Source organism: Marinobacter halophilus (assembly GCF_003007685.1).
In the GTDB taxonomy this organism is placed as follows: domain Bacteria; phylum Pseudomonadota; class Gammaproteobacteria; order Pseudomonadales; family Oleiphilaceae; genus Marinobacter; species Marinobacter halophilus.
Window position 1 is genome coordinate 229,615 of sequence record NZ_PXNN01000013.1, and the last position, 57,671, is coordinate 287,285.

The following is a 57,671-nucleotide window of genomic DNA, read 5'->3' on the forward strand; positions in this document are numbered from 1 at the left end:
CCAGTGAGCAGGCGCATGAAACCCTTGCCGACCTCTTTGACAGTATGCATCGGGTTGGCGATGATAAAAGACCCTACGGCCGCACCACCGATGATCAGCACCTCTGTCGGCTGCCACAAGACCGCAAGATTGCCTCCATGCAGGACGTACCCGCCAAGCACGCTCACTACAACTATCACCGCACCAATAATCAGCAGCATGGGTAAATGTACGCCTTTTGTTGTCTGGTTGACCGCTACCGCTAGCCAGGAGGAGTCGTTTACGACCGTAACCGGCACGGCGTCCTGATCATAGCAAGCCTCTGAGCCAACAGCGAAGCCGTGAAACAATTTCTATACACAGCGCCGTGTTTGCTAAACTGCCGGCTTTGTTCTGCCGAGACTCTTTAAATGCTTGATAAACTGTTTATCCTCAGCCAATACGTAACACCCCAGCGCACGGTTTCCCACCTTGCCGGGCGTCTGGCCGACAGCACCGATTATCCCGCCCTGAAAAATCGGATTGTTAAATGGTTTGTCGGCCGGTACGGCGTAAACATGAGCGAAGCGGCTGAACCGGACCCCACCGCCTATCCCTCGTTCAACGCCTTTTTCACTCGCCAGCTCAAGCCCGGCGCCCGCACCATCGCCGCCGGCGATGATGTCTTTGTCAGCCCCGTGGACGGTGCCATCAGTCAGCTCGGTCAGGTCACTAACGACCGGGTATTTCAGGCCAAGGGCCAGTCTTTCGGGCTCACCGAACTGCTGGGCGGCGAAGAAGCCAGTGCTGAACCTTTTCGAGAAGGCGAGTTTTCCACCATCTATTTGTCACCCAAAGACTACCATCGTATTCACATGCCAATGGCGGGCACGCTGCGAGAAATGGTGTATGTCCCGGGCAATCTGTTTTCGGTCAACCCGGTAACAGCACAGAACGTTCCCAACCTGTTTGCCAGAAACGAACGGGTGATCTGTATTTTTGATACCGACTCTGGCCCGATGGCGATGGTGCTGGTGGGCGCGATGATTGTTGGCAGCATGGAGACCACCTGGGCCGGCGTAATTGCACCAAACCCTGCCAAACTGACTCACTGGAGCTACCAGAACGAAGACGCTATCCGTTTTGAAAAAGGCGATGAAATGGGTCGCTTCCGCCTGGGCTCCACCGTCGTTCTGGTGATGCCCAAAGGATCGGTGCAATGGAACCCGGAACAGATGGCCGGCAAAACCGTTCGCTTGGGTGAGGCGTTCGGCAAACTGGCTGCCGAGGTGTCCTGAGCCTTTACTCAGGCACGCTCGATGGGGAAAGCCAACACCTCTTCGATACGAGCCGCGCCGGTCTTCAGCATCAGCAACCGGTCCAGCCCAAGGGCAACACCGGAGCACTCCGGCAAGCCAGCATCCAGCGCTGCCAGAAACGCCTGATCCACCGCCATCTTCGGCTTGCCGGCGGCCTGACGCCGCCGGTTATCCTCCACAAAACGTTTCCGCTGTTCGGCAGGATCTGTCAGCTCCCAGTAGCCATTGCACAACTCAAGGCCGTTGATATAGAGCTCGAAACGATGGGCGACCGAATAGCCATCCTCTGACGTAACTCTGGCCAGTGCCGCCTGGGACTCCGGGTAGCGGGTAATAAAGACCGGTCGTTTCTGCCCCAGCTCAGGCTCTACCCGGAAACTCATCACCAGATCCAGGCAATCATCCCGGCTCATGCCCGCCAGTTGTTCTGGCTCCAGCCATTGCTCACAGACCTGGTAGAGATCATGACGGGAGATGGTCATCGGGTCGAAACCCGCGATCACCCGAACCGCGTCACGGTAATTCAAGATGTCCGGCCTCTCACAATCCAGCCAGCCACAAACCAGGTCGGACACCTCGGCCATCAGGGCCATGTCATTCAACCCGACCTGATACCATTCCAGCATGGAAAACTCGGGATTATGACGACGACCCAGCTCACCGTTGCGGAACACTCGGGCCACCTGAAAAATGGAGCCGGAGCCTGCCGCCAGCAGTCGCTTCATGTGATATTCCGGCGATGTTTGTAACCAGCCGCCGGAGACGCCGCCAGCGTCAACCGAGGCAGCCACGCCCTCCAGATTCACGTCTGTCACACCGTGGCGCCCCAGCACCGGGGTTTCTACTTCCAGTACACCTCGCTCAGCAAAAAAGCCGCGCACATACGCAAGTTGCTGTGCACGGCTTTTCAAGTGTTCCCGCGAGGCAGTGGGTCGCCAGACAGGTTGATCCGTCATGGGCGGGATCAGCTGCTTTTGACGCGGTTAACGTATTCGCCTGAGCGGGTATCTACTTTCAGCACTTCGCCGATCACGATGAACAGAGGCACGCTTACCACCGCACCGGTCGACAGGGTTGCCGGCTTGGAGCCGCCCTGAGCGGTATCACCTTTCATGCCCGGATCGGTGTCGACCACCTCGAGTTCAACGAAGTTCGGCGGTGTAACTGACAGCGGTGCGCCGTTGTACAGGGTGACGGTGTAGACGTCCTGTTCTTTAAGCCATTTAACGGTATCACCTACCGCTTTGGCATCGGCCGGATACTGCTCGAACGAGCCATCGGTCAGCATGAAATGCCAGAATTCGCCGTCGGTGTAGAGGTACTCCATGTCCTGATCCATGACATCCGCGGCTTCCAGCGTCTCGCCGGACTTGAAAGTGCGTTCCCAAACCCGGTTGGACATCAGATTGCGCAGCCTGACGCGGTTGAACGCCTGGCCCTTACCGGGTTTGACGAATTCGTTTTCCAGGATGATACAAGGGTCGCCATCCAGCAAAACCTTGAGACCGCCGCGGAATTCGTTGGTAGAATATGAAGCCATGAAATGTCCACCTGACGTATTGTCGTTAAAATTTCAAAGGTCGCTATGATACAGCGAACCCCTGCCCGTATAGAAGCCCGTAACGAAGAGCCTTCCGTAAATGGCGTGAATCAGCGAGATCAAGCCGGTACGCAAGTACAGACGTGGCAGCAGATCCTTGCGAATTCAGTGACCGACCCGGAACAGCTTCTGGCCCGTTTGGGCCTGCCTCTGGAGACATGGTTAAGTGGGGCTAATGCCGGTCACCGGCTATTTCCGGTACGCGTACCGGAGCCTTTTATCCGGCGAATGCAGCTAGGCAACGTCAATGACCCCTTGTTGAGGCAAGTACTCCCGCTCGTCGATGAAGCACTTTTTCAAGAAGGTTACGTTCACGACCCCCTGGCGGAAAGTGCCGCCATCCAGACCACCGGCCTGATAAGAAAATACCAAAGCCGGGCCTTGCTGATGGTAACCGGGCAGTGCGCCATCAACTGTCGCTACTGCTTTCGCCGGCATTTTCCCTACGACTCCCAAAGACTGGGGCCCGACGATCGTCAGCAGGTACTGGCCAGCCTGCAGGCAAGCCCGGACATTAACGAAGTCATTTTCAGTGGCGGCGACCCACTCGCGGTTAATGACCGTTTACTGGCGCAATGGGCCCGTGCACTGGCTGGAGTACCCCATATCAAACGACTTCGCATTCACTCGCGGTTGCCCGTAGTGATCCCACAACGGGTTTGCGATGACCTGCTGGGCTGGTTGAAAGAAAGTCCGCTGCAGAAAGTGCTGGTGGTGCACGTCAATCACCCTGCCGAACTGGATAACGAAACCAACCGTGCGTTTTCCCGCCTGAGGGATGCAGGCGTCACCCTGCTCAACCAGAGCGTGATACTAAAGGGCGTCAACGACTCTGCCGACACTCTGGCCAAATTAAGCGAAGACTTGTTCGCGTCAGGTGTACTGCCCTATTATCTTCATGCCTTTGACCCCGTTGCCGGCGCTCACCACTTTGACGTCAATGACCAGACGGCCGCTGCGCTGGTCCAGGACCTGATGAAACGGCTGCCGGGTTTTCTGGTGCCAAAACTGGTCAGAGAACTGCCGGGCGAGGCCAGTAAAACCCCGGTCGCTCCGGACAACCTGCCTGCCAGATTCACCTCTGAGTGAGACACGCCGTGTAAGCTGGCCTGTTATGACTTGTCAAACATTGTCAACTCATGATTTTCTCGCTTTTTGTTATCGCTTTGCTATCTTAAAGTTCAATGGTTAATCACAATAAAAGCATGTATTTTCGGCACTTTCGATCGATATACATCTAAAGCAGCTCAGACACTGGCGTGAAAAAATGGAAGGCAAGATTCTGAAACCTGACCTGAAGGTTCCTGAACAGAAAACAGCAAGCCTGTCGTTTTGCGACACGACACCCAAGGCCTTCAAGCTTTGGGTTGATCAGTTGCCAATGGCAAATATCGGCGAGGCATCCCGCCAGCTTTATCACGCCGCCATTGAACTGAACCATCTTTTTTTGTCGCCCCAACAGCGCATGCAGTTTCTCGAACTGATTCGTGACAAGATCCATTTCGTCTGTAGTGAGCTGTCGCGGCACTTCCTGGGACTGACCATTGCGCTGCCAGAAAAGCAGCGCAAGATTGCCAATCTGGCGCAGGCTCTTCAGTTGCATCTCGCCAGTGGTTACAAACTCTGTGTACTGGAGTACCTGGACAACGGGGGACTCGAGAAGAACCGGCGGCATGTCGCGACCGCCATCCACAGGGCCATTTCCGAGCTGGCCGCCACCATTGTTCGCTCACACCAGCTGTACTGCCCGAGCCCGGCCCAGAGCTGGCTGGAATGCCACCGGCTGTACCGCTTTGCCAACCGGAACAAACTGAGCGCCCAGGAGGTCGATGACGACACCCTGACTCACCGCCGGTCCAGTACCGTGGCAGACAGCTACAAGCGCATTCTGCTATTGGGTTGCGCCCGTCCGAATCAGCTGCGGCAGGCCGAACTGACGCTGGTTTACGGGCTGATGGAGTCCTGGACCGAATTCAGCCAGTGCGGCCCCGATATCGGCACAGACAGCCTGTTCGTAATCAATATGGAGGTGGATAGCCCGCCGGTATACCGAAGTCTGCTGGAGCAGAGGCCCGGCGATGAAAGTTTTGGCTTCGACACCAGAGAGCTCTCCACTCAGTTGTCGGAAGCCTTGCACGCCCGACAGAGCCATGACAATGACGTTTCGCGGCTGCAGATATCGTCAAAAGTCAGCGACACCCTGCTTACACACCTGATTCAAGCTCTAGGCATTCTGGCGAAACGCAATTTCAACCGCATTTCCAGTCAGGGCACCCTGGAAATCTGTGTCGGCCTGACCGCAGCGCATTTTTTTATCGCCGGGGAGAAAACCTTTTCAGAGTTTCTGGACGGCAACGGCAACGACAAGGCCGACCCAGACCAGGACAACATGTTCATCCGCAACGCCAATCGCAAGAGCGACGCCTGGTCCGGTGCCCATGACGCCGGTCCAAACGAAGACCGTTTGCACGCGACAGACGCCCCGATCAATTTCAGAACCAGTTCCGGCGCTTCCGCGCCTACAGGCACCGACCGTAACCGACCGTGCGCCAACCATGCCCTGCTGATCAACACCAGCCCCGGCGGCTACTGCGTGGCCTGGGAAAGTAGCGTGCCGGCTTCCCTTCAAGCGGGTGAGATTCTGGGTGTTCGGGAACACAAAACACACCCTTGGAGTGTTGCCGTGGTGCGCTGGCTGCGCCAGATTCGCAATCAGGGAACTCAGGTCGGCATTGAACTGCTGGCGCCGAGCGCTGCACCGTGTGGCATTCGCCTGATCCAGAAGGTAGGCAACAGCAGTGAGTATCTGCGCGGGCTGTTACTGCCGGAGATTAGTGTGGTGAATCAGGCAGCAACGCTGATCACCCCCAGATTGCCGTTCCAGAATGGTAGCCGAATCTCACTGCTCCACGACGGCCGAGAAGATCAGGGCCAGCTTCTGAAAAAAGTGTCGGCCACCGGCAGCATCAGTCAGTTCGAACTGAAATTACAAAACACCGCCGTAATGAAGGGCCAAAGTGGTTCACCACATTCAACGCCCGCTGCCACTGAAGATGAATTTGATTCCCTTTGGCCTTCGTTGTAAAGCAGGCGGTTACAAGGACTGTGAACCGCCGCTGTCCCCAGGGTTGTTATTGATCGCCAACCCCTGCATCATTCATCGAAAGTGCCCGTCTGGCTTTGCGAACAGGCACCCGAACTCTGCGGCAATTCCCTGTCGACCATGAGTTTTCCGGGAATCTGCACGCCAGCACCACCAATGCGTACTCATGAGACGTCTTCCGAATGCAGAAAAAAAACGCGACTGTACACCTGCTGATTCTTGATCCATCTCAAAATGATGCGGAATCCATGATCAGCCTGCTCCGCAATTCAGGCAAGGCCACCCGCGCCCATCGGATAACCTCTGAAGAGGATCTCGAAGAAGCACTCAAGACCAGCAACTGGGATTTGCTGCTGGCCAAGGATCTGGAACAGGATTTTGGAGCAGATGATGCGCTTGCCATGGTCAAGCGCATGGATAAAGACATCCCCTTCATACTGCTGGCCGAAGAGCCGAGCAGAGAGCGGACGGTCAGTATTATCCGCGCCGGTGGACAGGACGTTGTTCCTTTCGAATACAAAGACCTTCTGGTGCTGGTGGTGAAGCGCGAACTGGCTGCGCTTGATGAACGTCGCAGACGCCGCGCGCTGGAATCCCATTTGCGCGAAGCCGAACAACGTTGCCAGCTGCTGCTGGAAAGTTCCAAAGATGCCATTGCCTACATCAACGACGGCATGCATATCTATGCCAACCAGTCTTACATGGAATTTCTGGGCTACGACGACATCGACGACCTGATCTGCATTCCGGTGCTCGATACTCTGAACCCGGACAGCCAGGACAAATACAAAAACTTCATGAAGGCCTTTGCCGAGGACGGCAAGGACGGCACCACGCTCAACTGCACCGCCCGCCGCAGTGACGATCAGGAACTCAACGTCACCATGTCGGTGTCAGCCGCCACCTACGACGGCGAAACCTGCACACAGATTGTGCTGCAGCCGGAACACAGTGACGCCGAGCTGGAAGAAAAACTCAAACAGATCAGCAGTCAGGATCTGTTAACCGGACTGTTCAACCGCCAATATCTGATGGACGCACTGGGGCAGGCCGTCGCCACGGCTGGCAAAAACAATGAAACCGGCGCTCTGGCTTATATCGCTCTGGACAGCTTCATGGCCATGAAAGGTCAGGTTGGCATTTCAGGCGCAGACCTGCTGTTGGGCGATCTGGCCAGCCTGCTGCGCGAGCAGGCCGGTGACGACCTGACGCTGGCCCGGCTGAGTGATGACGCGTTCTGCCTGATGTGTCTGCCGTGCGATGAAAAGACCATGGAGAGCACCTGTGAGCGCGTCAGAAAAGCCGTGGAGGACCACCTGTTCGACATCAACGGCAAAACCGTTCCGCTGACTGTCTCCATCGGTATCGCCGCGATCACGGAGAACTCCCCGAAAGCCGAGGAGCTGATGGCCCGGGCCCATACCGCGTCTGCCGAGGTGAAGAAGTTGGAAGGCCGCGAACGCGGTAACGGGATCGTGGTGTACAATCCGGCCGAATACGAGAGCCTGGATGAGAGCAACTCGGTCGAAGCCATTCTGAAAGCACTGGATGAAAACCGCTTCCGCCTGTTGTTCCAGCCGATCATTAACCTCAGGGGTGAAGGCGAGGAGCATTACGAGGCTTTCGTCCGGATGCTCGACAAAGACAACGAGGAAGTCTCTCCTTACGACTTCCTGCCACCGATGGGCCCCAGCGACACCGCCATCAAGATTGATCGCTGGGTCATTCTGCAAACCATCAAGCAGCTCGCCAGCCACCGTTCAAGGGGCCATGACACCCGGTTATTCCTGAACATCACGGCAGAGAGCCTGCAAGACAAAACCTTTACACCCTGGCTCAGCGTTGCCCTGAAAGCGGCACGTCTACCTGGGGATTCGCTGATCTTCCAGATCCGGGAAGGTGATGCCAATAACTACATGAAGCAGGCCAAGGAGTTTACCAAAGCGGTGCATGAACTCCACAGCAAGGTGTCTATCTCCCAGTTCGGCTGCGCTCTCAACCCGTTCAACACGCTCAAGCACATTGAAGCGGACTACGTGAAGATCGACGGCTCCTTCACCGAAGAAATCCAGAAGAGCGACCAGGCCAAGGAACAAGTCAAGGAAATGGTTAAGAGCCTGCAGAATGCCGGCAAGCTTACCATCATTCCACTGGTGGAAAATGCCGGCGTGCTGGCTACCCTGTGGCAAGCCGGGGTCAACTACATCCAGGGCTACTACCTGCAGGCACCGGTACCGGAGATGAATTACGACTTCGGGGACAGCTGACCGACGCAGGTCATGCAGGAAACAAAGGGCGAGACGTCAAAACCTCGCCCTTTGTGCGTTCAGAGCCTGGTGTTTTGCAGGGTCTGATTGGTCTCGCTCTCGCGGAAGCCGATCAGATACAAAATGGCGTCCAGCCCCAAGGTTGAGATGGAATGCCGCGCGGACTCCTTGACTAGCGGCTTGGCGCGGAAAGCCACCCCCAACCCGGCCTGGCTCAGCATGGGCAGGTCGTTGGCGCCATCGCCTACAGCAATCACCTGCTCCCGTGAGATATGCTCTTTTTCGGCAATCTCCAGCAGTAACTCCGCTTTGCGCCTACCATCGACGACCTGGCCTTTAACCTGACCGGTAACTTTACCGTCAACAATATCCAGCTCATTGGCATAGACGTAATCGATGCCCAGCTTTTGCTGAAGATGCCGGGCAAAGTAGGTGAAGCCGCCAGACAGAATGGCGGTCCGGTAGCCCAGCGCTTTCAGGCTGAGGATCAGGTGTTCGGCCCCTTCGGTCATGCGCAGCCGGTTGGCAATGCCCTCCAGCACCGACTCATCGAGACCTTTAAGCAGCGCCAGGCGCTCGGCAAAGCTCTGACTGAAGTCGAGCTCGCCCTGCATCGCCCTTTCAGTGATGTCAGCCACCTGCTCACCGACGCCGGCCTCGTGAGCCAGCTCGTCAATGACTTCCGCTTCGATCAGGGTGGAGTCCATATCGAACACCACCAGGCGACGGTTACGCCGGAAGATGGAATCTTCCTGGAACGCGATATCCACATTCATTTCACCGGCAATGTGCAGAAAATCTGCCCGTAACTGCTCCAGGTCCGACGGCGTACCCCGGACGGAAAATTCGACACAGGCAATACGATTGTCGCCACAATTCAGCGATGGTCGGGCCGACAAACGGGTAATGTTGTCAATGTTCAGGCCATGCCGTGCGGTAATGGCAGACACCCGGGCGATCTGCTCGGCTTTGATGTCCCGGGACAGCAAGGTAACGATGTAGCAGGCACGGTTACGGGCTTCCGCCCAAGTCTGATAATCCTCAACCGTAATCGGCGCAAAGCGCACCTGAAGGTCCAGCGCGTGCAGCCGGAACAGCAGGTCCCGAATTACCGGAGACGATTTGGACTCGTCCGGGATCTCGATCAGGATGCCCCAGGTCAGATGGTCGTGAATGACCGCCTGGCCAATATCCAGAATCCGGACATCGTACTGCCCCATGATGCCGGTAATTTCCGACGTCAGCCCGGGCTTGTCGCGCCCGGACACATTCACCAGTACCAGCTCACTCACTGTCCGCACTCTCCTCTTCCTGGGCCCGTGCGGCCGAGGGGATAACATCAATCCCGTCGACACGCTGAAGCCCACGCGGCAATTTGTGGCCACGGCGACCACGCTCACCCAGATAATGTTCAAGATCACTAAAGCGTAACCCAAGCTTACGCTTGCCGGCCTTGATCTCAAGCTGATCTTCTTCACCAAAGACCGCTACCGCCACCACATACTCTTCCCGGTTCTGAACTCGCGCAGACGGTATGCTGATGATCTTGTTGCCCTTGCCTTTGGCCAGCTCCGGCAACTCACTGAGCGGGAATACCAGCATTCGGCCCTCGTTGGAAATGGCCGCCAGGTAAAGCGTGGAAACCGTTTGCGGGATCATCACCGGCGGCATGATGCGGGCACCCTTGGGCACGCTGACCACGGCCTTACCGGCGCGGTTCTTGCCCACCATGTCGTTCAGTGACGTCACAAAGCCGTACCCGCCATCGGTCACCAGCAAGGTCTTACGTTCGGGCTCTCCCATCAGCAAGCCGGAGAAGGTAGCCCCTGAGGGTGGGTTGATCCGGCCCGTTAGCGGCTCCCCCTGCCCTCGGGCAGACGGCAAACTGTGCGCGATCAGCGAATAGGCCCGGCCGGTGGAATCGAGGAAGATCGCTTGCTGGTTGTTACGGCCACAAGCGGCCAGGGCAAAGTGGTCACCCCCCTTGTAACTGAGGCCGGTCGGGTCAATATCATGCCCCTTGGCCGCCCGCACCCAGCCCTTGTCCGAAAGCACCACCGTGACCGGGTCATTAGACACCAGATCGGTCTCGCTGAACGCTTTGGCCTCCTGGCGCTCTACAATCGGCGAGCGGCGATCATCGCCGTAGGTTTCGGCGTCCTGTATCAGTTCGGTTTTGATCAGCTCACGCAGGCGCTCTGGCGAACCCAGGATAGACTGCAATTCGTCCCGCTCGGCCGACAGCTCATCCTGCTCACCACGGATCTTCATTTCTTCGAGTTTGGCCAAATGCCGTAGCTTCAACTCGAGAATGGCTTCGGCCTGATCGGCAGACAGACCAAAACGCGACATCAGCTTCGCTTTCGGCTTGTCTTCGGTGCGAATAATTTCGATGACTTCATCGATGTTGAGATAGGCAATCAGCAAGCCTTCCAACAGATGCAACCGGGCCAGAACCTTGTCCAGACGATGTTGCAACCGGCGGGTGACGGTACTCCTTCGGAACGCCAGCCATTCAGTAAGAATCTGATGCAGGCCTTTAACACCGGGACGACCGTCATTACCGATAACATTGATGTTAACCCGGTAGGTTTTCTCAAGATCGGTGCTGGCGAACAGGTGCGCCATCAGGCCGTCCAGATCAACCCGGTTGGAACGGGGCACAATCACCAGCCGTGTGGGGTTCTCATGATCGGACTCATCCCGCAGATCGGCCACCATCGGCAACTTTTTGACCTGCATCTGATGCGCAATCTGTTCCAGAACCTTGTTGCCAGACGCTTGATGCGGCAGATCGGTAATCACAATCTCGCCGCTCTCACGTATCCAACGAGCCCGCATCCGCACCGAACCGCGACCGGTGTCATAGATTTGCCGGAGGTCTTTGCGGGGCGTAATGATTTCAGCGTAGGTTGGATAATCCGGGCCCTGGATGTGCTCCAGCAGTTGATCAACCGTCGCCTCCGGCTCATCCAGTAAACGGATACAGGCAGCGGTCACTTCTCGCACATTATGAGGCGGAATGTCGGTGGCCATACCCACCGCAATACCTGTGGTGCCGTTAAGCAACACATGGGGTAGACGGGCCGGCAGTACCGAGGGCTCGTCCATGGTGCCATCAAAGTTTGGCACCCAGTCAACCGTGCCCTGGCCCAGTTCACCCAGCAACGCATCGGCAAACCGCGCGAGCCGGGATTCCGTGTAACGCATGGCAGCAAAAGACTTGGGATCATCCGGCGCGCCCCAGTTGCCCTGACCGTCCACCAGCGGGTAACGGTATGAAAACGGCTGAGCCATCAGCACCATGGCTTCATAGCAGGCACTGTCACCGTGGGGGTGGAACTTGCCCAGCACATCACCTACGGTGCGGGCGGACTTCTTATACTTGGAGGTGGACTTCAGCCCCAGCTCCGACATGGCATACACGATGCGCCGCTGAACCGGTTTGAGCCCATCGCCTATATTGGGCAATGCGCGATCCAGAATGACGTACATAGAATAGTCGAGGTAGGCCTTCTCGGTGTAATCCCTTAGCGCGACTCGTTCAAACCCTTCATCCGTTATCTGAAACTCTGGCATAGATGCCTCTTTGCCTTAACTGCCTGTTTTGAAGTGTGGCGTTGACGCCGCCCTCTGCCCCCGGCACAGATACCGGGCGATGTGGCGCACATTATATGGACGCAGGCAACGATACACCAATTTCCAATAGCGGAATTCCCGCATGGAGAGTCTGTAAGGTGCACCGTATTCTCGCTGTCATGTACAGAAGGCCGTTTTATCTCCTGACAAGCGGAAACCTATGAAACCAAACCTTATAGCCTGCGGGCATGCCATGGTGACTGCCTTGGTGAATGCTGCCCTGGCAGTTGCCCTGATGCTGCTGGTGGAATTTGCCATTAGTGGCACATTTCAGGTGCCTGTCGCTTACCTATGGGCCGGATTTCTGATCGGGGTGGTTATCTTTGTCGGTCAGTTCTGGCGCCAGAGACACCTTTGCCGTGCCAGTGAACAGACTGGCAACACTGAACAACATTGATTTAGCGTAACGCGGCTTAGAAAAGAAGACAGGATGCCTGAGGTATCAGCCCAGGTCACCCTGTTGAAGAAAGGTGCGTTTACTGGCGGATACCTTCAACCGAAATCTTTATTTCGACCGTTTCGGAGGCTTCACCAAGATCCATCGGAATGCCGAAATCCTTCAGCCGCAGCACGGTTTCTGCGTCAAAGCCCATCCGGTAGCCACCCCAGGGATCCTCGCCGTGGCCGTGCATTTCAGCTTCGAGCGTAATTTCACGAGTCACACCGCGCAGGGTGAAGTCGCCGATGATATCGGCCTCGCCATCTCCATCCAGAACTACCCGCTTGCTCTTGAAAGTGGCTTGAGGGAATTCGTTGATGTACAGAAAATCCTCGTTGCGCAGGTGCTTGTCACGCTCAGCATGGTTAGAGTCAACGCTGGCGGTGTCGATGGTAACCGTTACCGAACTGTTTTCCGGGTTCTCGGCGTCATAAACAAACTCACCATCAAAATCGTTGAAGCGGCCGTAAAGCCAGCTATAGCCCAAGTGTGAAATTTTGAAAGTGACGAACTGATGCGTACCCTCGGTATCGAAGGCGTAAGTGCCGCTGTGCTCGTTGGCGTTAACGGTGCCGACCAGCGCTAAAGATACAGCAGAGGCAAGTAGTAGTTTCTTCATGGCTTTCTCCTTTATGTCGTTACAGACAGTTTCTTGACGAACATTTTATGAACACACATCAACCGGCATCAGTCTCGCCCCAACATGCGCCTGAGGGTAGCATCCCGATCAATAACGTGGTGTTTGAGTGCCGCCAGAGCATGCAGCCCTGCCAACGCAACCAGTGCCCAGGTACTCCAGTAATGAACAGCGCCGGCGGTATCTTCCATACCCCGAATCCGTCCGGTCACGGAGGGCACCTCGAACCAGCCAAACACACTGATGGATGAGCCATCGGCCGTGGTAATCAGATAGCCGCTGGTCATGGCCGTAAATAGCAGCAGGTAAAGCAACCAGTGCACCATGCGCGACGTCTGCACCTCCCAGCGACGATGTTCAGGTAACGGTTTGGGCTGAGGACTTAGAAGCCGCCAAGCCAATCTGATCAACATGGTGATAAACAGCAGGATGCCAATACTTCGGTGAATGTCCGGCCCCTGCCGATACCAGGGATCGTAATAAGTCAAGCCTACCATCCACCAGCCGAGGCCGAACAGACCAATAACTGCCAGTGCTACCAACCAATGTAAACTCATCGATACAAGGCCGTAGCGGGAAGGCGTGTTAACAAATTTCATGGCTGAGCTGGCTCCATCCTTGATCCCGGGAATACGGGCCTGATTCATACTAGTAACTTAGTCTAGAACGCCGTTTGATCGATGAAAATCGAAATATTCTGCCAGGATACATCAAATTATCTGATCAATCGGTTGCGTGCCGCACCGGCCACTTTGGTCGAATACGGGTTCTACGGATTGCCCGGATCCATGGTCACGATAGAATTTGCACATACTTAATCCGCCCCGTCACGGGGCCTCAGTGACCGAGAGGAAATGACATGGAACTCGAATTCGACGAGTCCGTAGCAGTACCCAGCAACAATTAATCTGACGTAGCCTGTGCCCCGGCCTAAACCGGGGCATCCTCCTTGGATACATCCCCCTAAATACCTCTTCGCAAACACCGCTGGAACACAAAGTCACAAACTGTTTCCACTTTTGCCGGTTAAGTAGTGGTAATGGTTCTGAATTTTTGGCAATCTTCTCGTTCGAGATCAGATAACGTCTTGAAATATAGGCAACAGTGCCAGAAATACGGGCGCTATGGCTAACAGTTCAGTGATCGGCCTGGCATAAAATCCGATACTGATGTGTTCGTTTAACGGTTCAGAATCGCTTATGTCCCATAGCTTTCCCGAAATGATCCCGGCACCAGAAGTTGACCTGCTATCCCCTATGCTCGATCAGCAGGGCGACACATGGACGGCCAGTTTCAGGGGGCTAAAGCTCAGAACCGCACTACAGCCTATCTATAGCATTTCCCACAAGCGGACCGTCGGTTACGAAGCATTGATCCGGGCGTTTGATACCGACAACTCCGCAGTCCTTCCGTTGCATCTTTTTGAACTACCTGACTCCGAAGCCGAAAATCTGCTGCTGGACAGGCTTTGCCGCTACTTGCATATCCGCAACTACAGCGGCATCAAAGATCAGCTGAACTGGCTATTCCTTAACGTATCACCACGAGTTGTCACTAGCGGTAGCCAGTCCGATTCGTTTTTCGGCGCCCTACTGGAAAAAACCGGACTGCCGCCTCACCGTATTGTGATGGAAATCGTTGAACAACCAACGGATGATGCGGAGCGACTGAAAGATACCGTTGCCTACTATCGCAAACTCGGCTGCCTGATTGCCATCGACGATTTCGGTGCCGGGCACTCCAATTTCGAACGCATCTGGAACCTGTCACCGGATATCGTAAAACTCGACCGGACACTCCTGACCCGCGCAACGGAAGACCAGCGGGCCCGCCAGATTCTGAACGGCATGGTATCGTTACTGCATCAATCCGGGTGCCTGGTATTGCTCGAAGGCGTGGAAACCCGTGATCAGGCAATGATCGCCATTGATGCCGGGGTCGATTTTGTTCAGGGATTTTATTTCCGCAGACCATGTTTGGAACTGGAGGAGTTACCACAGTCGCTAGCGGATCTGGAAGAACTCCTACAGGATTACAAAAAACGCAAACAAATCACTCAGGATCCGACACAGCAGTTGGTCGGCTTTTTCAGTACGCCCTTTCGTCGGGCCACCGAGAAACTCCAGCAAGGGCAACGGATGCTACAGGCCTGCTTCGAATTATTGAATCACCCTACAGTGTCACGGTGTTACCTGGTGGACGACAAGGGCGTTCAGATTGCAGACACCCTGGTGTCAGACGCGACTATCCGCAACCAGGATCTTCGCTTCCTACCTCTGGAGAATACTACAAGCGCTGACTGGTTCCGCCAGCAGTATCTGCGCCAGGCTCTTGCTCAACCGGGTAACCTGCACGTTACCACGCCCTATCTTTGCGTGACCGGTGCCTACATGTGCGTAACGCTGTCACTGGCTTACCAGTCCGAGGGCAGGCTCAACGTATTGTGCTGCGACATTCTTGCCAACACCGATCAGACACCGTAAACGAGCGAAATCACACCGACGGTCAATAACCCGATGAACAGATTCATCGGCAGCCCCACCCGCACGAAGTCACCAAAGCGGTAGCCGCCCGGCCCGAACACCATCATATTGGTCTGATAGCCGAGCGGTGTGGCAAAGCTGGCCGAGGCCGCCATCATGACTGCAATAATGAAGGGCTCGGCGTTCACGCCCATGGCTGTTGTGAGCGATAACACCACCGGCAGAATCAACACGGCCGCTGCGTTGTTGGTGATAACCTCCGTCAACACAGACACCACCAGATAGACCAGCAACAACGCCAGCAGGGTGTTGCCATTACTCAGACCGAACACGGCGCCGGCCAGATAACTGGCCGCACCCGTCTGCTCCAGCGCACCGCCCAACGCAAACGATGCGGCAATGGTCAGAACCACCGGAACATCGACCGATTTTTGCGCCTGACCGACGGAACAACACCCCGACAGGATCATCAGAAACGCGCCCACCAGAGCTGCATTGAGCATGGTCATGACACCGAAGGCGGCCAAACCGACCAGCACAAACAAAATGCCCCAGGACAACCAGGCCCGATCGTGGCGTGGCGCCTCAGTTTCCAGATCGTTGATTAACAGAAAATCCTTGTTGTAACGCTGTCGGCTGACGAACGCAGGGCGAGCTTCCAACAATAAAACGTCGCCGGGTTTCAGGCGAATGTTGCCCAGGTTACCCGGCACCCTTTCGCCTCCGCGGGCCACCGCCAGCACCACAGCACCGTAACGGTCACGAAAACGGGCATCTCGAATGGTCTGGCCAAGCACACCGGACTGGGGCGACAAGACCGCCTCCACCAGACGGCGTTCTGCCCGGACCTTGCTCAGAGAGGGCTCATCATCGTGCACTGAAGGCACAATGCCATTAATTCTGAGCAGATCTGAGACGGCCTGGGTGTCGCCCGCAAACACCAACCGGTCACCACTGCGCAAACGCTCTTCGGACGGCACTGCGGTGACCACGCTGCCATCACGCTCAATTTCAACCAGATAGAGCCGGTCCAGTTCCCGCAGCCCGGCCTCACCCACGGTTTTGCCCACCAGCGGCCCCTCGAAGGCCACGGCGACCTCCAGAGTAAACTCTTTGACGGAGCCGAACTTTTGCTGATCTTTGCGATCCGGCAACATGCGCGGCAAAAACAGCAGCATTACCGAGATACCGATGATCGCCACCGGCAATCCCACCTGGGTGATGGCAAAAATGGAAAACCCTTCGTTACCCGTCAGCTGCTGGTACTGGCCGTTAACCACCAGGTTGGTGCTGGTACCAATTAACGTCAGCGTACCCCCGAGAATGGCGGCATAACTAAGCGGAATCATCAGTTTGGAGGGTGCGACACCAATTTTCCGTGACCAGGCCAGCACCGCCGGAATCATGGTGGCCACAACGGGCGTGTTGTTCAGAAAACCGCTCAACAGGGTAACAGGCAGGGCAATGCGGGCCTGGGCGCCACGCACCGTTTTCGGGCTACCGAGCACGTAGCGAACCAGCAAATCGACGCCGCCAGAGTGATGCACCCCAGAGGCGACAACGAAGAGCGCAACGACCGTAATCAAGCCAGAATTGCTGAAGCCGACCAGCGCCTGTTCAGGCCCGATGATGCCGCTGGCACTGAGCACCACCAGCGCGGCCATCATCACCAGATGGGGCGCGAAGCGACCTGAGCTCATCAGTACCAAGGCAGCCACGGCCAACCCCAGAGAAAACCATCCTTGCCATTCCATAACGCGGTTTTTCCGGTTTGAAAACAAGCAGGATAGCGATCATTTTAAATTCTGTAAAAGAATAAAGAATGATTCTTATAGCATCATAGGGAATATCAAACAGCTACGTCCGCCATATTGCCGTACGCCTCGAGCCAGACCCGACGGTCAGACGCGCGCTTTTTGCCGAGCAGCATGTCCATACACTCATCGGTGTCGTCACCCTCTTCCAACGTGAGCATCACCAAACGACGGGTATCCGGAGCCATGGTGGTTTCCCTCAGCTGCAAAGGATTCATCTCACCCAGGCCTTTGAAGCGGGTCACCTGGATCTTGCCCCTGCGGTTTTCTGCGGCCAGACGATCGAGAATCCCTTGCCGTTCATGCTCATCCAGGGCGTAAAAGGTCTCTTTGCCCAGGTCCACCCGATACAGCGGCGGCATGGCCACAAACACATGGCCGGCGGTCACCAGCGGGCGAAAATGTTTGACGAACAGGGCGCACAGCAAGGTGGCAATGTGCAGGCCATCGGAGTCCGCATCGGCCAGGATACAGACCTTGTTGTAACGCAGCCCGGTCAAGTCGTCGGAACTGGGGTCGACCCCAATGGCCACAGCAATGTCGTGCACTTCCTGTGAGGCCAGAATGTCACTGGAATCCACTTCCCAGGTATTCAGAATCTTGCCCCGCAGCGGCATCACCGCCTGAAACTCCCGATCCCGGGCCTGCTTCGCGGAACCGCCTGCAGAGTCCCCTTCCACCAGGAACAGTTCTGAGCGATTGGTATCCGAGCCCGAACAGTCTGCCAGCTTGCCCGGCAACGCCGGACCGGAGGTCACTCGCTTTCGAGCCACTTTTTTGCTGGCCTTCAGGCGACGTTGAGCGTTGTTGATGAAAAGCTCAGCCAGGGCCTCGGCAATGTCGGTGTGCTGGTTCAACCACAGACTGAAGGCATCCTTGACCACGCCAGAGACAAACGCAGCCGCCTCACGGGACGACAAACGCTCTTTGGTCTGGCCGGAAAACTGGGGCTCCTGCATCTTGAACGACAGCACATAGGCCACCCGCTCCCAGATATCCTCAGGCGACAGCTTGACGCCCCGCGGCAGCAGACTGCGGAATTCGCAAAACTCGCGCATAGCTTCCAGCAAGCCGGTACGCAAGCCGTTAACGTGGGTGCCGCCCTGGGCGGTGGGGATCAGGTTAACGTAGCTTTCCATCACCGCATCGCCGCCCTCTGGCAGCCACTGGATGGCCCAGTCCACCGTTTCTTTATTGCCTGAGAAGCTTCCGGTAAAGGGTTCCAGCGGGACCGCTTCGATATCGGCCAGCGCTGTGCGCAAGTAATCCCGAAGGCCATCCTCGTACAACCACTCGTCTTTCTCGCCGGATTTCTCCTGCAAAAAGGTCACCGTCAGGCCCGGGCAGAGTACCGCCTTGGCGCGCAGGTTATGGCGCAAGCGACTGATCGAGAAATTCGGGCTATCAAAGTATTTGGTGTCTGGGGTGAACTTCAGACGAGTGCCTGTGTTGCGCTTACCAACGGTGTCGATCACTTCAAGTTCAGAAGCTTTGTCGCCATTGGCGAACGTCATCCGGTGCACCTGGCCATCGCGCTTGATGGTGATTTCCAGGTGGGTAGACAGGGCGTTAACCACCGAAACCCCCACACCGTGCAGACCACCCGAGAAGTTGTAGTTTCCCTGGGAGAACTTACCGCCCGCGTGCAGCCGGGTCAGAATCAGCTCCACGCCCGACACACCTTCTTCTTTATGCAGGTCTACCGGCATGCCCCGGCCATCATCTTCAACACTCAGGGAGTTGTCGCTGTGCAGAACCACGTCAATTCGGCGGGCATGGCCAGCCAGCGCTTCATCAACGCTGTTGTCGATAACTTCCTGAGCCAGGTGGTTCGGCCGTGAGGTGTCCGTATACATGCCCGGGCGCTTGCGCACAGGGTCCAGACCACTCAGGACTTCAATGGCATCGGCGTTGTAAAGTTGCTCGCTCATAGGAATGGCAGGGCTCCGCAATTGGTCGTGAAAACTGAGCCATAGCTTAGGGATTCAGGCCGAAAGATCAACGGTTGTTTTGTGGTGACACCAAGTGACGTCAGTTTCCGACGGCTTTCAGGATGGGCTGCTCGGTGAGCCCCGAAATTTCAAGGCGCCGCCAGCCCTCACCCGTCACCGCCAGAACCACGCAGGGGGTGGTGATCACTTGCGCCACCATCATGCCGGGCGCCGGCTCTGTGACGTTCATGGCGAGCCGGAGGGCCTTATTTTCTCTTGTGGCCGAATCCAGTTTCACGCTATAGCCGGCCGTTGGCTTCTGCCCAAGGGTCACGATCACCAACGATTCTTGATCCAGATTAATCTGGCGGATAACGCCGGTAGAGATGTTCTGCCCACCTACATCCAGCAACGCTTCCAGCTCAGCACTGGTGCGGGCGTGAACCACGCCAGGACCGGTCAGACCGCAATGGGCTGATTGGGTAACCTGTCGTACTTGCGGCTGATCGCCTGCCGCGCCGCCGGTGGCACTGCAAGCGGTCAGTAGGAGCACTGCGCTCACAGAAATGGCAAAACCATGAATAAAGCGGTCGATCATTGGGTTGTCCTGGTTCGGTGGTCACCCGGGGCGCTCGCGCGTCCCTGCGTGATCAAACGGTAACCCCGGAAGCCCGGCCTGGGCAGGACGTCCGGAGTGAAGGTTGAAATGGTGGGGCGGGTAAAACTGGTGGTCATACGGATATCAGACAGACTCTGCCCCTCTTCGATGGTGATCACCTCCCGCAATCCGGCAATCGGGTATTCGGCACAGGCCTCACCAGATTGGCAGATAATACCATCACCGTCGATGTCGGTACCCGCCACCAGGTAATAGCTTCCGGGCCGGACTTCGTTCAATCGGCGCGGCTCTTCGCCATCGTCAGCATCGAAGCGGAACTCATAGCGGCCGTTGACGGCTTCAACCGCAACTTGGGCTTCGGCCCAATAGAACCCCTTTTCGTCGGGCGTGGTGTCGACCAGTATGACGAAATGGACGCCGGCGTTGCGGGCCTGTTCGTCGCTGAGAATCTGGGCGATAACGGGTATTTTTACCATCCGACCAGTTTGATCTGAATCGTAGGTCACCACGACCTCACCACGGTAGGCCGTGTCAGGCTCAATCATCGATTCATTGAGAGAAATAGTCAGGGAGTAATCGGCGCCCCCAGGCACCGGTGAAGAAACACTAATCCAGCCGGGCGTTTCGGTGACCACAACATTTGACACCTCACCCTCGCCGATACGACTGAGAACGACCGTTTCGCTGGTCTTCCCCTCATTGCTCAAAGAGACCAACGAGGGCGAGGGCGACAGAATCGAGACGTTAAGGTCAAAATTGGCCTGAAGCGCTTGAGCCGCATCCAGAATGCCATAGCCTAGCTGGTCGTTTCGGTTTCCCGAATAGTCGGTAAGCTGGCCATCCGCCAGGAGTGCCTGAACATTCTGGTACGTCAGGTCTTTGCTTTGTTCCTTGATCAGGGCCATAACGGCGGAGACGTGCGGCGCAGCCATAGAGGTGCCCTGCAGACCGGTATAGTTGGCTTCGAAGCCGCTGGTGCCGGCAACAGCACTGGTACTCCAGACTACATCGGCACGGCCGTCATTGTTGCCATCTCGACTGGCATCGCCACCGGGTGCGGCCAGGTCAATCCAGTTGCCAAAGTTTGAATAGGAAGCCAGGCGACCGCCGGCATCGACCGCGCTGACCGACAATACATTAGGATAGGCCGCCGGATATGAGGGAGCCGACGTCGCGGAATTACCAGCGGCACCGACAAAGATGACACCGCGATTGACCCCGAAGGCAATGGCATCTTCCAGGCTCTGAATCCGGGGCAAGCCTCCGAGGCTGAGATTGACCACGTCTGCTCTTGGTCCAGCTTCCAACGGAGCCTGACCGGTAACCCAACGGATGGCGTCGATCAGATCGTCTGAGGAGCCCGAGCCACCCTCCCCCAGAACCCTGACCGGGACAATCTCAGAACCAAACGCAACACCGCCAATCCCGACGCCATTGACCACCGCAGCGATGGTGCCGGCGACATGGGTGCCGTGGAACACGCTGGCCCCGAAACTATTACCGGGATCCTCTGGATAAGTATCATTGTCCACAAAATCCCTGCCAGCAATGACGTTAGCGTCAAGATCTGGATGCCAAGAGCTAACGTCGGGAGGACTAAACAATCCGCTATCAAGCACCGCTACCCGGATGCCACTGCCCCCGCCCGGCGCCAGTTGCCACGCTCCGGGGCCGTTAATCAGATCATAGTGCCATTGCAGCCGATACAGATCTTCATCCGCAGGCGTCGTGGGCGCGCTCTGCTGCGTGCTGGAGAACAGGTAATTCGGCACAGCAGATGTGACGCCTGGAGCCTGACGAAGCTCGCTGATCCAATCAAGCGTCTGAGCAGAATGGCTCGCTGCGTTGCTGGCTCCGCTCATCACCTGCGAGGGCATGCGCATTACCCAGTCACTCCCGCCAAGATGACGCTGGGCATTTGCCATGCCAACCGCCAGTGCAGACATCGCCCCGGTGTCACCGACGTCCAGCCTTACAATAGCCTCACCCGGCACAAATTCATGGGCAGGCCAGTCCAGGCTCAGGCTGTCCAGCTGGGCGCCTGCCGCTTTCATCAACACATAGCGCGCCGGATTGCTGCCGATCACCGTCACTTCGACGGTGTATACGGCCTCTGGAGCGCCCTCTGCCAGCGTCAGACTGACGCTCGGGGAGCCCTGAGTCGTCGTTTCCGGCAGCAGCGCCACACCATGGCCCCTCAGCGCCAGTTCCAGCTGGGCGTTGCCCTGTCGGCTGCCAAAGTTCCTCAAGATCACCGTTTCACCGGGCGCCATCGGTACCGTGTAGACATCGGCCGAGTCAGTAGCGTAGATAAAGGGCTCAACCTGCCCCTCAAGAGTGGGATAACTACCACTAGCGCCACTCAAATATCCCGCCAACACAAAGCTGGCCGGCAAGACCTGCGGAGCGCTGGCCGGCCTGGCATCGGCAAACCGCAGCTGATCCATGGTGTCCTGATCAATCCGGCTGCCGGCTTCAATACTGATCACACCGGACAAGGGGCCGGGATCAAAAGCGGGCGACTCGGTACCGGAACCGCCACCACACCCAGACAATATCACCATCCCTGGTATTAAAAGACGACGCGCTAAGAAGTAAGTCACTGGCCACACTCTTCTTTATGTGAGTCTGATTTTCGGGTTAACCCGAAAACGATACGCTCAACCATCCTTGATCGACCTATGGCCACAACGGTTTGCGGCGCACGATGCAAAAAACCCGCGAAGCCAGGCTTACGCGGGTTCTGTCTCATACTACTGCGCTTAGAGCGCGTAGAACAACATCGGCACAAACGCTGTCAGCAACAAACTCGGTACCATGACCGCCAGTGGCAGTAGCAAGCGCTTGTAGCGATGCCAGAAGGACCCGGTGCGCTCGGCCACCAGCACTTCGGTCTCACCAACCACCTGCCGGGTCAGCAGATGGTTCAGTGCCACCGGTGGGCTCAGGTAGCCCAGCTCGAACGCCACCAGGCATACAATCCAGAAGTGCAGCGGATCAATACCAATCTGGATCGCCGGCTGGGCAATGGTGGCCGACACCAGAATGACCGCGCCGAAGGGATCCATCACCATGCCGATCAGCGTCAGCATGACCACGATCACCAGCATGGCAATCCAGGCACTGGTCAGGCTTTCGGGGAAAAACGCGTGAACGATATCAGAACGCTCCAAGATGCCCCCCAGGCAGATGGAGAAGCCAATCAGGGCGAGCAAAGCACCAATATGCACCGCCGAATCGCTGGCAGCAGCCGTGCTGCGATCGAAGAACAACCGTGTACGGCTGACCGACGTTTCGCGGCTTTCTTTACCGGAATCCAGCACCACCAGAGCCAGCATCACCAGAGGCAGAATCATCGGCGCGCTGTATTCGTTGAATTTGAGGCCGAGTACCACCCAGACCGTCAGGATGACCGCCGCCGCCGTCAAGGCATAGGGAACCAGTGGCGAAAGCTCGCGCACAGCAGCCCGGAAGGCGCCGGGGGCCGGTTTGGGTTTCCAGTTGCCTTCGGTCTTGCAAACGATCAAGGAGAACAGGCTGGCCGACATAATAAACACCCAGAAGCCCCAGCCATACAGTTCAGAGGTGGTCACCTCTTTGTTCAGCGCCGCGATAACCACAATCAGCAAACACGGGTTAAGCACCACACCCAGGCTGCCCGACATAGCGGTGGTCGCCAGTGACAACTGGCGGCCGGCACCGGCCTTGCGTAGCTCGTCATAGATAACGCCACCCACCGCCAGAATGAAGATACCGGAGGCGCCGGTAAACGCTGTCGGGAAGGCGGTTGCAAAGATGATTACCGAGGCCAGCATGGGAGCTGGCAGGTTGAACGGCTTGAGCAGATTCAGCAGCAACTCCGGTACACGTGTCTGCTTGAGCATCATACCCACCAGAACGTACAGACCGATGTTGATGAACATAGACGACAAGTTGGCCATCATGCCGAAGTAGATCGCCAGGCCTGAGGAATAGCCGTCCACAAAGAAGAAGTAGCTCATCGCAATCAGGCCCATTGCGCAATACAACGGGATGACCAGTCCTGATGACAACGACAGTGAGCCCGCCTTCATCCGTTCCGGTATGTACATAAAGCGAACAGCGTTGATCACCATGAACAAGCCAAACACCCCGGCCCAAGCGTACTGCAGAATGGCCGTGCTGTCTGTTCCGGGCGAGGTCGATAATCGCCCGAGATAAGCATTCAGCGAGAGCACCATCAGGCCATTCACGGTGAACTGAGCCGCTTGGCTCAAGCGCCATTCAGCCCGGTTACGGGGCAACCGGAGGGCGATATGATCAGAGTCCAGAGCGGAAATGGCGGCGGCCATGGCAAACATGGCAATGAACAGGAACTTGGTCAGATCAATGTTGTTGAGCAGGAAACCAGCCAGCCCCTGCTCAATGCCTTTGTAGACCCCGAGCGCCCAAGTGGCGTGTTTCTGATTTTCAGCGAACTGCAGATGGCGCTGCTCACACAAGGCCAGATTGCTCTGCAAGGACTGCTTGATCGCCTCGGGATTGGGTGGCGAGCTGAACAGATCGTCAGGGTCAGGCTTGTAAGCCTTGACGCGCCGATCCACCTCACTGTCGACGTCCATGAACATATTGCAGGTGGGCTGTGTCGCATCGGGATTGAGCAAGTAATAATTCGGCCATACCTGCTCCCCGATCCACAGCATTCTGGAATGGAGCGAGTTGCCCATACCCATCAGCAAGGTCGTCAGGAGTAACAGCAGGAGGATGGCCCCGTGCAGCCGGTGCACGGGGTAAAGCGTCCTTACGCCTGAGGCAGTCATTGCACGCCAGTTCATGTTGGTTCTCTCCGATTATTCCCGGTTATCCGCGGTGCACTCAGACGCACCCGGATTGCTGGCGCAACGGATTTTGCTTAACAGGTTCATCATGCGTGGGTCGTACACGCTGGGCGCCCCGTTAACACCGTCACGCATTTGCAGGCGGTTCTCCCGGAACATTTCCTGATAACCGGTGACGTCCTGATCGGGAATCCGAATCCACTGCTTTTCGGGGATCGCTTGTTCCTGGCTGTCGATGAGGCTCATGGCTTGCGGATACATGTTCCAGGCAACTTCCCGGGATTTCTGGGCCGCATCACTGTCCAGTGCGCCTTCCCGCGCCACGATCTGGATGGTCAGCTGAGCCAGAGGATATTCAACAATACCGCCTTTGTCGCCAATGCCTTTATAGAGTTCCAGCGCCTCATAGGCGAAGGCAGGTGCGTAGGCAGTATCCACCGAGCCGTTGTTGAACTTGCCGGCAAAATTGGTGATATCCGAGGGCACCACCGTCGCTTTTATGTAATTTACCATGTGGATAGCATCACGCTGATAATCCAGCGTCGCCATGCGTTTGCCCGCCAGCTTACCGGCGGTATTGATCTTGCGATCATTCACGAACAGGTAGCCAGCACCAACCGGCACAATGCCCAACACTTCGTAACCGTCTGATTTCATCAGGGCGGCGGCCTTTGGCTGTGACAGAGTCGCCAACAGGGTTTCCAGATCATCGTAGGTCGGGAGGGCACCGACGGCACTGATGCTGCCAGTAAAGCGGTTGAAGGGACGGATTCGAATGTCGGTTGCAGTAACCGCGTCACATTGGCCGGCATTGAAGTCACCCACAGCCACACCTTCATCGGTATAGGGCTTGAGGTCGAAGTCGACACCGTGGGATCTCATTTCCAGCGCGTAGTCTTTGACCAGATTATACATGTCGCCATTAGCGCCAATAACGTCAAAAACACACATAGTTACGGTTTGGGCTGACGCCAGCGGGGCAGCGGCCACCAGCGTTAATGCAGCAAGGGATTTGCGGATCATCACGACCTCCGGGTCATTATTGTGTTTGTGGGAAAGCGGAGTTGGATGTTGGTGGCCACTCTCAGAGCAGGCCGTCCAGATCCATGACTTCAATATTGTTATTGGACCGTTCCGGGCTCATCTTCCCGAAGAAGTTGCTGGGCGTACGGTGGCCGTAGCTGGCAGTCCAGTGTTTGTCAGAAGAGAACTGCACCATCGTTCTGGCAACTTCGTCCACCAGCCGGTAGTCGGCCCAGACCTCGATTCGGTCTTCTGCATCGGCAAAACCGGCAATAGCGTCAGCCAGCACGTCATCACGACCAAAGGTTTCTGCCGCAACAACTTGCAACGCATGGGATGCCCGGAACCCGATTTTTACACCTAGCTCTGCACTGTTCTCAAGCACCTGCCAGGGATCCGGCGACATCTCTGGGCGGGTATCTGGAAGCAGCAGCCAGACCAGGGCACGAATGGCGTTAGGCAAACCGCCCCATTTTTCATTATCGACACACTGAGCCGCCTGTTCGGTACGTGGCGCAATGTTCCGGGGCACGCCCGCCAAAGCACCGGAACTGGCGTCATTGACGATGGACTGCATACCGGTCAGCAGGCCCATCAGGAACGTCAGTTCATCCTGGTCGGTAAACAGAAAGGGGCATTCCAGAGTTTCGGCAGCCGGATCAAAGTCATAGGCTGCCAGGGCGCGCTGATACGCCAGGTAACGACGCTCTGCCGTTATGGCATGCAGGCGCTTGGCGGTTTCACGGGCATCTTTGGCCAACGGTATGTTGTCGTTGTATTGCGCCCGCAGATAATCGAGCTCGGCTTCCCAGGCTCGGTATTCCATGCAGTTGGCGGCCAACAGCATCAGCAGTGACCCGGTATTGTCGGGGGCTGAGGTCACGCGAGAGAAAGAGTAAATCAGCGGGTCCGTGCCTTCACCGAGCGCACAGGCCATGTCTGTGTCCGACATTTGCAGGACGTAAGGTGTTGCCTCGGATTCTGCATAGTTTGAAAGCACCATGCCGGTGGTGCTGTAAATCGGATTGGCCGAACAGCCTGCCAACACCAGAGCAAGTCCTGCCAGAGAGAGTGGTTTGAGCAGAGCCGCGCACCGGCCCGATAGGGAGACCTTTGGGTAGATCATAATGTGCCCTGTGTTGCTTTGTTTTTGTATGTAAGGAATGACGAGTGTTCCTATCACCCTTGGTTTCGCCAGACCGTGAACCAGCCCCTATGAAGCCACCAAATAGCTTCAACCCCGGCAACTGGCCTCCAAGGCGTGAAGAATGCGTTGAATCTTGTCAGACAAAAATGGCTCGAATGCCGAAACTGGCATGCCGATCAGGCCAATGGCCCGGGAAGAAAAGTGTTTTCTAAATTTTTTTGATTTAAAACAATGAGTTCTGAAATGACCTTATATCAGAACAACTGTGCCATTTTAATATTAATAAAAGTTAGTGAGATCAAAGCCCCATCATGGCCATGACCTGATCGGTCAGCCCGTCCGGCGTAAGGCCACCGCGCTCTGGCTTGTACCAGGTGACGGTCCAGCTCAACGCTCCCGTCAGCATCCGGCGCACGATAAAGGGGTCGGCCTTGAGCTGGCCTTTGCCACTGAGCTCTTCGAGTACCGACAGCCAGAGCCCTTCGTAAACATCCCGCAACTTCAGCACTTCAGCCCGAGAGCTTTCAGAAAGGCTGCGCCACTCGTAAACCAGCACCGCCATGGCCTCACCGGTCTGGCCATTGATCGATTCCAGCTCGGTCCGGATCAAGGCCCGCAGCTTGTCCCGGGGTGACCCGGCCCGGTCTGCAGCCGCCTGCATTAACGCAGTATTCAGGCGAATGGTTTCCACCATTACAGCCTTGAGGATTTCCTCTTTGGTGCGGAAATGATGAAACAGACTACCAGACTGAATGCCCACTGCAGCCGCGAGATCCCTAACCGTGGTGCGCTCATAACCTTTATCCCGGAACAGTCGAGCCGCTTCGTTAAGCAAACGGCCACGGGCGCTGTTGGGGTCGGAAACAAGTTGTTCGGCAATCAGGGACTGAAGAATCTGGTTCGGGCTCACAAGGGCTGTCCGGCTGGCTGAAAAAGATATTTCTATTTTACCTGAGATTTGACTGTTTACAAACCAAGCGCTTGCTTGGTATTGTCGATGGTATCGTTGGACCCGCCCGCGACTGTCGGGCACACAGAACAAGGCAAACAACATGTCAGACACCAGTAAGACCATCCGCATCGGCTGTTCCTCCGCTTTCTGGGGTGACACAGAAACCGCCGCCGCCCAACTGGTGCATCAGGGCAACATCGACTATCTGGTGGCCGATTACCTGGCCGAAATCACCATGTCGATCATGGCGGGCCAGAAGATGAAGGATCCGACCCAGGGCTATGCCCGGGATTTCGTGCAGACCGTCATGGCGCCCCTACTTGGCGACATCAAGAAAAAAGGCATTCGAGTGTTGGCTAATGCCGGTGGCGTTAACCCGGTGGCTTGCCGTGATGCCCTGCAGGCATTGTGTGAAAAAGCCGGTGTTGATCTGAAAATCGCGCTGGTGCTGGGCGACGACCTGTTGATGAAGAAAAAACAACTGGCCAACGCTGGCATCACCGAGATGACCACCAGCCAACCCTTCCCCGCCATGATGGTCAGCCTGAACGCTTACCTGGGGGCCCCCGGGTTGGTGGCGGCGCTGGATCAGGGCGCCGACATCATTATCACCGGCCGGGTGGCCGACAGTGCCCTGGTACTGGCGCCGCTGGTGCATGAATTCGGCTGGCAGTGGGATGATTATGACAAGCTGGCCCAAGGCAGCCTGGCCGGCCACCTGTTGGAGTGTGGCGCGCAGTCTACTGGCGGTAACTTTACCGATTGGGAGCAGGTCGCCGACGGCTACGCGAATATGGGCTTCCCGATAGCTGAAGTCAGTGCCTCTGGCGATTTTATGATAACCAAACCGGAGGGCACCGGCGGCATGGTGAGCCGGGGCACGGTGGGTGAGCAGTTGGTGTACGAAATTGGCGATCCGCGGGCTTATCTGTTGCCGGATGTGACCTGCGATTTCACGCAAGTGGCGCTTGAGGAAATCGGCAAGGATCAGGTGCAGGTCTCGGGCGCCCGGGGCCTGCCACCGACCGACAGCTACAAGGTGTCGGGTACCTGGCCGGACGGCTTCAAGTGCACGGTGACCTTCCTGATGGCTGGCATCAATGCCGCCGCCAAGGCACAAAAAGTCGCGGAAGCCATTCTGGCAAAGACCTCCGCCATGTTCAGCGAGCGCGGCCTGCCGGACTATTCTGACACCAGTATTGAGCTGCTGGGCACCGAAACCACCTACGGCGGCCATGGCCGCTGCGGCGACACCCGCGAGGTGGTGGTGAAGATTGCAACGGCCCACCCCAAGAAGGAAGCGCTGGTGCTGTTTTCCCGGGAGATAGCGCAGGCGGCGACCGGCATGGCGCCGGGGATTACCGGGATTGTGGGTGGCCGGCCGACGGTGTGGCCAAAAATTAGGTTGTATTCCTGCCTGGCGCCGAAGTCTGAGGTGTCGGTGTCGGTGGATCTGGCGGGGGAGAAAACAACGGTGGCAGTGGCTTGCGAGGGTGGTTTTGATCCTGCCTCGTTAACGCCGGAGCCGGAAACTCGCATCGAGGTGGCAGCAGAAACGACCGTGCCGCTTATTGAGCTGGCCTGGGCCCGTTCGGGAGACAAGGGCGATCACAGTAATATCGGGGTGATTGCGCGGGATGCGGAGTTTATTCCTTATATTGAGGCGGCATTGACGGAGCAGGCGGTGGCGGAGTGGATGAGTCACACGCTGAACCCGGAGACCGGCAAGGTCACGCGTTGGGCGATGCCGGGGCTGCATGCATTTAACTTCCTGCTGGAGCACAGTTTGGGTGGCGGTGGCGTGGCCAGCCTGCGGATTGATCCGCAGGGCAAGGCGTTCGCGCAGCAGCTGCTGGAGTTTCCGGTGCCGGTACCTTTCAGCTTGGTGCGTGGCTGATGCTTTTGTGCAAGCACCCCGCTGGGGGCGCCCTAACTTTTTACGTGGATTCAGCATATTCGGATAAGGGAATTTTATGAGTTATCAGTCTGTTTTGCGGCCTGGGTTGTTTGAAGGCCAGGTCTTCATTGTCACTGGCGGCGGCTCTGGCATTGGCCGCTGCACTGCTCACGAATTAGCCGCCCTCGGTGCTCGAGTTGCACTGGTGGGTCGTAAGCAAGAGAAGGTGGACGCCGTTAAAGCCGAGATCGAGGAAGACGGCGGCATTGCCAGCGCGCACTCCTGCGATATCCGGGAAGAGGAATCGGTGCAGGCGACCGTGAAAGCCATTATTGCCGAGCATGGCCGGCTGGATGGCCTGGTGAATAACGCCGGTGGCCAGTTTGCGTCGCCGCTGACGGGGATCAGCCAGAAGGGTTGGGAAACCGTGGTGCGAACGAATTTGACCGGTGGCTTTCTGATGGCCCGGGAGGCGTATACCCAGGCGCTGAGCAAGACAGGCGGTGCCATTGTGAACATTGTAGCCGACATGTGGGGCGGCATGCCGGGTATGGGCCATTCTGGCGCGGCCCGGGCGGGAATGGTGAATTTTACCCAGACCGCAGCCGTGGAATGGGCGCCGTCCGGGGTTCGGGTGAATGCAGTGGCGCCGGGGTGGATTGCGTCCAGCGGAATGGATAACTATCCAGCGCACATGAAGTCCTGGATCAAAGGCCTGGCGGATGCGGTGCCAATCAAGCGCATGGGCACGGAGTCCGAGGTGAGTTCTGCGATCTGTTTTCTGCTCAGTCAGGGCGCGGCGTTTATCAGTGGTGATTGCCTGCGCATTGACGGGGCGGCGTCTCACGGTGGTCGGATTTGGCCGATGCCCAAAGCGAAAAACACCGAGCCGTACAACGGTTTTCATCGGGCGGTAACGCCGAAAGTATTGAGCGAAGACTGAGGATTTTTCCATGCAGGTACTGGAAACAACTGTAACACCCCAGTCCGAGGAATTCCGTGCCAATGCGGAAGCTATGGAGGCGCACATTGCGTCCTTCCGGGACGTCGAGCAAAAAGTGCTGAACCTGGCGGAAGCGGCTCGGGACAAGTTCATCAAGCGCGGCAAGCTTCTGCCCCGGGATCGCATCAACCGGTTGCTGGACCGCGGCAGCGAGTTTCTGGAGCTCTGCTCGCTGGCTGGCTACAAAATGCACGATGACAAAGACGGCTCTCTGGCCGGCGGTGCCATCATTGCTGGCATCGGCAGAGTTGCCGGTGTTCGGTGTCTGGTGGTCGCCAGCAACAGTGCCATCAAAGGCGGCACCATTACCCCGGCCGGTCTGGACAAGACTTTGCGGCTGCAGCAGATCGCCATGGAGAACAAGCTGCCGGTGTTGTCGCTGTCGGAATCAGGCGGCGCCAACCTGAACTACGCCACCGATATTTTCGTGCTCGGCGCCCGGGGCTTTGCCAACCAGGCCCGCATGTCGGCAGCCGGTATTCCGCAGATCACTGTGGTTCACGGTAACGCTACTGCGGGCGGAGCCTATCAACCGGGTTTGTCGGATTACGTCATCACCGTACGTGAGCATGCAAAGATGTTCCTGGCCGGCCCACCGCTGCTGAAGGCCGCCACCGGCGAAATCGCCACCGATGAAGAACTGGGCGGTGCGGAAATGCACGCCACCGTGGCCGGCACCGCTGAATACCTGGCCGAAGACGATGCCGATGGCATTCGCCAGGCCCGGGAAATTCTCGGCGCCCTGCCCTGGAACGAACACCTGCCGCTGCAGCGGGAATTGACCTGGGACGAGCCCGCCTACCCGGCGGAGGAACTGCTGGGCGTGATTCCGGCAGATGCCAAGAAGCCTTACGATGTGCGCGAGATCCTCGCCCGCATCGCCGACGGTTCTCGTTTTTTGGACTTCAAGAACGACTACGACAGCCAGACCGTGTGCGGCACCATCCGCATCCAGGGTCACAGTGTCGGCATCATCGGTAACAACGGCCCGATCACCACGGCCGGCTCAACCAAGGCCGCCCAGTTCATTCAACTGTGCGACCAGGCCGGCACGCCCCTCCTGTTCCTGCACAACACCACCGGTTTCATGGTGGGCACCCACTCGGAGCAGAACGGCATCATCAAGCACGGCTCCAAAATGCTGCAGGCCGTCGCCAACTGTCGGGTGCCGAAAATTGCGGTGGTGGTCGGCGGCTCTTACGGCGCAGGCAATTACGCCATGTGCGGCCGGGGCCTGGACCCAAGGTTCATCTTTGCCTGGCCCAATAGCCGCACCGCCGTGATGGGCCCAGCCCAGGCAGGCAAGGTCATGCGCATTGTCGCCGAAGAAAAACAGCGCAAAAGCGGCATAGAGCCGGACGAGAAAACCCTGGCGTTCCTGGAGCAAGCCACCGCCAAGAAACTCGAAGACGGCTCCACCGCCCTGTTCGGCACCGCAAGGCTTTGGGATGACGGACTGATTGATCCCAGAGACACCCGGCGGGTGCTGGCCATGGCTCTGTCGGTCTGCCGCGAAGCCGAACAACGACAACTGCGACCCAATTCCTATGGCGTCGCCCGTTTCTGATCTTTCAAGGAGAACAACAATGCAATTTACAACCGAACACGAAGCACTCAGAAAAACCGTCAAAGACTTTGTTGAAAAAGAGATCAACCCGCACTGCGACGAATGGGAAGAAGCCGGCGAATTCCCGATTCACGAACTGTTCAAGAAGCTTGGTAACCTGGGTTTGCTGGGCATCCAGAAGCCGGAAGAATACGGCGGCATGGGCCTGGATTACAGCTACAACCTGGTGGCTGCGGAAGAGCTGGGCATGGCCAAATGCGGCGGCGTACCGCTGGCCATTGGCGTACAAACCGACATGTGCACCCCGGCCATCGCCCGTTTCGGCTCTGACGAACTCAAGCGCGACTTCCTCGCCCCGGCCATCTCGGGCGACATGGTGGGCTGCATTGGTGTCAGTGAAGTGGGCGCCGGCTCAGATGTTGCCGGCCTGAAAACCACCGCAAAAAAAGACGGCGACGACTACGTCATTAACGGCTCCAAGATGTGGATCACCAACTCGCCGAAAGCGGACTTCATGTGCCTGCTGGCCAACACCAGCGACGACAAACCGCACAAGAACAAGACTCTGATGATCGTGCCCATGAACACTCCGGGCATCACCATGAGCCCGCACCTGAACAAACTGGGCATGCGTTCGTCTGAAACCGCCCAGATATTCTTTGACGATGTGCGGGTTCCGCAGCGTAATCGCATCGGCGCCGAAGGCACCGGCTTTATGATGCAGATGGTCCAGTTCCAGGAAGAACGCCTGTGGGGCGCCGCCAATGTGATCAAGGCCCTGGAAAACTGCATCAACCAGACCATCGAGTACTGCCGCGAGCGCAAGACCTTCGGCCAGCCGCTGATCGACAATCAGTACATCCATTTCCGCCTGGCCGAGCTGCAAACCGAAGTCGAAGCCCTGCGAGCGCTGACTTACCAGGCCTGTGAACTCCACGTAGAAGGCAAAGACGTTACCAAACTCGCCTCCATGGCCAAACTCAAAGCCGGCCGCCTGGGCCGCGAAGTCACCGACACGTGCCTGCAGTACTGGGGCGGCAACGGCTACATGTGGGAAAACCCCCTGGCCCGCGCCTACCGTGACGTGCGCCTGGTCTCCATCGGCGGCGGTGCTGACGAAATCATGCTGGGCATTATCTGCAAGCTGATGGGCACCTTGCCCGGCAAGAAACGGGACTGACATTGGAGCCCTTTATGGAACAGCTTCCCCAGTGCGAAACCCTGATTCTTGAGAAACACGGCCCGGCGCTGATGGTCACCATCAACCGTCCGGAAGTCCGCAACGCCATGAGCCTGCAGATGGTCGCGGAACTGTCCACCCTGTTCAACGAAGTCGAACATGACGACAGCATCCGAGCCGTCGTCATCCGCGGCGCCGGTGGCCACTTCTGCGCCGGCGGCGACATCAAAGACATGGCTGGCGCCCGGGGCCAGCAAGCCGGCGAAGGCCGCGACGACCCGTTCTACAAACTCAACCGCGCCTTCGGCCAGATGATCCAACAGGTCAACGAATCCGCCAAAGTCGTCATCGCCATCACCGAAGGCGCCGTCATGGGCGGCGGCTTCGGCCTGGCCTGCGTCTCCGACGTCGCCATCGCCGGCCCGACCGCAAAATTCGGCATGCCGGAAACCTCCCTGGGCGTCATCCCGGCCCAGATCGCCCCGTTCGTGGTCGAACGCATCGGCCTGACCCAGGCCCGCCGGCTGGCCCTGCTGGGTTTGAGAATCGACGCAGCGGAAGCCTGTGCACTCGGCATTGTTCACCAGGTCGCCGGGTCCGAGGAACAGCTGAACGACATGCTGAACCAGGCGCTTGAACGGGTCCGCCTGTGCGCCCCGAATGCCACGGCAGAAACCAAAGCCCTGCTGCACCGGGTCGGTCACGAACCCATGGCCGGGTTGCTGGATGACGCGGCGGAAAAGTTCGCCGCGGCCATTCGTGGCGCCGAGGGCACAGAAGGCACCATGGCGTTTATGCAAAAGCGCGAGCCAAAGTGGGCAGGCAGCGAGAGCTAATCAACAAGCAGAAGCAGCAGACCGCATACAAAGCATGTCTGCAGGCACGAACAAAGTCAGCGGGAGCGCTGGTGGTGTGGGTGGTCCTCCAGAAAATGTGCGGAGCCATGGATGGCGGAGCCCAAGCGCCACATGGATGTGCCGCAGGAGCGTTTTTCTGGAGGACCACCCACACCACCAGTGCGGACGAGCACCAAATCACGCAGATGCGTGTACAGAGTAGGTGACACATCAATGCTAAAAAAACTTCTCATAGCAAACCGGGGCGAAATCGCCGTCCGGGTTATCCGCACAGCCAGGGCGCTGGGCTACCGAACCGTGGCCGTCTACTCCGAAGCCGACGCCAACGCATTGCACGTCGAACAAGCTGACGAAGCCGTTTGCATCGGCCCGGCACAGGTTGCCGCCTCCTACCTGAACGCAGACGCCATCCTTGATGCCGCCAAACAAACCGGCGCCGACTGCATCCATCCGGGTTACGGCTTCCTGTCCGAAAACGCCGGCTTCGCCAAAGCCATAAAACAGGCTGGCCTCACCTTCGTCGGCCCGCCCGAGAATGCCATCGAACTCATGGGCAGCAAACGCCACTCCAAAATCGCCATGCAAAAAGCGGGTGTACCGGTCGTGCCCGGCTATGAAGGCCCTGTCAAAGGGAACAAGGCCACCGACGACGAACTCATCACCGCTGCCAAAGACATCGGCTACCCGCTCATGCTCAAAGCCTCCGCCGGTGGTGGTGGCCGCGGCATGCGCCTGGTCGAGAGTGACAGCGAGCTGGCCGACAACATCAAACGGGCCCGCTCCGAAGCCAAACAGGCCTTCGGCGACGACGAACTGATCCTCGAAAAAGCCGTCATCGAACCCCGCCACGTCGAAATCCAGGTCTTCGCCGACCGCCACGGCAATGCCGTCTACCTGGGCGAGCGGGACTGCTCCGTGCAGCGCCGACACCAGAAAGTCGTCGAAGAAGCACCCTCCCCCTTCGTCACCCCGGAGCTGCGCAAAGCCATGGGCGAAGCCGCCGTTAAAGCTGCCCTCGCCTGCGGTTACGAAGGCGCCGGCACGGTCGAATTCCTGGTCGATAAAGATCGCAACTTCTACTTCCTGGAAATGAACACCCGCCTGCAAGTTGAGCACCCGGTTACCGAACTGATCACCGGTCAAGACCTGGTCGCCTGGCAACTGATGGTGGCCGAAGGTCAGGCACTTCCGCTAACCCAGGACGAAATCCAGCTCAACGGCCACGCCATCGAAGTGCGCCTGTACGCCGAAGACCCCGCCAGCGGCTTCACCCCGCAGACCGGCACCTTGCACCAGTTCACCCCGGCCGAGGGCGAAGGCCTGCGCTTTGACACCGGCGTGCGTTCCGGTGATGTAGTCAGTCCCCACTACGACCCCATGCTGGCGAAAGTCATCGCCTGGGGCGAAAACCGGGACCAGGCCCGTCGCCGCCTGATCCGCGCGCTGGAAGACACCACCGTGTTCGGCGTCACCACCAACCGCCACTTCCTCAGCCGCATCATCGCTGACGACACCTTCGGTGCCGGTGAAGCCACCACCGCGTTCCTGCAACAGGCCTTCAAGAATGATCCATCACTGTCGCCGCAACCGCTGACCATCCGGGAACTGGCCCTGAGCGCCTGCGCTTTCAGCCTGAACAACTCCGGTCAGGAAGGCTGGAGCAATGCCCCGGCCACGGTCATCCCGATGAAGCTGCAAGTGGACGACGAAACCCTTGAATTATTGGTCCGCCGTAACGGCCACACCTTGACGGTTTCCTACAGCGACGAGCAGCACGAACTGCAGCTGCAAACCCAGGAACCTGGCCTGTTGTGCATTATCGACAAAGGTGTTCGTCAGCAGTGCCAATATCATCGGGACGGGGATTCCCTATATTTGCAGGCATGCGGCCGCTCCTGGTCGGTGCGGGACATTACCCACCAGCCGGCAGCCGGCGCTCAAGGTAAAGGCAGTGGCCGGGTTCAGGCCAGTATGGACGGCGCCATTATTGATGTGCTGGTCAAGGCCGGTGACACCGTGCAACAGGGCCAGACCCTGGTCATCCTGGAAGCCATGAAAATGGAGCATCCGGTAAAAGCGGACCGGGATGGCACTATCAGCCAGGTTCTTGCCAGCGCTGGCGATCAGGTCAAACGGAGCCAGCTACTCGTCGAAATTACCGCGCACGAGAAGGCCGGCGCATGACCCGTAAATCCGCCACAGCAGAATTCTGAAGCAGCCCCGGGCACACGCGTTGTCAGGGGTTCATCACACTTACAACGACAACGACGACTGAAACGGACATCTCCATGAGCCAAGACATCGTAACTGCCCGCGACCTGATCCGCAGCCTTCCCGCCGTGCTGCGCCGGTTTCCCTCTATCGCCCGGGGGCTCTACTATTACGCGGTCAAGGATGACCAGAAAGAACTCACCTTGGGCAAACTGATCGAACGCAACGCTGCCAAATACCCGAACCGCCCGGCGATTCTGTTCGATGACCGCACCATTTCCTGGCAAGAATTCGACGTCTGGAGCAACCGCATTGCCCACTACCTGAAAGACCAGGGCCTGGTAAAAGGCGACTCCATCGCGGTGTTGCTGGATAATCGCCCGGAGCTGCTGGCCATTGTCGCCGGAGCCGGCAAAGTGGGCGTGGCCTGCGCCATGCTCAATACTTCCCAAAAAGGCAAAGTGCTGACCCACAGCATCAACCTGATCGAACCACGCATGTTGGTTGTCGGCGAAGAGCTGCTGGATCACGCCGAAGGCATTCGCCACGACATTCAACTACGCCACAGCCACCCGCTGCAGTATCTCTCCGACACCAACACCCTGAACATGTTTGGCGACGCCCCCGACGGCTACGTCAACATGGCCCAGGAAGTCAGCCAGCGTTCCGGCACCCGCCCAGTGCTGAGCAACCCGGTGGTGATGGGCGACACCGCCGTGTACCTGTACACCTCCGGCACTACCGGGCTGCCCAAGGCAGCCCCTGGCTCCCATCGCAAATTCGTCCGCGCTTACGGCGGCTTCGGCATGCTGTCGCTGGCCATGGAGCCAGACGACGTTCTCTACTGCACCCTGCCCCTTTACCACGGCACTGCGCTGTTGGTGTGCTGGGGCTCGGTGCTGGCCGGCGGCTCCGCCATCGCCCTGCGACGGAAATTCTCCGCCACCGCGTTCTGGGATGACATCCGAAAGTACAACGCCACCACCTTCGGTTACGTGGGCGAACTCTGCCGCTACTTGCTGAACCAGACGCCCAGCGATCAGGATCGGAACCACCACCTGACAAAAATGATCGGAAACGGTCTGCGCCCATCAATCTGGAAAGAATTCAAGAAGCGTTTTGGGGTGGACATGGTGGCCGAGCTATACGCCTCGTCCGAGGGCAATATCGGCTTCATAAACTTCTTCAACGTGGATAACACCGTCGGTTTCTCCACAGCGCCTTACAAGCTGGTCAAATACCACGAAGGCACCCGCGACCCGGTCCGCAATGACAAAGGCCGCCTGCAGGAAGTCAAAAAGGGCGAGCCGGGCTTATTGATTGGCGAGATCACCAAAAAGTGGGCGTTTGAGGGCTACACCCAGAAAGACGCCACGGAAAAATCCACCCTGCGGGAGGCCTTCAAAAAAGGCGATGCATGGTTCAACACCGGCGATGTTTTGAAGGAGATTGGCTGCCGCCACCTTCAGTTTGTCGACCGCATGGGCGATACCTTCCGCTGGAAAGGCGAGAACGTGTCCACCACAGAGCTGGAAAACATCATCGATGGCTCGGGCATGGTGCAGGAGGCCATTGTTTACGGTGTAGAGATTCCGAACACCAACGGCAAGGCCGGCATGGTGACCCTGGTGCCAAACGATCCTGACGCCGCCTTCGATACGGACAAGCTGTTCGCTTATCTTCAAGAGAACTTGCCGCCCTATGCAGTGCCTGTGTTCGTGCGGGTAACCCACGCCATCGAGAAAACGGGAACGTTCAAGTACCGGAAGGTGGACATTCAGAAGCTCGGCTATTCCCTGGACCAGCCCCATGTCGACGTCTACGCGTGGCTGCCGGGCACCTCCGGTTATACCCAGCTTACGCCGGCGTTGGTGGCTGACATTGACTCAGGTGGAGTTCGGTTCTGAGTTATGGAGTTGGCGTCGGGTTCCGGCCCTAACCTGTGGGTTTCGGGGGTGGTGAGAGTGGGGGTTCCCTCCCAAAAAACGCTACGAGCACATCCATGTGCGCTTCGCTCCGGCCATCCATGGCCTCCGAGATTTTTGGGAGGGAACCCCCACTCTCACCGTTGAACTTCGGTGCAATAGTCTTTAGAAACCGGGCTCAGGAGCCGACGCGAAGAACAATCTTGCCGGTAGCGCGGCGGCCGGTCAGAGCGCCGAGTGCTTCGGCGTATTGGTCGAATTCGAAAATCTGGCTGACTTTCGGGTCGATTTTGGCTTCGGCGTAGAGCTTCAGCAGCTCCATCATGTTCTGGGCGCTGGTTTCCGGCTCTCGCTGGGTAAAACTGCCCCAGAACACCCCGACCACCGAACAGCCTTTCAGCAACGTCAGGTTCGCCGGTATTTTCGGGATATCGCCGGCGGCGAAGCCGATGATCAGGTGGCGGCCGTTCCAGGCCATGGCACGCAGGGCCTGTTCGGTGAAGTCGCCACCAACCGGGTCGTAGATAACGTCCACACCCTTGCCCTTGGTGAGCTTTTTGACCGCCTCTTTCAGGGACTCTTCGGAGTAGTTAATCAGCTCATCGGCACCGGCGGCCTTGGCCACTGCCAGCTTCTCGACACTGCTGGCCGCCGCGATCACGTTTGCGCCCATGGCCTTGCCCAGCTCCACCGTGGCCAAGCCCACACCACCGCTGGCACCGAGCACCAGCAGGGTTTCGCCGGGCTGGATGTTGGCGCGCTGCTTCAGCGCGTAATACGACGTGCCGTACACCATCATGAAGCCGGCGGCATTCTCGTAAGGCATGCCATCGGGCAACGGTAGGAGATTTGATTCCGGGGCAACCACTTCTTCCGCGAACGCGCCCCAGCCGGTCAGAGCGGCCACACGGTCGCCGGGCTTGAACCGGGTGACTTTCTCACCGACTTCGATGACTTCGCCGGACAGTTCCCCGCCCGGGGAAAACGGCAGCGGCGGCTGTAGCTGATATTTGCCTTCAATGATCAGGGTGTCCGGAAAGTTCAGGCCGGCGGCCTTGACCCGGATTTTTACGCCCCGGCCCTTCGCTTCAGGGCTGGCGGTATCTTCAATGACCAGCTTTTCAGCGGGGCCGTGTTCTTTGCACAAAATAGCTTTCATGATCGCTCCTGGTGACGTGCGCCTGATTGGCCAGAACAAGGCTGTTACGGCACACCCATCGTTTTATTCAGCGTTTTGTTGACTGGCATCAAGCTAAACGCAGTTACACCATGAAGCAAATCAAGATCGCTTATCGTGTCTCATAAACACGGTTGATGCAGCCTCAGAGCATGGTTGCGACCACAATCAATGCCACCACCAGGCAGGCAGCGGCCGCAACCAGGCCTATTTTAAGGCCCGGGGACAGGGTTTGTGGGGTTGGCGAAGTCTTGCGGTTAACTTCATCGTAGTTCACCGATTTCTGGTCCTGACTGGAACGGCGGATCAGCTCGATCATTTCTTCGCACTGCTCGCTGTCAAAGGCGACCGGGTTGAACTCCGACAGCTTGTGGCGGGCGAGAAATGCCTGTACGTCTGCCGACGCAGGCACGTATTTCATCGACCAGTTGGTGAAGGTCCGGTCAGCAATAGGCTCTTCAATCAAAGTCCGCACATTGCGATGCCTTGGATCTTGCTGGATGCGCTCATAGGTCTTCCGAACCGCATCTTCTTCCCCTTCTAGATATTGGAAAAACCGGTTATCGCCGTAATACAACCCACCCACAATGCTCACTTTTGCGTTGTTCCGCCTCGATACAAGCAGGATACGGGCTACGTGGGGTTCTATGCCTTTTTCCAGTGGTTTGGCCTCGAAAGTGGCTTCACTGGCATAGGCAAGGCGAATCAACGGCATATTGTTGCACTCCGAATAAATGAAAACTAAAGGGTCGATATTAATACGCCTCGTTATATGTAGACAGATCACTTGCTGTGAGGCGCTCCGGTAACAATTCTCTCCGGATGAATCCCTCGCTGATTTCCGCTATCCTTCTCGCACCTGATTTGAATGTAACTGATACCGCACACTCCCAGCCCCAGAGCCTGCCATGTTCGACATCATCTATATACTTGAAATGATAGGTATTGTGGCGTTTGCCATTTCCGGCATGATCGTCGCACGCTCGAAGAATATGGACCCTGTAGGTGTTTTTGCGATCGGCTTTATCACAGCGTTGGGTGGCGGAACCCTACGGGATCTGATCATGGATAACCATCCGCTGTACTGGATCAAACATCAGGAACAGCCGATTCTGATTCTGGCTATGGCGGTGGTGTTCAGTTACTGGAACCGGGCTCACAGCCTCAAAGAATCCCGCATTGTGTTCCCGGACGCGATCGGCCTGGGTATCTTTTCCATCCTCGGGGCCCAGCTTGCCCTGGACCTTGGCCACTCCTGGTTTATCGCTTCAATGCTGGGCGTGATGACTGGCACCTTCGGCGGTGCATTACGGGATACCCTGTGCAACGAAGTCCCGTATATTTTCCGCAAAGACCAGATCTACGCGTCCATCGCCTTCGCTGGCTGCTGGCTGTACTTTGTCTGTCAGTGGTATCTGGAAAGTGAGTCCATCGCTCTGACCATCGGCCTTTTGTTCATTGTGATTGTTCGCATGGCAGCCGTGCGCTTTGATATCCGGCTGCAACGAGACCACACGGCGAACTGAACGTTCAATCATCCCTTGGCCTTAGCCCCCTGAGCCGGTAAGATTGCCGTTTTTTCACCCAGCTCACATTTTCCATACCCAAACAGACTTTCAAACTCAAAATCCAAGGCATCCTTAGAGGCAGCCCCGTCATGCTTGAACGACTGTTCCAACTCCAGGCCCACGGCACTACTATTCGTAAAGAAGTGGTAGCGGGCATGACCACCTTCCTGACCATGGCCTACGTGATCGTGGTTAACCCCAGCATTTTGTCTTCAACCGGAATGGACTTCGGGGCGGTGTTTGTCGCTACCTGTATCGCCGCGGTTATCGGCACTCTGATCATGGGTTTGTGGGCCAACTACCCGATTGCCCTGGCGCCGGGCATGGGCCTGAACGCCTTTTTCTCGTTCACCGTGGTCGGCAGCATGGGATACACCTGGGAAGTTGCCCTGGGCGCCGTGTTCATTTCCGGCTTCCTGTTTTTCCTGCTCAGTATTTTCAAGGTCCGGGAATGGATCATCAACAGCATCCCCATGTCCCTGCGTTTTGGCATCTCTGCCGGTATCGGTTTTTTCCTTGCCCTGATCGCCTTGAAAAACGCTGGCGTAGTGGTCGACAACCCGGCCACACTGGTGGGGCTGGGCGATGTCAGAACGGCCGAAAGCCTTCTGTTCTTTGCTGGTTTTGTGCTGATTTGCGCCCTGTCCTTCCGTCAGGTGACCGGCGCTGTGATGATAGGCATTATTGCGGTGACGGTGGTGGCCATGATGCTGGGCCTGGTGGAATACAACGGGCTTATCTCTGCGCCCCCAAGCATTGCCCCCACTTTCATGCAACTTGATCTGGCAGGCGCTTTTAACGTCGGCATGATCAGCGTGATCTTTGCCTTCCTGTTCGTGGATCTGTTTGATACGTCCGGCACGCTGGTTGGCGCTGCTCAGCGCGGCGGGCTACTGGATAAAGACGGCAAACTGCCGCGCCTGGGCCGTGCCCTTATGTCAGACTCTGTAGCCACCATGTCCGGCGCTGCCCTGGGCACATCCACCACTACCAGCTACATCGAATCCACCGCGGGTATTTCTGCCGGTGGCCGCACCGGTCTGACCGCGGTTGTGGTGGCAGTCCTGTTTCTGGCCTGCCTGCTCTTGTCACCGATTGCCAGCGTGATTCCGCCCTACGCGACCGCACCGGCGCTGTTGTTCGTGGCCTGCCTGATGACCAGCGGCCTGAAACTGGTCGACTGGGATGACATTACCGACTCAGCGCCGGCGGTAGTGACCGCCTTGATGATGCCACTGACCTTCTCCATTGCCCACGGTATCGCGCTTGGCTTCATCACCTTCGTGGCGCTCAAAGCCCTGGCCGGCAAGTGGTCTGATCTGAACTGGAGCGTCACCATCATCGCCATCGTTTTCGTGCTGAAATTCATGTTCCTGGATGCAGCTTGAACCGCATCAGCCATAGGTGAGTTATGGATTATTTTTCGCAAAGCATAAAAAAAGCCATCCGCACGGTTCCGGATTGGCCCAAGCCCGGAGTGTCCTTTCGTGACATCACCACCGTGCTGCAGGACAAGACCGCGTTCCGCAAGTTGATTGATGCGTTCGTTCACCGCTACCACGGCCAGCACATCGATGCGGTCGCAGCGGTCGACGCCCGTGGCTTCATCATCGGCTCGGCACTGGCGTATGAGCTCAACGCCTCACTGGTGCTGGTGCGCAAGAAGGGCAAGCTGCCGTTCGACACCCTGGTGGAAGATTACGAGCTGGAATACGGCACGGCGTCAGTCGAGTTGCACAAAGATGCCTTCAAACCCGGCGATAAAGTGGTGCTGGTCGACGACCTGATCGCCACCGGAGGCACCATGCTGGCCGCAGCTCGCCTTATCCGCCGTATTGGCGCGGAAATTGTGGAAGTGGCCGCAATGATTGATCTTCCGGACCTGGGTGGTTCCCGTAAGCTGCAGGAAGAGGGCCTGCAGGTTTATACTGTGTGCTCATTCGAAGGAGACTAGCCCTTCCATAAAGATTACAGGAGGCGACCATGTCCGAGTATCAGCACCACTGGAAAGACGGCACCCCCGTTCATCTGCCCCTCGGCAAAATTGTGTGTATTGGTCGTAACTACGCCGAACATGCCCGGGAACTGAACAACCCGGTGCCGGACGAACCGCTGCTTTTTATCAAGCCCGCCACCGCAGCAGTGCATATCACCCGCCCTCTGGATTTCCCCCGAGCCCGAGGCGAGGTGCATTTCGAAACCGAACTGGCCGTGCTCATCGGCCGCCCGCTTTCCAATGCCTCCGCCAGCGACGTTGAAGGCGCTATCCTCGGCTACGGCCTGGCCCTGGACCTCACTCTTCGGGAACTACAAAGCAAGCTCAAGGAAAAGGGCCAGCCCTGGGAGCGGGCTAAAGCCTTTGATGGCGCCTGCCCCCTGTCTCCCTTCGTGGCGGCCGACAAGCTCCCGAAAGGCGACCTCCACTTTACCCTGGACATTGATGGCCAACGGCAACAGACCGGCGACAGCCGTGATATGCTGAACCCGATTGTGCCGCTGATCGTCCACATGAGCAGCCAGTTCACCCTGTTACCAGGGGACGTCGTGTTAACGGGCACCCCGAAAGGCGTCGGGCCGTTGGTTTCGGGCCAGACCCTATCGCTGGAGCTGGAAGATGTACTCTTTGTGGAAACCACAGTGGTCTGAATTGCCCGCCTGAACGCATATTCAGGCGAACCATTTGTTTCAGGGATACCAGCAGCATCATGGCCAGGAAACCGGTTACCTCACGCACAGGGCGCTTCTTCAAACTGGCGGGCATGACGGCCTCCGTTGCCGGACAGTACGCCGGCCAAAAGGCCCGGCGCATGTTCCGTACCGTCGAGGACGAAAGTGCTCAGAGCGAAAGCTACACTCGCATGGCCGACCAGATTGCCGACACCCTGGGTGAACTCAAAGGCGCTGTTATGAAGGTGGGGCAAATTGCCTCCCAGACCCAGGATTTCCTGCCCAAAGAGTTTTCCGACGCCCTGGAAAAGCTCCAGAAAGAAGCGCCGCCGATGCCGTTCGACATCATTCTGGAACAGGTCGAACAGGAGCTGGGCAAGCCAGTTGGTGAGCTCTACGAGTATCTCCAGGAAACCCCTTACGCCTCCGCCTCCATCGGCCAGGTGCACCGGGCCCGACTGCACGACGGCACCGACGTTATCGTGAAAGTGCAGTATCCCGGCGTCGACGAGTCCTGTGATTCCGACCTCAAACAGCTGCGCCTGGCCCTGAAACTCGGCGGGCTGCTGAAAATGCCCAAGGAAACCGTCGACCAGCTGTTCGGCGAAATCCGCCTACGCCTGAAGGAAGAGCTGGACTACGAAAACGAAGCCCGCAACCTCAAGCTTTTCCAGGAATTCCATAAAGACCAACCCTGGGTGATTATCCCGGAGGTAGTCGACAGCCACTCCACCCGCCGGGTATTGACCCTGGGGCTGGTGGAAGGTGATCACGTCAGCAAAGTCACGCCAGAGCGCTACAGCCAGGAAACCCTGAACCTCATCGGCCATCGCATCTTCACCCTCATGGCCGACCAGCTGTTCCGGTTTCAGTGCATTCACGGTGACCCCCACGCCGGCAACTTTGCCTACCGTCCTGATGGCACCATCGTCATGTACGACTTTGGCTGCGTGAAGAAGCTCAAGCCACACATTGTGGAAGCCTATCGAAAAGCCCTGATCTCGGCCCTGGATGAGGATTATTCCGCACTGGACAGGCACCTGATTGACCTTGGCGCCCGAGTAGACGACCAGCCGGCGGTAGACGAAGCCTACTACGCCATGTGGCGTGACATTCTGATCATTCCGTTCATGGACGATGTGCCCTACGATTATGCGGAGGCCGACATTCACAAACACGTTGCCGCCAAAACCAGCACAGTGTTCAAGTACCTGAATTACTTCAAGCCGCCGGTGGAAAGCATCTTCGTGGACCGGATGATTGCAGGGCATTACTGGATGCTGAAACGCCTGGGCGTGCAGGCGGCATTCAGATCGGAGCTGGAGAAATACCTCCGAAGTTGAGGCCTGCCCGGGAAATGCCGACTATCGAGCATAGCTGCACTCCCAACATGGGTGCTAGCCCAACGTTCTAACCCACTCGCTCAGGCCATCAGTCGCGCCTTTACGAATGATCCTTGCCCTCGAAACCGAAGCCGGCTCACCGGGATCAATTACGATGATGGGCACATCGATATCCACCTCGTAAACCAGTCCGGCAGCAGGGTAAACCTGCAGAGAAGTACCAACGATCAACAGCCGGTCAGCGGTGCGCACGATATCGGCGGCCAGTTCCAGCATTGGCACTTCCTCGCCGAACCAGACAATGTGAGGGCGAAGCTGAGTACCCCGGTCGCAGGTGTCACCGGGGTTGATGTCGCGATAGCCAATATCGTAAATCGGATCGGGATAAAAGGAGCTGCGCGCTTTGGTGAGTTCACCGTGCAGGTGCAGCACATTGCTGGAGCCGCCCCGCTCGTGCAGGTCATCGACATTCTGGGTTACAACCGTTACCCGGTAGCGGCTTTCCAGTTCGGCCAGCAGGCGATGAGCCGGGTTCGGCTGAACCGCCTGCAGCTGCCGGCGGCGTTCGTTATAAAAGCGCAGCACCAGATCCCGGTTGCGCTCGAACGCCTCCGGCGTGGCGACGTCGTAGACACTGTGCTGCTCCCACAGGCCGCCGCTGTCGCGGAAGGTGGAGAGACCGCTTTCGGCGCTGATGCCAGCGCCGGTGAGTACCACGATATGTTCCTGCACAGGCTGAAAACCTCGCCTTCAACGCCCGGGGTCAGTCGAAGATTTTACCCGGGTTCATGATACCGTTAGGGTCGAATACCTGCTTGATACCGCGCAGATAGGCAATTTCCGCTTCACTGCGTGTGTATTGCAGGTACGGTTTTTTGGTCATACCCACGCCGTGTTCGGCGGAGACGCTGCCCTGGTAACGCTCGACAATCTCGAACACCCACTTGTTCACCTGCTGGCACTTCTCGAAGAAATCTTCGTTGGCCATGTCTTCCGGCTTGAGGATGTTGAGATGCAGGTTGCCGTCACCGATGTGGCCAAACCAGATGATCTCGAAATCAGGATAGTGCTCAGTCACCACACTGTCGATTTCCTGCAGGAAACCCGGTACTTTGGACACCACCACAGACAGGTCGTTTTTGTAAGGCGTTCTGGGCGCGATCGACTCGGAAATCCGCTCCCGCAACTGCCACAGGTTCTTGGCCTGAGTTTCGCTCTGGCTGATCACGCCATCGAGTACCCACCCCTTCTCCACGCACTCTTCGAACAGAGCCAGGGCATCACCCATCGCTTGGTCAGACACGGCTTCGAATTCCAGCAAGGCGTAATACGGCGCTTCGGTCTCGAACGGCGCTTGCACCTGGCCGTGGGCCAGTACATGCCCCATGGCCTGATGAGAGAAAAACTCATAAGCGGTCAGATCCAGCTTCTTCTGGAACGACTGCAACACGTCCATGGTGTTGGTGAGGTCATTCAGACCGAGCACCAGCACCGTCAGATCGTCTGGCGTGCGGGTCAGCTTCATGGTGGCCTCGGTGATGAAGCCCAGCGTGCCCTCAGCGCCGATGAACAGGTGGCGCAGGTCGTAACCGGTGTTGTTCTTGGCCAGGTCCTTGTTCAGGTCCAGAATATCGCCCTTGCCCGTCACCACTTTCAGGCCGGCCACCCAGTCCCGGCTCATGCCCCAGCGAATCACCTTGATACCACCGGCGTTAGTGGACAAATTGCCACCCAGCTGGCTGGATCCGGCCGAGGCAAAATCCACCGGATAAAACAGGTTGTTGTCCTCAGCAAACGTCTGCAATTGCTCGGTGACGACACCGGCCTGGCAGCGCACGGTGCGGTCGCTGGCGCTGAACTCGAGGATCTGGTTCATGTTGTCAAAGGCCACCACCACCTCGCCATTGGCCGCCACCGCGCCGGCGCTCAAGCCGGTACGGCCACCGGACGGCACCAGCGCCACCTGATGTTCATTGGCAAACTTCACCAACGCCTGTACCTGCGCGGTGGTCTTGGGCAGCGCAATGGCCAGGGGCTTGGGCGGGTAGATTTTGGTCCAGTCTTTACCGTAAGTGTCCAGGTCGGCCGGATCGGTCAGCACTTTTCCCGGTGCATCACCGGTCGCCATCAGCTCTTTGAGGGAAGCAATGATCTGTTCGGAATTCATGGATGCATCAGTCTCTTCAGGTTGGGGCCGGGCCGGCAATGAACGGATTCACAGGGAATTGATTCAGGCAATCCGGCGCGCTGTGAAAGTCTTCGTTTATGGTATCATACCGCCCCTGTTCTGTGAGCCAGGCTGACGATCCCTGGCCACGGGTCATTTCACATGACGAAAGGTTCGGAAGCAAAGCCCATGTCAAATACGTCTCTCGAAAAGAGCAAAATCCGGATCCTGCTGCTGGAAGGCGTGCATCAATCTGCCATTGATACCCTTAACGCTGCGGGCTACACCAACATCGAGTATCTGAGCCATTCATTAGGCGAGGAAGAGCTGATCGAGAAGGTTGCCGATGCACACTTCGTAGGTATCCGCTCGCGCACCCAGTTGACAGAGAAAGTATTTGAAGCTGCCAGGAAGCTGGTCGCGGTGGGCTGTTTCTGTATCGGCACCAACCAGGTTGACCTGCAGGCGGCAACCCGCCGCGGTGTTGCCGTATTCAACGCACCGTTCTCCAATACCCGTTCGGTAGCCGAACTGGTGCTGGCTCAGGCCATTCTGCTGCTGCGCGGTGTCCCCGAGAAAAACGCCAAGGCTCATCGCGGCGAATGGCTGAAGTCGGCCAAGAACAGTTACGAAATCCGCGGCAAGAAGCTGGGCATCATTGGTTACGGCAACATCGGCACCCAGTTCAGCGTGCTGGCCGAAGGCCTGGGCATGGACGTTTACTTCTACGATGTGGTGTCCAAGCTGTCGATCGGCAATGCCACTCAGGTGGGCACCCTGCAGGAACTGCTGAACATTTCCGACGTGGTGTCGCTGCACGTGCCAGAAACACCGGCCACCAAGTACATGTTCAAGGCCGAACAGTTGGCGCAGATGAAGCCTGGCTCCATCCTGATGAACGCCTCCCGCGGCACCGTCGTCGACATTGACGCCCTGGCCGATGCTCTGCGTTCCGGCAAACTGCTAGGCGCTGCGATCGACGTATTCCCGGTCGAGCCCAAGTCTAACGAGGAAGAGTTCATTTCTCCCCTGCGCGAGTTCGATAACGTGATTCTGACCCCGCACGTGGGCGGCTCCACTATCGAAGCACAGGAAAACATCGGCCGTGAAGTGGCGGAAAAACTAGCCATGTACAGCGACAACGGTACCTCGGTATCGTCTGTCAACTTCCCGGAAGTGGCGCTGCCGTCGCATCCGAACCAGCACCGCTTACTGCACATCCACGAGAACGTGCCGGGCGTGATGTCCGAGATCAACCAGGTGTTCTCCGAAAACGGCATCAACATCTGTGGTCAATACCTGCAAACCAAGGAAGACATTGGCTACGTGGTGATTGACGTCGACAAGGCTTACGGCGAACTGGCGCTGAAGAAGCTGCTCCAGGTAAAAGGCACCATCCGTTGTCGGGTGCTGTTCTGACCTGACCGAGCCTCGACCGCTATAAAAAACCCCGCAGGCTTTCGCCTCCGGGGTTTTTCTTTACTGGCCAGCCGATTACTGCATCGGTACCAGCGTCAGCTCAACCCGACGATTCTGCTCGCGTCCGGATGCTGACTCGTTGGAGGCGATCGGGTAACGCTGGCCATAACCCACGGCACGAGTCCGACGCGGTTCAATACCCTGATTGAGCAGGAAGTCACGGACCGATGAAGCGCGACGCTCGGACAACAGCTGATTGTAGCTTTCTGCGCCAGTGCTGTCGGTGTGCCCTTCGATCTGGATTATGGTCTGATCAAATTCCTTGAGGACCAGAGATACCGACTCCAGGGTGTCGTTAAAGCCGGGACGGATGGTCGACTGGTTCGTGTCAAAGGTCACATTACCCGGCATCACCAGCTCAATCTGATCGCCGTTACGGACAACCCGAACACCAGTGCCATCCAGCCTGTGGCGCAGTTCGGCTTCCTGCCGGTCCATGTAATAACCGATACCGCCGCCTACCGCCGCGCCGCCAGCTGCGCCGATCAAGGCACCCTTGCCACGGTCACTTTTACTGGAGGTTGCCGCGCCTATCGCTGCGCCGCCGATGGCACCGATGATGCTGCCCTTGGTAGCGCTCGAGGTTTTCTCTTCCCCGGTGTAGGGATCATACGTCATGCAGCCACTAAGGCCGAGGGTTGCCACTGCAAAAGCAAGAATGGTTTTTCTCACTGTGTTCTCCTGCGTTGTTTTCTGACTGACCTGCACTTAATCGTGCTGGCCATGGTTATTCGGTAAAGGTGTCAATGATCGTGTTAAACACCGTTGCCTGCAAATCCTGGGCTTCGTTTACTAAATGATGACGACCATCAGGGATTCTTTGTTCCGTGACCGCCGAAAATTTATTCCTGAGAATCCTGAGATTGTGTTGCCAGTCGACCGTCAAGTCTTTTTCACCCTGAACGACCGTCACCGGAAAATCCACCGGTCTTGCTGACTCAATGTGCGGCACCCACTTACGCAAGGCACTTACCCAGTCCACGTGCACAGCTCTTGCCTGCAGAGGATCATGTTCACGAAGAAATCGGAGGAACCGGGTGCTACCACTGTTTGTGCCAAACACCCGGCGCCACCGTCTCAGAAACGGCTTGGCAACGCTGTGCAGCGTCTTGGCACCGAGCCAGCCCATAGGGCGAATCAGCGGTGCCAGCAACACCACTTTGCTGAACGCTGAACTTTTCTGGTCGTGGTGATTTGATAACAGGTAGTCAATCAGGATCGCGCCGCCGGTGCTCTGGCCTACGGCAAACCAGGGGCCACGAATTTTCTCACGGACCTGTGCCATCACTTCGGACAGCACCGCCTGATACTCGAGAAAACTGCCAATGGCGGCAGGCGTGCCACTGGACAGACCGTGGCCCGGCTGGTCGTACGCCAGCACATCAAAGCCGGCACCCAGGCAGCGGTCAATCAACTGAGTATACAACCCGACATGGTCAAAGTAGCCATGCAGAATGAATACCGTTCCTCTGGTTTCTGTGGCGTCCGGCAAACGAAAGTAATGCACCATTACCTCATGCTTCTCGGCCTTGAGGTAACCCTGATGGTAGTGCACCTCCGGGTGCTCCACCCAAAGATCCAGGCCATAAAACCGGCAGTAGGCCTCCATCTCGACACTGAGTTCCCGGCTGGCAGCCGGATTGAAAGGTACCAAACGGTCCAGTAGAGAATGTCGGTCCCAGTTCGGTATTTCTATGGTATCTGTTTTCCAGTACACGTAGAGTTAAACGCCTATCATAGATCGCTGATTAAGCGTCATCCTAACGCATTCACGAAGGAGAACACAGATGTTCCAGCCGCTTCTTGAAGCCGGGTTGCGCCAGACCATGCAGCGGCTGGTCCGCCCGATGCTCTCGAACGCTGTACCCCTGAAATTGCAGCGCCAGTTGATCCGGCAGGTGTATCGAACCTCGGTGCCACCCCGCAGCGCCCGATTCAGCCAGGATGATCTGGGCAATGTGCCCGTGCTCCGGACGGTGGCAACCCCAGAACCCTCCGGCACCATTCTGTATCTGCACGGTGGCGGTTTCATTCTCGGCTCTGCAAGCACTCACCGCGGGATTACCGGACACCTGGCCAAGCTGTCCGGCTGTGAAGTGATCACACCCGAATACCGGCTGGCACCGGAGCACCCCTTCCCGGCCGGGCTGGACGATGCAGAATCGGTCTATCTGGCACTGATCAATCAAGGCCTGGCGGCCGGCTGCATTGCTCTGGCTGGCGATTCGGCCGGAGGCGGGCTGGCCCTGGCGCTGTCGATGCGACTGCGAGACCACCAGCAACCCTTGCCATCTTCCATCACCTGCCTTTCACCCTGGACCGATCTCAGCCAGACACACCTGTACCAGCCGGAGTGCGAGCCGGTGCTACACGCCAGCTGGACGGCCAAAGCCGCCAAACAGTACGCAGCCGGTGCGCCGCTCACCGACCCGCTGATCTCACCCTTGTATGGTGATCTCAGCGCACTGCCCCCGCTGCTGATTCAGGTCGGCAGCCAGGAAATACTTCTCAACGATGCCACCCGACTGGCAGACATTGCCAAGCGGGATTGCGTCGAAACCCAGCTGGAGATCTACAACAATCTCTGGCATGTGTTTCAGGTGCACACAGGTCAACTGGCTCGTGCAACCCAGGCCATGACCGTGGTAGCGAACCACGTCAGGCGCCATCTGGCAGACTGAACTCGCCGTTGATCAACGCTTCTTTGCGGGCCTTGGGCCAGCGTTTGAGCTGCCACTCCAGTTTTAATGCCCGGCTGCGGTCTCCGGCAGTCGTCTGAAAAACCAGCGTTAACGGGCCTTTGCCCCGCAAACTGCGGGCGCCTTTGGGGGCGCCCGCCTGGTGCTCGGCAAAGCGGCGCTCAACGTCGGTGGTGATTCCGGTGTACAGATTGCCCGAGGCGGTTCGCACCAGATACAGGTACCAGCGGTCAGTCATGGTGTAACCTTTGCTCCCGCTTGCGGACTTTCATTTGTTGCAGCCAGAGCCCGGCCATGATCAGCGCCAGCCCGACATAAGTAGAGGGAAGAATGGTTTCGCCGAGAATGAAATAGATAAACACCAGTGACAAAAACGGTGAGATAAAGATCAGATTACTGACTTTCGAGGTGTTTTCGGCCTTTTTCATCGCTTGCGACCAAAGCACAAAGGCAATGCCCATCTCGAATACTCCGACGTACACGGCTGCCGCCAGCGAGCCACCCAGCGGCAACGCCAGGCCTTCGGTATACCAGCACGCCAGCGCAATGAACGGCAGTCCGAACAGGAAATTCAGGAACAGACCCACCACCGGGTCCCGGGTGTCACGGGTGGCAACAATCCAGTAACTGGCCCACACTACGGTGCTGCCGAGCGCCAGCCCGACGCCCAAAGGATCCGAAAAGCTGAGCGTGGTCACTGCCCCTCGAGTCGCAATTACCACCACGCCGGCGTAACACACCAACCCGGCCAGAATATCGATACGGCGCAACTTCTGGCCCAAAAACGGCACCGAGAGATACGCCAGCACCAGCGCCCAGGTGTAATTCAGTGGCTGGGCCTCCTGGGCAGGCAAGCGGTCAAACGCACCGAACAGAAGAAAGTAATACAGGCAGGGGTTGATCAGGCCCATGCCAACAGACTGAAGGTATTGCCGCCTGCTGAGCTGGAACACCCAGGACCAGCGGCCCTGGATCATCAGGATCAGCCCCATCACCAGTACCGACGCGGCGCAGGCCACCAAAAGCATCTGCACCGGCGCCAGATCGGCCAATGCCAGTTTGAACGCGGTCGCCACCGTTGACCAGAGCAATACCGTGGCCAGGCCATAGATCATCGCCTGTTTCTGATCAGGCATCGCTCTGCCCCGTTTCGGCATCCAGCCAGCGATAAAGCGTTCGGCGATTAACTCCCAGTATCTGGGCGGCCCGGCGCTTGTTGCCGCCCACTGCGGCCATTATCCGGCGCACATAATCCTGCTGCAGCGCATCCAGGGTCGGCCATTCCGACAGGTTGGTTCCACCCGGCGCCGGAATCGGCTGCGAAGCACCACTCTGGCGCTTGCGGATGCGCTCTGGCAGATGCTCGGGCTGAATGGTGTCACCCTCACAAAAGGTCACAGCACGCTCGATGGCACTGGACAACTCCCTGACATTTCCAGGGAATGGATAGTCCCCGATCACCCGAAGTGACACCTCACTGAGTTTGATAAAGCCCCGACTGTGGCGCCGGCAGGCTTCGTTCAGAAAATGCATAGCCAGCAACTCCACGTCTTCCCCTCTCTCCCGCAGAGGCGGCACTGCAAGCGAAAGAGTTTCCAAGCGATAATACAGGTCTTCCCGAAACTCGCCCTGCTCGACCGCCTTCATCAGATCGACGTGGGTTGCGGCCAGAATCCGCACATCCACCGATTCCTCGTGATCGGAGCCAACCGGTTTGATGGAGCCCTCCTGCAGCACGCGCAGTAGCTTGGCCTGCAGGGCCAGCGGCATTTCGCCGATCTCGTCCAACAACAGAGTGCCGCCACTGGCTTCGGCAAACAGGCCTTTGCGGGCCTGCCGGGCACCGGTAAAGGCCCCGGCCTCATGACCAAAAAATTCACTTTCCATCAGGTCCGGCGGGATGCCGGCACAGTTAACCGCCAGAAATGACTGCCCGGCCCGGTCACTCTGTTGATGGACTGCACGGGCCACCAGCTCTTTGCCGGTGCCGCTTTCACCATGAATCAGCACCGCCGCCTGGCTGCGGGCAACCTGCCGGATTTCGGTTCTGAGCCGGGCCATCGCTGCACTGCCGCCCACCAAGCCAAGATTATCATCGCCATGCTGACTGGCCTGAATTTCCGCCAGCTGCCGGTTAATATCTGCCTGAGCCAGCAAGCGTTTGATTTTCAGGCGCAAATGGTCGGTCGATAACGGCTTGGTCAGAAAATCATCGGCGCCGGCCTTTAACGCCTCGACCGCCTGATCAACGGTGCCAAACGCGGTAATGACGATAAACGGGATACCAGGATGTTCAGCCTGCTGAAACGCCAGTACCTGCATGCCGTCACCATCCGGCAAGCGCAGATCAGACACAATCAGCGCCGGGCGCTGCTCCCGGAGTTGCTGACGCGCTTCGTTTACCGTGGCTGCCCGGCGCAGGGTGTAGCCGTCCATCTCTAACTCTTCCGCCAATAACTGGCTTAGGCTCTGGTCATCCTCCACCAGCAAAATGGTCCCGGCGACGTGGGTCATACTCCGTTCTCCTTGGGAAAGTACAAGCTCATACGGCAGCCGCCCAGGCTGCTGTCGGCAATTTCAACGCGCCCGCCATGCTCTTTCAGCACGCTATTGACGACTGCCAGGCCCAGGCCGGTGCCCTCTCCGGCTGGCCGAGTGCTATAAAAAGGCTCGAACACTTTGTCACGCTCGGAGGCCGGGATGCCCAAACCATCGTCTTCCACCCGTATTTCCCAACTATGACCTGACTCGTGGGCAGAGACTTTCAGTAGACCACGGGCCGACTGGCAGCCGTTGCGGATGACATTCAGACACGCCAGGCCTGCTCTCAGGGGTTCCGCCCTGACCGGCATCGGCTGATCCAGTCCTTCGGTTTCGATCATGCACCGGTGGCAGCGTTCATCCTCTGACACCCGGGCCAGGACATCCTGCAACACATCGGACAGGTCCAACCGCCGGCGAGAGTCCGGGACGTGCCGGAAGCAATCCAGCAGCTGCTGGATAATGGTGGTCATGCGACTGACCTGATGATCAATATCGTCCAGGTGCCGCTGCTGATCATCCGGCAATCCGGCCCGGGCCAATATCTTGGCCCGGCCCTGAATCACATTGAGCGGCGCTCCAAGTTCATGGGCAACCCCGCCGGCAACGCGACCGATCATCGCGACCTTTTCCTGATAAACCAGCTGTTCCGCCAGAGCTCGCTCCCGGGCGATCCTGTCTTCGATTTCCGATTCCGCAGCATTCATGCGCTGGCCCATGTTGGCAAGGGCCTGGTGAATCTGCCGCAACTCCCGAGGCCCAGCAATCGGAGTGGTCAGCCGCCAGTTACCGGGCGACAGTTGCTCCATATTCTCCATAAGGCTGTTCACATGCCGCCCCACCGTGCGGTAATGGCCCAGAACCACCACCAGAATGATGATGGCAGCCAGCGCCGACCAGATACCCACCGCCCACCATCGACTGGAAGCCACCAGATCATGAAAGTCGCTGCGCTGCCGGGTAACCTGGAGCAGGCCCTGAATGCGGCCATCTTCTGCGACCAGAGGGGTAAACTGGGAGAATACCGATTCCCCGTCGACCCGCCGGAACGCGCCACCCAGCTCGCCACTGGCAATCACCCGTTCCGCACTGTCGCTGTTGGTGACGTCGGTATCGGCCACGCCCAGACTGGCGACCCGATTGCCGTCTTCATCGAAGACGGAGGCGCCTGAGATACGACCGATCTGGAAGATCGATTTCAGGGATTCCCCGAGCACCAGCCCATCTTCTTCAACGAGGGCGTTGGCCAGCGGACCACTGGCCGCACGGGCGACCAGCTCCAGGTCTTCCTGAAGGCGTTCATTCAGGGCTTTTTCCACCGCGCCCAGGCCAATGTAAATGGCAATTCCACTGAACAACAACAGCGGCACCACAATACTCAGAACCAGCGTCAGCTGCAGAGACCTGAACAGATCACCGATACGACGACTGAGAGATGCCATAACTGTTTCCTGAACAAGAGTGTCACAGCTTTTGTGCCACATGTGGCATTTCGCCACAACCCGGATTACTCGGATTTTATTCACGAAAAATCCTAAGCCATTGTTTTTAATATATTTAAATCTATTTTTGAAAGTTGGCACAGCACTCGCTAGTACCTTGCTGAACGTCACTAACCGGCGGTTTCCAAAATATCTACCGCCATACAGTAAGGAGCTCGTTTATGAACAAACTACTCATCGCCGCAACCGCTTCCCTCGCCCTGCTCGCCACCACCCCTGCTATGGCACAGCAAGAACAAGGATCAGGCTATGCAGACCCCGCTGCCAGTGCTCAACAAGCCAATTACAGTGACTCCGAGCTGAACCAGTTCGTCGACGCACAATCCGGCGTTATGGAAGTTCGCGAAGACTACATCGCGAAGATTGAAGCAGCCGACTCTCAGCAGAAAGCTCAGGAACTGCAGATGGAAGCCAATGACGAAATGGTATCCGTGATCGAGGATGCCGGTATGGACATCCCCACTTACAACGCCATCGCAACAGCCTACAGCAGCCAGCCAGAAGTGCGTGATCGCATTGACGCAATGATGTAAGCGATTAGCAAATCCGGTTCGTCTTTCAGCCCCGCTTTTTGCGGGGCTTTTTTATGGCTGAAAAAGACGGATTCAAGGCGATTCAGAATCCACCCCGGGTGCGATCTTGTGTTACCTTTTCAGGAAGAAAATCGTACCACTCGCCATTAAAATCCGGACCGGAGTCCGTCAGTCATGATTCAAACACACCACCGTCTATGGCCCGCACTGGCTGTGCTGGTCCTGATGCTTTCCGGCTGCTCTGATGACACGCCCCAATCCGGCCAGGTCAACGCACCGCCCGACCCTGGCAAATACCCGATTACCTGGCGCTTCGCTCTTGAAGAAATCGAAGGCAGCGTCCAGCACACATACGCTGAGGCCTTCAAAGAGCACATCGAGCAAATCTCCGGCGATCGCATTGTGGTGGATGTGTTTCCGTACGGTTCTCTGGGCACCTCTACCCAGCTCACCGAACTGACCCGCAATGGTTCCGTTAATCTGGCGTTCGCCTCGCCTGGTCACCTTGCGGATAAAGTGCCGGAAACCGGGCTGTTCAACCTGCATTTCCTGCTACCTGAAGAGCCCGAAAAAACTCGGGATCTGCTGAAAGATCCGGAACTGATCTCCCGCTTCCAGCAGCCATACCGGAATAGTGGCTTGCAGTTACTGGGGTTTATCTCGGAAGGCTGGATGACCTGGTCAGCCAATCAGCCGCTGCGCTCGCTGGAGCAGTTCCAGGGGCTACGCATCCGCACCATGACCTCCGCCATGGCGGCAGAGGCCTATCGCGCTTATGGCGCCGAGCCGGTGCAGACCCCTTACTCACAGGTATACAGCGATCTGCAACTGCGCAAGATTGATGGTCAGACCAACCCGGTATTCGCTATTGAGGAAATGGATTTCCACGAAGTACAAACCACGCTGACCCTGGCCCGAGCCTCTCACTTTATCGCTTCGGTGGTGGCAAACGATGACTGGTACGATGGGCTTCCTGAGCAGGAGCGCACTTGGCTGACGGACACTATACGGGATCTGGCAGACCACGCCTGGGACAACCAGGAAGAGCTGAACCAGGAGCGCCTTGAGCAAATGCTGGAGAAGGCCGACATTCGCGTGATCCGGCTAACCGAGGACGAGCGCGAGCTCTTCCGACAAGCCAGCTTGCCGGTGAGAAATCGGTATCTTGAGGTAACTGGCGCGCAGGGTCAGGCCTTGCTCGAGTATGTCGAGAGCTGGCAACAACCTTAGGCAGGTGCTATCAACTGCCTTGAGACCATTCGGACCCCCTCGTTAGCACACACCGCCGCAGCGCGCGCGGTGAGATCTGATATAAATCTGGCCTGCTCCCTCGGCTCCAGCGGATAAGCCTTAAGCCGATAGCGCATGGCTTCGTCCGAAGCCGAGACCGTCACGATCACAGGCTGGTAGGTTTTGGTCAGCGGACAGGTGAACACAGCATCCCGGAAAAGATTCTGTATCCGGGCAACATCGTGATTGGGATCAAGGAACAACTCGGCCACGCACATCAGATTATCGGTGCCGTCGTTACCATTCGCCAGTAGTGTGTCCCACAGCAGGCTGTGAGGAATAACAACCACAGTATCATCCAGCGTGACCATCTCTGC

48 protein-coding genes (2 of these 48 only partly in view) are annotated in these 57,671 nt (G+C 57.6%); 22 read left to right on the plus strand and 26 right to left on the minus strand.

Going from position 1 to position 57,671, the window contains the following annotated elements:
• Positions 1–200, minus strand: the beginning of a protein-coding gene (motA, locus tag C7H08_RS10930) for a flagellar motor stator protein MotA (RefSeq protein ID WP_106671773.1). 652 nt of this gene lie to the left of the window's left edge; the window shows 200 of its 852 coding nt (coding positions 1–200); its start codon is at positions 198–200; its stop codon lies off the left edge, out of view.
• 189 nt (positions 201–389) lie between these two features.
• Between motA and asd the strand changes: the two genes are divergently transcribed.
• Positions 390–1,256, plus strand: a complete 867-nt coding sequence (gene asd, locus C7H08_RS10935) for an archaetidylserine decarboxylase (RefSeq protein WP_106671774.1) — start codon at positions 390–392, stop codon at positions 1,254–1,256.
• Between the two features lie 8 nt (positions 1,257–1,264).
• On the opposite strand, the gene epmA is transcribed toward asd, so the two are convergent.
• Together epmA and efp are read right to left on the minus strand one after the other, a co-directional pair.
• Positions 1,265–2,233, minus strand: coding sequence for an EF-P lysine aminoacylase EpmA (gene epmA, locus C7H08_RS10940; protein ID WP_106671775.1), 969 nt, complete (start codon positions 2,231–2,233; stop codon positions 1,265–1,267).
• 8 nt (positions 2,234–2,241) lie between these two features.
• Positions 2,242–2,817, minus strand: a complete 576-nt coding sequence (efp, locus tag C7H08_RS10945; protein ID WP_106671776.1) for an elongation factor P — start codon at positions 2,815–2,817, stop codon at positions 2,242–2,244.
• A 45-nt stretch (positions 2,818–2,862) separates the two neighbouring features.
• Here efp and epmB point away from each other — a divergent pair, with 45 nt between their 5' ends.
• The 3 genes from epmB to C7H08_RS10960 all read left to right on the plus strand — a co-directional run bounded on the left by epmB (position 2,863) and on the right by C7H08_RS10960 (position 8,247).
• Positions 2,863–3,966, plus strand: coding sequence for an EF-P beta-lysylation protein EpmB (gene epmB, locus C7H08_RS10950; RefSeq protein WP_106671777.1), 1,104 nt, complete (start codon positions 2,863–2,865; stop codon positions 3,964–3,966).
• Positions 3,967–4,144: 178 nt separating this feature from the next.
• Positions 4,145–5,962 (plus strand): GTPase, encoded by a 1,818-nt coding sequence (locus C7H08_RS10955; protein WP_106671778.1) that lies wholly within the window; start codon positions 4,145–4,147, stop codon positions 5,960–5,962.
• 200 nt (positions 5,963–6,162) lie between these two features.
• A complete protein-coding gene (locus tag C7H08_RS10960; protein WP_106671779.1) occupies positions 6,163–8,247 on the plus strand; it encodes an EAL domain-containing response regulator in 2,085 nt (694 codons plus the stop codon).
• Between the two features lie 59 nt (positions 8,248–8,306).
• On the opposite strand, the gene serB is transcribed toward C7H08_RS10960, so the two are convergent.
• On the minus strand, positions 8,307–9,539 hold the full coding sequence (gene serB / locus C7H08_RS10965; protein ID WP_106672093.1) for a phosphoserine phosphatase SerB: 1,233 nt from the start codon (positions 9,537–9,539) through the stop codon (positions 8,307–8,309).
• Entirely contained in the window at positions 9,532–11,826 is a 2,295-nt protein-coding gene (gene parC / locus C7H08_RS10970) for a DNA topoisomerase IV subunit A (protein ID WP_106671780.1), read from the minus strand. The genes serB and parC overlap by 8 nt, the downstream gene beginning before the upstream one ends.
• A 220-nt stretch (positions 11,827–12,046) precedes the next feature.
• Between parC and C7H08_RS10975 the strand changes: the two genes are divergently transcribed.
• Entirely contained in the window at positions 12,047–12,283 is a 237-nt protein-coding gene (locus tag C7H08_RS10975; RefSeq protein WP_106671781.1) for a hypothetical protein, read from the plus strand.
• 79 nt (positions 12,284–12,362) lie between these two features.
• Here C7H08_RS10975 and C7H08_RS10980 read toward each other — a convergent pair whose 3' ends face one another.
• Both C7H08_RS10980 and C7H08_RS10985 read right to left on the minus strand, forming a co-directional pair.
• Complete coding sequence (locus tag C7H08_RS10980; protein WP_106671782.1) at positions 12,363–12,944, minus strand: YceI family protein; 582 nt, start codon at positions 12,942–12,944, stop codon at positions 12,363–12,365.
• A gap of 68 nt (positions 12,945–13,012) precedes the next feature.
• The gene (locus C7H08_RS10985; RefSeq protein WP_106672095.1) at positions 13,013–13,561 is read right to left on the minus strand and encodes a cytochrome b; all 549 of its coding nucleotides are present in this window, start codon (positions 13,559–13,561) and stop codon (positions 13,013–13,015) included.
• Between the two features lie 600 nt (positions 13,562–14,161).
• Here C7H08_RS10985 and C7H08_RS10990 point away from each other — a divergent pair.
• Positions 14,162–15,445, plus strand: coding sequence for an EAL domain-containing protein (locus C7H08_RS10990; protein ID WP_106671783.1), 1,284 nt, complete (start codon positions 14,162–14,164; stop codon positions 15,443–15,445).
• Here C7H08_RS10990 and C7H08_RS10995 read toward each other — a convergent pair.
• The 8 genes from C7H08_RS10995 to C7H08_RS11030 form a co-directional block, all read right to left on the minus strand.
• The gene (locus C7H08_RS10995) at positions 15,433–17,199 is read right to left on the minus strand and encodes an SLC13 family permease (protein ID WP_106671784.1); all 1,767 of its coding nucleotides are present in this window, start codon (positions 17,197–17,199) and stop codon (positions 15,433–15,435) included. The two genes, C7H08_RS10990 and C7H08_RS10995, sit on opposite strands and share 13 nt — an antisense overlap.
• Before the next feature lie 95 nt (positions 17,200–17,294).
• Positions 17,295–19,190 (minus strand): DNA topoisomerase IV subunit B, encoded by a 1,896-nt coding sequence (parE, locus tag C7H08_RS11000; protein ID WP_106671785.1) that lies wholly within the window; start codon positions 19,188–19,190, stop codon positions 17,295–17,297.
• A gap of 100 nt (positions 19,191–19,290) precedes the next feature.
• Complete coding sequence (locus C7H08_RS11005; RefSeq protein ID WP_106671786.1) at positions 19,291–19,788, minus strand: protease complex subunit PrcB family protein; 498 nt, start codon at positions 19,786–19,788, stop codon at positions 19,291–19,293.
• Complete coding sequence (locus tag C7H08_RS11010; protein ID WP_227663111.1) at positions 19,785–22,412, minus strand: S8 family serine peptidase; 2,628 nt, start codon at positions 22,410–22,412, stop codon at positions 19,785–19,787. Before C7H08_RS11010 ends, C7H08_RS11005 begins: the two co-directional genes overlap by 4 nt.
• 159 nt (positions 22,413–22,571) lie before the next feature.
• The gene (locus C7H08_RS11015; protein ID WP_106671788.1) at positions 22,572–24,623 is read right to left on the minus strand and encodes a TRAP transporter large permease subunit; all 2,052 of its coding nucleotides are present in this window, start codon (positions 24,621–24,623) and stop codon (positions 22,572–22,574) included.
• Positions 24,624–24,638: 15 nt separating this feature from the next.
• Positions 24,639–25,649: a putative solute-binding protein gene (locus C7H08_RS11020; RefSeq protein ID WP_106671789.1), complete on the minus strand. Its 1,011-nt coding sequence runs from the start codon at positions 25,647–25,649 to the stop codon at positions 24,639–24,641.
• Positions 25,650–25,710: 61 nt separating this feature from the next.
• On the minus strand, positions 25,711–26,775 hold the full coding sequence (locus C7H08_RS11025; protein ID WP_106671790.1) for a hypothetical protein: 1,065 nt from the start codon (positions 26,773–26,775) through the stop codon (positions 25,711–25,713).
• 319 nt (positions 26,776–27,094) lie between these two features.
• Positions 27,095–27,706, minus strand: a complete 612-nt coding sequence (locus tag C7H08_RS11030) for a TetR/AcrR family transcriptional regulator (RefSeq protein WP_227663112.1) — start codon at positions 27,704–27,706, stop codon at positions 27,095–27,097.
• Positions 27,707–27,848: 142 nt separating this feature from the next.
• Between C7H08_RS11030 and C7H08_RS11035 the strand changes: the two genes are divergently transcribed.
• The 7 genes from C7H08_RS11035 (at position 27,849) to C7H08_RS11070 (ending at position 38,370) form a co-directional block, all read left to right on the plus strand.
• Positions 27,849–29,645, plus strand: coding sequence for an acyclic terpene utilization AtuA family protein (locus C7H08_RS11035; protein ID WP_106671792.1), 1,797 nt, complete (start codon positions 27,849–27,851; stop codon positions 29,643–29,645).
• 76 nt (positions 29,646–29,721) lie between these two features.
• Positions 29,722–30,588: an SDR family oxidoreductase gene (locus tag C7H08_RS11040; protein WP_106671793.1), complete on the plus strand. Its 867-nt coding sequence runs from the start codon at positions 29,722–29,724 to the stop codon at positions 30,586–30,588.
• Between the two features lie 10 nt (positions 30,589–30,598).
• The gene (locus C7H08_RS11045; protein WP_106671794.1) at positions 30,599–32,215 is read left to right on the plus strand and encodes an acyl-CoA carboxylase subunit beta; all 1,617 of its coding nucleotides are present in this window, start codon (positions 30,599–30,601) and stop codon (positions 32,213–32,215) included.
• A gap of 19 nt (positions 32,216–32,234) precedes the next feature.
• Entirely contained in the window at positions 32,235–33,395 is a 1,161-nt protein-coding gene (atuD, locus tag C7H08_RS11050; RefSeq protein WP_106671795.1) for a citronellyl-CoA dehydrogenase, read from the plus strand.
• Positions 33,396–33,409: 14 nt separating this feature from the next.
• Complete coding sequence (locus C7H08_RS11055; RefSeq protein ID WP_106672097.1) at positions 33,410–34,231, plus strand: enoyl-CoA hydratase-related protein; 822 nt, start codon at positions 33,410–33,412, stop codon at positions 34,229–34,231.
• A 234-nt stretch (positions 34,232–34,465) separates the two neighbouring features.
• A complete protein-coding gene (locus C7H08_RS11065) occupies positions 34,466–36,436 on the plus strand; it encodes an acetyl/propionyl/methylcrotonyl-CoA carboxylase subunit alpha (protein ID WP_106671797.1) in 1,971 nt (656 codons plus the stop codon).
• Positions 36,437–36,540: 104 nt separating this feature from the next.
• Positions 36,541–38,370, plus strand: coding sequence for a long-chain-acyl-CoA synthetase (locus C7H08_RS11070; RefSeq protein WP_106671798.1), 1,830 nt, complete (start codon positions 36,541–36,543; stop codon positions 38,368–38,370).
• A gap of 196 nt (positions 38,371–38,566) precedes the next feature.
• Here C7H08_RS11070 and C7H08_RS11075 read toward each other — a convergent pair whose 3' ends face one another.
• Both C7H08_RS11075 and C7H08_RS11080 read right to left on the minus strand, forming a co-directional pair.
• Complete coding sequence (locus C7H08_RS11075; RefSeq protein WP_106671799.1) at positions 38,567–39,547, minus strand: NADPH:quinone oxidoreductase family protein; 981 nt, start codon at positions 39,545–39,547, stop codon at positions 38,567–38,569.
• Between the two features lie 163 nt (positions 39,548–39,710).
• Positions 39,711–40,280, minus strand: a complete 570-nt coding sequence (locus C7H08_RS11080; protein ID WP_106671801.1) for a BLUF domain-containing protein — start codon at positions 40,278–40,280, stop codon at positions 39,711–39,713.
• Between the two features lie 193 nt (positions 40,281–40,473).
• Here C7H08_RS11080 and C7H08_RS11085 point away from each other — a divergent pair, with 193 nt between their 5' ends.
• The 5 genes from C7H08_RS11085 (at position 40,474) to C7H08_RS11105 (ending at position 45,143) form a co-directional block, all read left to right on the plus strand.
• Positions 40,474–41,091: a trimeric intracellular cation channel family protein gene (locus C7H08_RS11085; protein WP_106671803.1), complete on the plus strand. Its 618-nt coding sequence runs from the start codon at positions 40,474–40,476 to the stop codon at positions 41,089–41,091.
• Between the two features lie 131 nt (positions 41,092–41,222).
• The gene (locus C7H08_RS11090; protein ID WP_106671805.1) at positions 41,223–42,521 is read left to right on the plus strand and encodes an NCS2 family permease; all 1,299 of its coding nucleotides are present in this window, start codon (positions 41,223–41,225) and stop codon (positions 42,519–42,521) included.
• A gap of 23 nt (positions 42,522–42,544) precedes the next feature.
• Positions 42,545–43,087, plus strand: coding sequence for an adenine phosphoribosyltransferase (locus C7H08_RS11095; protein WP_106671807.1), 543 nt, complete (start codon positions 42,545–42,547; stop codon positions 43,085–43,087).
• A 29-nt stretch (positions 43,088–43,116) separates the two neighbouring features.
• The gene (locus C7H08_RS11100) at positions 43,117–43,779 is read left to right on the plus strand and encodes a fumarylacetoacetate hydrolase family protein (protein WP_106671808.1); all 663 of its coding nucleotides are present in this window, start codon (positions 43,117–43,119) and stop codon (positions 43,777–43,779) included.
• Positions 43,780–43,838: 59 nt separating this feature from the next.
• Positions 43,839–45,143 carry an ABC1 kinase family protein gene (locus tag C7H08_RS11105; protein ID WP_106671810.1) on the plus strand — a complete coding sequence of 435 codons (1,305 nt, stop codon included), beginning with the start codon at positions 43,839–43,841 and terminating at the stop codon, positions 45,141–45,143.
• A 54-nt stretch (positions 45,144–45,197) separates the two neighbouring features.
• Here the strand turns inward: C7H08_RS11105 and C7H08_RS11110 are convergent, their stop codons facing one another.
• Positions 45,198–45,875, minus strand: coding sequence for an SIR2 family NAD-dependent protein deacylase (locus C7H08_RS11110; RefSeq protein ID WP_106671812.1), 678 nt, complete (start codon positions 45,873–45,875; stop codon positions 45,198–45,200).
• Positions 45,876–45,906: 31 nt separating this feature from the next.
• Entirely contained in the window at positions 45,907–47,310 is a 1,404-nt protein-coding gene (locus C7H08_RS11115; protein ID WP_106671814.1) for an FAD-binding oxidoreductase, read from the minus strand.
• Between the two features lie 189 nt (positions 47,311–47,499).
• Here C7H08_RS11115 and serA point away from each other — a divergent pair, with 189 nt between their 5' ends.
• Positions 47,500–48,729, plus strand: a complete 1,230-nt coding sequence (gene serA / locus C7H08_RS11120) for a phosphoglycerate dehydrogenase (protein WP_106671815.1) — start codon at positions 47,500–47,502, stop codon at positions 48,727–48,729.
• Positions 48,730–48,804: 75 nt separating this feature from the next.
• On the opposite strand, the gene C7H08_RS11125 is transcribed toward serA, so the two are convergent.
• The gene (locus tag C7H08_RS11125) at positions 48,805–49,461 is read right to left on the minus strand and encodes a YiaD family glycine zipper/OmpA-like lipoprotein (protein WP_106671817.1); all 657 of its coding nucleotides are present in this window, start codon (positions 49,459–49,461) and stop codon (positions 48,805–48,807) included.
• A gap of 55 nt (positions 49,462–49,516) precedes the next feature.
• Positions 49,517–50,506: an alpha/beta hydrolase gene (locus C7H08_RS11130; protein ID WP_106671819.1), complete on the minus strand. Its 990-nt coding sequence runs from the start codon at positions 50,504–50,506 to the stop codon at positions 49,517–49,519.
• Between the two features lie 70 nt (positions 50,507–50,576).
• Between C7H08_RS11130 and C7H08_RS11135 the strand changes: the two genes are divergently transcribed.
• Positions 50,577–51,470, plus strand: a complete 894-nt coding sequence (locus tag C7H08_RS11135) for an alpha/beta hydrolase (RefSeq protein ID WP_106671821.1) — start codon at positions 50,577–50,579, stop codon at positions 51,468–51,470.
• On the opposite strand, the gene C7H08_RS11140 is transcribed toward C7H08_RS11135, so the two are convergent.
• From C7H08_RS11140 to C7H08_RS11155, 4 genes are read right to left on the minus strand one after another with little or no spacing between them, the layout of a single operon-like run.
• Positions 51,448–51,726 (minus strand): GIY-YIG nuclease family protein, encoded by a 279-nt coding sequence (locus C7H08_RS11140; protein ID WP_106671822.1) that lies wholly within the window; start codon positions 51,724–51,726, stop codon positions 51,448–51,450. The two genes, C7H08_RS11135 and C7H08_RS11140, sit on opposite strands and share 23 nt — an antisense overlap.
• Entirely contained in the window at positions 51,719–52,624 is a 906-nt protein-coding gene (locus C7H08_RS11145) for a DMT family transporter (RefSeq protein WP_106671824.1), read from the minus strand. Before C7H08_RS11145 ends, C7H08_RS11140 begins: the two co-directional genes overlap by 8 nt.
• Positions 52,617–54,002, minus strand: a complete 1,386-nt coding sequence (locus C7H08_RS11150; protein WP_106671825.1) for a sigma-54-dependent transcriptional regulator — start codon at positions 54,000–54,002, stop codon at positions 52,617–52,619. The genes C7H08_RS11145 and C7H08_RS11150 overlap by 8 nt, the downstream gene beginning before the upstream one ends.
• Positions 53,999–55,471 (minus strand): ATP-binding protein, encoded by a 1,473-nt coding sequence (locus C7H08_RS11155; protein ID WP_106671827.1) that lies wholly within the window; start codon positions 55,469–55,471, stop codon positions 53,999–54,001. Before C7H08_RS11155 ends, C7H08_RS11150 begins: the two co-directional genes overlap by 4 nt.
• Before the next feature lie 221 nt (positions 55,472–55,692).
• On the opposite strand from C7H08_RS11155, the gene C7H08_RS11160 reads away from it, so the two are divergent.
• Positions 55,693–56,064, plus strand: a complete 372-nt coding sequence (locus tag C7H08_RS11160) for a DUF4168 domain-containing protein (protein WP_106671829.1) — start codon at positions 55,693–55,695, stop codon at positions 56,062–56,064.
• 174 nt (positions 56,065–56,238) lie between these two features.
• On the plus strand, positions 56,239–57,294 hold the full coding sequence (gene dctP, locus C7H08_RS11165) for a TRAP transporter substrate-binding protein DctP (protein ID WP_106671830.1): 1,056 nt from the start codon (positions 56,239–56,241) through the stop codon (positions 57,292–57,294).
• Here the strand turns inward: dctP and C7H08_RS11170 are convergent.
• Positions 57,291–57,671 carry the end of a mechanosensitive ion channel family protein gene (locus C7H08_RS11170; protein ID WP_106671832.1) on the minus strand. Its footprint extends 423 nt past the window's final position, so only the last 381 of its 804 coding nucleotides appear in the window; its start codon lies off the right edge, out of view — the gene reads right to left on this strand; its stop codon occupies positions 57,291–57,293. The genes dctP and C7H08_RS11170 overlap by 4 nt on opposite strands.

Excerpts from the sequence above, each read along its gene's own strand:
- C7H08_RS11035 (WP_106671792.1), top strand. The coding sequence starts at position 27,849 with ATGTCAGACACCAGTAAGACCATCCGCATCGGCTGTTCCTCCGCTTTC.
- C7H08_RS11115 (WP_106671814.1), bottom strand. The coding sequence starts at position 47,310 with ATGAATTCCGAACAGATCATTGCTTCCCTCAAAGAGCTGATGGCGACC.
- C7H08_RS11155 (WP_106671827.1), bottom strand. The coding sequence starts at position 55,471 with ATGGCATCTCTCAGTCGTCGTATCGGTGATCTGTTCAGGTCTCTGCAG.
- C7H08_RS10990 (WP_106671783.1), top strand. The coding sequence starts at position 14,162 with ATGTCCCATAGCTTTCCCGAAATGATCCCGGCACCAGAAGTTGACCTG.
- C7H08_RS10980 (WP_106671782.1), bottom strand. The coding sequence starts at position 12,944 with ATGAAGAAACTACTACTTGCCTCTGCTGTATCTTTAGCGCTGGTCGGC.
- C7H08_RS10960 (WP_106671779.1), top strand. The coding sequence starts at position 6,163 with ATGCAGAAAAAAAACGCGACTGTACACCTGCTGATTCTTGATCCATCT.
- C7H08_RS11015 (WP_106671788.1), bottom strand. The coding sequence starts at position 24,623 with ATGAACTGGCGTGCAATGACTGCCTCAGGCGTAAGGACGCTTTACCCC.
- C7H08_RS11090 (WP_106671805.1), top strand. The coding sequence starts at position 41,223 with ATGCTTGAACGACTGTTCCAACTCCAGGCCCACGGCACTACTATTCGT.
- C7H08_RS11025 (WP_106671790.1), bottom strand. The coding sequence starts at position 26,775 with ATGATCTACCCAAAGGTCTCCCTATCGGGCCGGTGCGCGGCTCTGCTC.
- C7H08_RS11135 (WP_106671821.1), top strand. The coding sequence starts at position 50,577 with ATGTTCCAGCCGCTTCTTGAAGCCGGGTTGCGCCAGACCATGCAGCGG.
- C7H08_RS10985 (WP_106672095.1), bottom strand. The coding sequence starts at position 13,561 with ATGAAATTTGTTAACACGCCTTCCCGCTACGGCCTTGTATCGATGAGT.
- C7H08_RS11020 (WP_106671789.1), bottom strand. The coding sequence starts at position 25,649 with ATGATCCGCAAATCCCTTGCTGCATTAACGCTGGTGGCCGCTGCCCCG.
- parE (WP_106671785.1), bottom strand. The coding sequence starts at position 19,190 with ATGAGCGAGCAACTTTACAACGCCGATGCCATTGAAGTCCTGAGTGGT.
- C7H08_RS11160 (WP_106671829.1), top strand. The coding sequence starts at position 55,693 with ATGAACAAACTACTCATCGCCGCAACCGCTTCCCTCGCCCTGCTCGCC.
- epmB (WP_106671777.1), top strand. The coding sequence starts at position 2,863 with ATGATACAGCGAACCCCTGCCCGTATAGAAGCCCGTAACGAAGAGCCT.
- C7H08_RS10975 (WP_106671781.1), top strand. The coding sequence starts at position 12,047 with ATGAAACCAAACCTTATAGCCTGCGGGCATGCCATGGTGACTGCCTTG.
- C7H08_RS11045 (WP_106671794.1), top strand. The coding sequence starts at position 30,599 with ATGCAGGTACTGGAAACAACTGTAACACCCCAGTCCGAGGAATTCCGT.
- epmA (WP_106671775.1), bottom strand. The coding sequence starts at position 2,233 with ATGACGGATCAACCTGTCTGGCGACCCACTGCCTCGCGGGAACACTTG.
- C7H08_RS11075 (WP_106671799.1), bottom strand. The coding sequence starts at position 39,547 with ATGAAAGCTATTTTGTGCAAAGAACACGGCCCCGCTGAAAAGCTGGTC.
- C7H08_RS11105 (WP_106671810.1), top strand. The coding sequence starts at position 43,839 with ATGGCCAGGAAACCGGTTACCTCACGCACAGGGCGCTTCTTCAAACTG.
- C7H08_RS11145 (WP_106671824.1), bottom strand. The coding sequence starts at position 52,624 with ATGCCTGATCAGAAACAGGCGATGATCTATGGCCTGGCCACGGTATTG.
- C7H08_RS11070 (WP_106671798.1), top strand. The coding sequence starts at position 36,541 with ATGAGCCAAGACATCGTAACTGCCCGCGACCTGATCCGCAGCCTTCCC.
- C7H08_RS11140 (WP_106671822.1), bottom strand. The coding sequence starts at position 51,726 with ATGACTGACCGCTGGTACCTGTATCTGGTGCGAACCGCCTCGGGCAAT.
- C7H08_RS11150 (WP_106671825.1), bottom strand. The coding sequence starts at position 54,002 with ATGACCCACGTCGCCGGGACCATTTTGCTGGTGGAGGATGACCAGAGC.
- C7H08_RS11065 (WP_106671797.1), top strand. The coding sequence starts at position 34,466 with ATGCTAAAAAAACTTCTCATAGCAAACCGGGGCGAAATCGCCGTCCGG.
- C7H08_RS11095 (WP_106671807.1), top strand. The coding sequence starts at position 42,545 with ATGGATTATTTTTCGCAAAGCATAAAAAAAGCCATCCGCACGGTTCCG.
- C7H08_RS11100 (WP_106671808.1), top strand. The coding sequence starts at position 43,117 with ATGTCCGAGTATCAGCACCACTGGAAAGACGGCACCCCCGTTCATCTG.
- C7H08_RS10995 (WP_106671784.1), bottom strand. The coding sequence starts at position 17,199 with ATGGAATGGCAAGGATGGTTTTCTCTGGGGTTGGCCGTGGCTGCCTTG.
- C7H08_RS11005 (WP_106671786.1), bottom strand. The coding sequence starts at position 19,788 with ATGATCGACCGCTTTATTCATGGTTTTGCCATTTCTGTGAGCGCAGTG.
- parC (WP_106671780.1), bottom strand. The coding sequence starts at position 11,826 with ATGCCAGAGTTTCAGATAACGGATGAAGGGTTTGAACGAGTCGCGCTA.
- serA (WP_106671815.1), top strand. The coding sequence starts at position 47,500 with ATGTCAAATACGTCTCTCGAAAAGAGCAAAATCCGGATCCTGCTGCTG.
- atuD (WP_106671795.1), top strand. The coding sequence starts at position 32,235 with ATGCAATTTACAACCGAACACGAAGCACTCAGAAAAACCGTCAAAGAC.
- C7H08_RS11055 (WP_106672097.1), top strand. The coding sequence starts at position 33,410 with ATGGAACAGCTTCCCCAGTGCGAAACCCTGATTCTTGAGAAACACGGC.
- efp (WP_106671776.1), bottom strand. The coding sequence starts at position 2,817 with ATGGCTTCATATTCTACCAACGAATTCCGCGGCGGTCTCAAGGTTTTG.
- C7H08_RS11085 (WP_106671803.1), top strand. The coding sequence starts at position 40,474 with ATGTTCGACATCATCTATATACTTGAAATGATAGGTATTGTGGCGTTT.
- C7H08_RS10955 (WP_106671778.1), top strand. The coding sequence starts at position 4,145 with ATGGAAGGCAAGATTCTGAAACCTGACCTGAAGGTTCCTGAACAGAAA.
- asd (WP_106671774.1), top strand. The coding sequence starts at position 390 with ATGCTTGATAAACTGTTTATCCTCAGCCAATACGTAACACCCCAGCGC.
- dctP (WP_106671830.1), top strand. The coding sequence starts at position 56,239 with ATGATTCAAACACACCACCGTCTATGGCCCGCACTGGCTGTGCTGGTC.
- C7H08_RS11080 (WP_106671801.1), bottom strand. The coding sequence starts at position 40,280 with ATGCCGTTGATTCGCCTTGCCTATGCCAGTGAAGCCACTTTCGAGGCC.
- C7H08_RS11040 (WP_106671793.1), top strand. The coding sequence starts at position 29,722 with ATGAGTTATCAGTCTGTTTTGCGGCCTGGGTTGTTTGAAGGCCAGGTC.